The organism is Pseudomonas sp. FW507-12TSA (genome assembly GCF_058781435.1).
This window is the reverse complement of record NZ_JBYSWT010000009.1, coordinates 95083-152753: the sequence shown is the minus strand read 5'-3', so window position 1 is coordinate 152753 and position 57671 is coordinate 95083. Positions and strand designations below refer to the sequence as shown.

Below are 57671 nucleotides of genomic sequence, written 5' to 3'. Positions count from 1 at the left end.
GTGGCAGATGGACGTCCACCACGGGCGGCACCAGGGCCTGGAGCATCGGCACCACGGGCGAGATCGAGGCCGGCAGGGGTGCCGGTGCATCCTGCACGGGAGCCGCGGGTACGACAGCAGGCGCCTCGACCCGAGCAGCAGGCGGTGCCTGGTGCTGGATCCGTGCATCCCGGGCCTGCTCCTCCAGTACCGCAGCCTGGAATTCGTCCAGTACCTCGCTGGAGGCTTCAGTACGGGCCTCAACGACAGGCGGAATCGGCTCAGCAACGATCTCGGGAAGCGGCTCTTCCTCGGTGGCATCCTGCAGCAAAGCATCCAGGTACGACTGCAGCGCCAGCTGCGGCCGGTTCTTGACATCCAGGGGACGGTTCATGAGGACACCCACGCACAAAACCCCACACAGTGAACTGTAGGGGTTATCGGCCGGGCTGCCGGGCGACTTGAATGGTGCTTCACGTCAGGCCACCTGCGCCACGGCTTGTTGCGCCAGCAAATGCTTGAGCAAGGCCTTGTAGGCCAGCACGCCACGGCTCTTGCCGTCGAATTGCGAAGGCGTGACCCCGGCCCGGCTGGCATCGCGCAGGCGCGTATCCACGGGAATGTAGCCTTGCCAGATCTGCTCCGGGAACTTGTCCCGCAGAATCCGCAGGGTGCCCAGCGAGGCCTGGGTCCGCCGGTCGAACAGAGTCGGCACGATGGTGAATGGCAACGGCTGCTTGCGGGAGCGGTTGACCATCGCCAGGGTATTGACCATGCGCTCCAGCCCCTTGACCGCCAGGTGCTCGGTCTGCACCGGGATCACCAGTTGCTGGCTGGCCGCCAGGGCGTTGACCATCAACACCCCAAGCAGCGGCGGGCTGTCGATGACTGCATAGTCGAAGTCCTGCCACAGCTGCGCCAGGCTCTTGGCGATCACCAGGCCCAGGCCGCTCTGCCCGGGAGACTGGCGCTCCAGGGTGGCCAGGGCCGTGCTCGACGGCAACAGGGAAATCCGTTCGTGGCTGGTGCCCAGCAACAGTTGCCCAGGAAGATCCTCGGGCACGCTGCCCTTGTGCAGGAACAGGTCGTAGCTGCTGTGCTCCAGGCTGTCGGGGTCATAACCGAAATAGCTGGTCATGGACCCGTGGGGGTCGAGGTCGACCACGACCACGCGCTTGCCCGCCTCCGCCAGCAAGCCGGCTAAAGCGATGGAACTGGTGGTTTTACCGACACCACCCTTTTGATTGGCAACAGCCCAGACTCTCATTCAGTTTGTTCCTCCCGCCCAGCCACAGCAGGGCGAGACATAGCGCTAAGTTATAAAGCAGGTGACGGAGAATTGACGGCACTCCCCTGTACCGGCGATTTCACCGCGGTTGGTGCAGTTTGTGTGCCAGCCCGCTTCAGAGCCGCATCCGGGGTCGCATTGGCGGTACCGGTACCGGTCAGGCTACGGCGCACATCCAGGTTGCGCGAGACCACCAGCACCACCCGGCGGTTACGCGCCCGGCCTTCGGCGGTGGCATTGTTGGCCACCGGCTGGAATTCGCCATACCCCACCGAAGCCATGCGCGCCGGGTTAACGCCCTGCATCGCCAGCATCCGCACGATACTCGCCGAGCGCGCCGAAGACAGCTCCCAGTTGGTGGGATATTGCGCAGTCTGGATCGGCAGGTTGTCGGTGAAACCCTCGACGTGGATCGGATTGTCGAAGGGTTTGAGGATCTTCGCCACCTTGTCGATGATGGTGAACGCCATATCGCTGGGCATGGCATCGCCACTGCCGAACAGCAGGCTGGAGTTGAGCTCGATCTCCACCCACAGCTCGTTGCCACGCACGGTCATCTGGTCGGAGCTGATCAGATCGCCGAAGGCCGCGCTGATGTCATCGGCAATGCTCTTGAGCGGGTCGCTGCCGCCCGAGATGCCGGCATCGATCTGCTCGCTGTCCTTGACCAGCGGCTTGGCCGGGGTCACGGTCTTGGGCCGCTCTTCGCCGATAGGGATCGGCTTGAGGGCGCGATCGGAATCGGTGAAGACCCCGACCAGCGCTTCGGAGATGATCTTGTACTTGCCCTCGTTGATCGAGGAAATCGAGTACATGACCACGAAAAACGCGAACAACAGGGTGATGAAGTCGGCGTAGGAAACCAACCAACGTTCGTGGTTGACGTGTTCTTCATGTTGACGACGACGAGCCATGATCAGTCCATGAAGCCTTGCAGCTTCAACTCGATGGAACGCGGGTTCTCGCCTTCGGCGATCGACAGGAGGCCCTCGAGGAGCATTTCCCGGTACCGCGACTGGCGCAGGGCGATGGACTTGAGCTTGGCGGCGATCGGCAGCAGCACCAGGTTGGCGCTGGCCACGCCATAGATGGTGGCGACGAAGGCCACGGCGATACCGCTACCCAACTGCGAGGGATCGGCCAGGTTGCCCATGACATGGATCAGGCCCATCACCGCACCGATGATCCCGATGGTCGGCGCGTAGCCGCCCATGCTCTCGAAAACCTTGGCGGCCTCGATATCCCGGCTTTCCTGGGTATAGAAGTCCACTTCGAGGATGCTGCGGATGGCTTCCGGCTCGGCGCCATCCACCAGCAACTGCAGGCCCTTGCGTGAATAGGTATCGGGCTCGGCATCCGCCACGCCTTCCAGGCCCAGCAGGCCCTCCTTGCGCGCGGTCAGGCTCCAGTTGACCACCCGGTCGATGCCCGCCGGCAGGTCGACCCGCGGCGGGAACAGGATCCAGGCGAGGATCTGCATGGCGCGCTTGAAGGCGCTCAACGGCGACTGCAGCAAGGCCGCGCCGATGGTGCCGCCGAGCACGATCAGCGCAGCCGGGCCGTTGGCCAGGGCCGAAAGATGGCCACCTTCGAGGTAGTTGCCGCCGATGATGGCGACGAACGCCATGATGATCCCGATAAGGCTCAGTACATCCATTACATGCAAGCCTCGACCAGGTGCCGGCCGATATCGTCCAGGCTATACACCGCGTCCGCCAGGTTGGCCTTGACGATAGCCATGGGCATGCCATAGATCACGCAACTGGCTTCATCCTGGGCCCACACCGCGCTGCCGCCCTGCTTGAGCAGGCGCGCGCCCTCACGACCGTCGGCGCCCATGCCGGTGAGCACCACCGCCAGGACTTTATCGTTGTAGGACTTGGCTGCAGAGCCGAAGGTGATGTCCACGCACGGCTTGTAGTTCAAGCGCTCGTCGCCAGGCAGGATCTTCACCGCGCCACGGCCGTCGACCATCATCTGCTTGCCGCCAGGGGCCAGCAGCGCCAGACCTGGGCGCAGGATGTCGCCGTCCTCGGCCTCCTTGACGCTGATCTTGCAAAGCTTGTCCAGGCGCTCGGCGAAAGCCTTGGTGAAGGCCGCCGGCATGTGCTGGATCAGCACGATCGGCGCCGGGAAGTTGGCCGGCAGCTGGGTCAGTACCCGCTGCAACGCCACCGGGCCGCCGGTGGAAGTACCGATGGCCACCAGCTTGTAGGCCTTGCGCTTGGGCGCAGGCGCTGCCGGGCTCGCGGCGGGCGCCGGGGCACGGCTCGGAACCGGGGCCGGGGCCGATGCGGCCGGACGGCTGCTGGCGAAGCTCGAGGTGGCCGGAGTCGGCGCGCTGCTTTGCGGTGCCGGGGCACTGTAGCTGCTGAAGCGCCGGTTGCTGCGCGAGATGCTGTGGACCTTCTCGCACAACAGTTGCTTGACCTTCTCGGGGTTGCGCGAGATGTCCTCGAAATTCTTCGGCAGGAAATCCACCGCCCCGGCGTCCAGCGCATCGAGGGTCACCCGCGCGCCTTCATGGGTCAGGGAAGAGAACATCAGGACCGGGGTCGGGCAGCGCTGCATGATGTGCCGCACTGCGGTGATGCCATCCATCATCGGCATCTCGTAGTCCATGGTGATCACGTCCGGCTTGAGGGCCAGGGCCTGATCGATCGCCTCTTTACCATTGGTCGCGGTACCGACGACCTGGATGCTCGAATCCGCTGAAAGAATTTCCGAGACGCGGCGGCGGAAAAAACCCGAATCGTCCACCACCAGGACTTTGACTGCCATAAACACTCCGTTAGGTGGGGCGAGGCCAAGCGCCCCTCCCCACCGAATCAAATACGCCGTGCGGCGTAACGCTTGAGCATGCTCGGAACATCGAGGATCAGCGCGATGCGACCGTCACCGGTAATGGTGGCGCCGGACATGCCCGGGGTCCCCTGGAGCATTTTGCCCAAGGGCTTGATGACCACTTCTTCCTGGCCCACCAACTGGTCGACGACAAAGCCGATCCGCTGGGTGCCCACCGAAAGGATCACTACGTGGCCCTCGCGCTGCTCTTCATGAGCGGCGGAACTGACCAGCCAGCGTTTGAGGTAGAACAAGGGCAAGGCCTTGTCCCGCACGATCACCACTTCCTGGCCGTCCACCACGTTGGTGCGCGACAGGTCGAGGTGGAAGATTTCGTTGACGTTGACCAACGGGAAGGCGAACGCCTGGTTGCCGAGCATGACCATCAGCGTCGGCATGATCGCCAGGGTCAGCGGCACCTTGATCACGATCTTCGAACCCTGGCCCTTGGTCGAATAGATGTTGATCGAGCCATTGAGCTGGGAAATCTTGGTTTTGACCACGTCCATGCCCACACCGCGACCGGAGACATCGGAGATCTCGGTCTTGGTGGAGAACCCGGGGGCGAAGATCAGGTTGTAGCACTCGGTATCGCTCAGGCGATCGGCGGCGTCCTTGTCCATCACCCCGCGCTTGACCGCGATGGCGCGCAGGACATTGGGATCCATGCCCTTGCCGTCATCGGAGATCGACAACAGGATGTGGTCGCCTTCCTGCTCGGCGGCCAACACCACCTTGCCCTGGCGCGACTTGCCCGATTCCTCGCGTTCTTCCGGAGATTCGATACCGTGGTCCACCGCGTTGCGCACCAAGTGCACCAACGGGTCGGCCAGGGCCTCCACCAGGTTCTTGTCGAGGTCGGTTTCTTCCCCCACCAGCTCCAGGTTGATCTCTTTCTTGAGCTGCCGGGCCAGGTCGCGAACCAGGCGCGGGAAGCGCCCGAAGACCTTCTTGATCGGCTGCATGCGGGTCTTCATCACCGCGGTCTGCAAGTCGGCGGTGACCACATCGAGGTTCGACACCGCCTTGGACATGGCTTCGTCGCCGCTGTTGAGCCCCAGGCGCACCAGGCGGTTACGCACCAGTACCAGCTCGCCCACCATGTTCATGATTTCATCCAGGCGCGCAGTGTCCACGCGCACCGTGGTTTCCGCTTCGCTGGCCGGCTTCTCGGCTGCTGCGGCTGGCGCGCGGGCCGGAGCAGGAGCCGCGGCGGGTTTTGGCGCCTCGACCTTGGCCTCAGGCTTGGCAGCGGCGGCCGGCTTGGCTGCCGCAGGCTTGGCCACCGCGGCACTGGCAGCCGCCGGTGCCGCCACGGCAGGAGCCGCAGCGACCGTGGCCGCTGGCTGGGCAGTGCCTGGCGTGTCGGAGAACTTGCCCTTGCCGTGCAGCTCATCGAGCAGGGATTCGAATTCGTGATCGGTGATCAGGTCGCTGCCAGCCGCAGCTGCATCTGGCGCAGCGGCGGCAGGTGCGGCAGCTACCGCCGATTCCAGTGCGTCAACGGCGAAATTGCCCTTGCCATGCAACTGGTCCAGCAGTGCTTCGAACTCGTCGTCGGTGATCTCATCGCCGCCGGCAGCGGCGCCACCCTCGGCATCGGCCGCGGCGGGAGCGAGCGCATCGGGGGCGAACTGGCCCTTGCCGTGCAACTGGTCCAGCAGGGACTCGAACTCGGCGTCGGTGATCTCGTCGCCGGCAGGCTCACCCTCGGCGGCAGATACGGCGGCGGGCGCGGCATCGGCATCGGCCTTGGCGGCGCTCAGCGAGTCGAGCAACAGTTCGAATTCGTTGTCGGTAATATCGCCCGCCGGCGCTTGCGGCTCGGGCTCGGGTTCCGCCACGGCCTCGACCACCTCTTCCACGGGGGCAGGAGCGGGCTGCGCACCGGCCGGTTCGGCCAGGCGCGCCAGGGCGGATAGCAATTCAGGTGTCGCATGAGTGATCTCGGTACGCTCGCGGACCTGGCCGAACATGCTGTTCACCGTGTCCAGAGCCTCGAGCACCACGTCCATCAGTTCCGAGTCGACTCGTCTCTCACCCTTGCGCAGGATGTCGAAAACGTTCTCGGCGATATGGCAGCACTCCACCAGCTCATTGAGCTGGAGGAAGCCGGCGCCCCCTTTAACAGTGTGAAAACCGCGAAAAATTGCGTTGAGCAGATCCGCATCATCTGGCCGGCTTTCCAGCTCGACCAATTGTTCGGACAGTTGCTCTAGAATCTCGCCGGCCTCAACCAGGAAATCCTGAAGGATCTCTTCATCGGCGCCGAAGCTCATTAATGGGTGCTCCTAGAATCCAAGGCTGGAAAGCAAATCGTCAACATCGTCCTGACCGGACATGACGTCTTCCCGTTTATCGGCATGAATCTGCGGACCTTCACCCTTGGCGAGATGTTTTTGCGGATCTTTTTCCGCCAGGATCGATGCGCGGTCATGTTCGATACCAGCGAAACGATCGACCTGGCTGGCCATCAAGACGAGTTTGAGCAGATTGCTTTCGACTTCCGTGACCAACTGGGTCACGCGCTTGATCACCTGGCCGGTGAGGTCCTGGTAATCCTGCGCCAGCAGAATGTCGTTGAGGTGGCCGGAGATGGTACGGGTCTCCTGCTCGCTACGAGTCAGAAAACCGTCGACCCGCCGCGCCAGTTCGCGAAACTCCTCGGCACCGACCTCGCGCCGCATGAAGCGGCCCCAGTCCACGCTCAAGGCCTGGGCTTCAGCGCTCAGGCCGTTGACCAGCGGGGTGCTGCTCTCCACCAGGTCCATGGTGCGGTTGGCTGCGGCTTCCGTCAGCCGGACCACATAGGACAGGCGCTCGGTGGCATCCGTGATCTGTGAAACTTCCTCGGCTTGCGGCATATGCGGGTCAATCTGGAAATTGACGATCGCGCTATGCAGCTCGCGGGTGAGCTTGCCCACTTCCTGGTACAGGCCGCGGTCACGGGTCTGATTGAGCTCATGGATCAGTTGCACGGCTTCGCCGAACCTGCCCTTCTCCAGACTCTCGACCAGTTCCAGCGCATGTTTTTTCAGGGTCGACTCAAAGTCGCCCAGTGAAGATTCGTTATGCTCCATAGCTCCCCCGTGGCGCAATGGCTACGCATCTCAACCGATGCGTTCGAAGATCTTCTCGATCTTCTCTTTCAGCGCCTGGGCCGTGAATGGTTTGACGACATAGCCGTTAACGCCGGCCTGGGCGGCTTCGATGATCTGCTCGCGCTTGGCTTCGGCAGTCACCATCAATACCGGCAGGTGCTTGAGCTTTTCATCGGCGCGCACGTGGCGCAGCAGATCGATACCGGTCATGCCCGGCATGTTCCAGTCCGTTACCAGAAAGTCGATGCTCCCGCTGTTGAGTACCGGAATGGCGGTAGTGCCATCGTCGGCCTCGACCGTGTTGGTGAAACCCAGATCACGCAACAGGTTTTTTATGATCCGCCGCATCGTTGAGAAATCATCAACGATGAGGATTTTCATGTTCTTGTCCAATTCGACCTCCAAGCAGTCTTAAACGCATCCAGTTCCTGGACGCGCCATTCAATCAATCCGGCATAACACGCAACGACTGCATGGAGCACATACTGCAAAACCGGCAAGGCGCAAGGCCTGACCGGTCTTGGGCGCAGTGTCCCCACACTGCCTGTCAGCGCGCTCGCCACTCCCCCAAACGCCCCCGCAAGCGGGCCGCGCACTGGCTGTGTAACTGGCTGACCCGCGATTCGCTGACCCCCAGGACCTCACCGATTTCCTTGAGGTTCAGCTCTTCGTCGTAGTACAGCGCCAACACCAGTCGCTCGCGCTCCGGCAAATTGGCAATCGCATCCGCCAACGCGGCCTGGAAGCGTTCATCCTCCAGGTCCCGTGACGGCTCGAGATGAGCACTGGCGCCATCCTCGTGCAGCCCTTCATGTTCGCCGTCCTGCAACAGGTCGTCGAAACTGAACAGCCGGCTGCCCAGGGTGTCGTTCAAAATCCCGTAATAATCGTCGAGACTCAATTGAAGTTCGGCCGCAACCTCGTGATCTTTAGCGTCACGACCGGTTTTAGCTTCAATTGCGCGAATGGCATCACTGACCATGCGCGTATTACGGTGCACCGAACGCGGTGCCCAGTCGCCTTTACGAACCTCGTCGAGCATCGCGCCACGGATACGGATACCCGCGTAAGTCTCGAAACTCGCGCCCTTGCTCGCGTCGTACTTGGTCGATACTTCGAGCAAACCGATCATCCCGGCCTGGATCAGGTCCTCTACCTGGACACTGGCCGGCAACCGCGCCAGCAAGTGATAGGCGATACGCTTGACCAGGGGCGCATAGCGCTCGATCAGTTCGTATTGGCTGTCACGCGCCGACTTCTTGTAGAGGTTGTAGCCACTGGCAGTCATAGCACCGGTCCCGCTGTTTGATGCACTAGCCGCTCGACAAAGAATTCCAGGTGCCCGCGTGGGTTCGCCGGCAACGGCCAGGTATCGACTTTCTGTGCGATGGCCTTGAACGCCAATGCACACTTCGAGCGAGGAAAGGCTTCATAGACCGCACGCTGCTTTTGCACGGCCTTGCGCACGCTTTCGTCGTAGGGAACTGCGCCGACATATTGTAAGGCCACGTCCAGGAAGCGATCAGTGACCTTGGTCAACTTTGCAAACAGGTTGCGCCCTTCCTGGGGACTCTGGGCCATGTTGGCCAGGACCCGGAAGCGGTTCATGCCGTAGTCGCGGTTGAGCAGCTTGATCAGCGCGTAGGCGTCGGTGATCGAAGTGGGTTCGTCGCAGACCACCAGCAGCACTTCCTGGGCCGCGCGGACAAAACTGACTACCGAGTCACCAATACCCGCAGCGGTGTCGATCACCAGCACATCGAGGTTGTCGCCGATGTCGCTGAAGGCCTGGATCAGGCCGGCATGCTGGGCGGGGCTCAGGTGCACCATGCTCTGGGTGCCCGAGGCGGCCGGAACGATGCGGATGCCACCCGGCCCCTGGAGCAGCACGTCGCGCAGCTCGCAGCGCCCTTCGATGACATCGGCCAGGGTGCGTTTGGGGGTCAGGCCCAAGAGGACATCGACATTGGCCAATCCCAGGTCGGCATCCAGCAGCAAGACCCGTCGACCGAGCTCAGCCAGAGCCAGGGACAAGTTCACTGACACATTAGTCTTGCCGACGCCACCTTTGCCGCCGGTCACCGCGATCACCTGTACGGGATGCATGCTGCCCATGTTCTTTCTTTACCTTGTCTTACTTAGACGGGGCCACATAACTGGCTGCGTGTTCACCGTGAGAACAATGCCTGGCAGACCATCGATGTAGATACACTGCAATCTATTCATGAGTACCTCAGCCGACCCGCTTGGCCGGGTTGTGGTACAGGTCAGCGAACATATCGGCCATGGCTTCTTCGCTGGGTTCTTCCTGCATCTGCACGCTCACGGCGCGGCTCACCAGTTGGTGCCGACGCGGCAGGTGCAGGTCGTCAGGAATCCGCGGGCCATCGGTCAGATAGGCAACCGGCAATTCATGACTGATGGCCAGGCTCAACACCTCGCCAAGGCTGGCTGTTTCATCCAGTTTAGTCAGGATGCAGCCGGCCAGCCCACAGCGCTTGTAGCTGTGGTAGGCGGCGGTCAGCACCTGCTTCTGGCTGGTGGTGGCCAGCACCAGGTAATTCTTCGCGCGGATCCCGCGACCGGCCAGGCTTTCAAGCTGCATGCGCAACGCCGGATCGCTGGCCTGCAGGCCGGCGGTATCGATCAGCACCACGCGCTTGCGCAGCAGCGGCTCCAGGGCCTGGGCCAGGGACTGGCCAGGATCGACATGGGTCACCGAGACATTGAGGATCCGCCCCAGGGTCTTGAGCTGCTCCTGGGCACCGATGCGGTAGCTGTCCATGCTCACCAGCGCAATGTTCTGCGCGCCGTACTTGAGCACGTAGCGAGCCGCCAGCTTGGCCAGGGTGGTGGTCTTGCCCATGCCGGCAGGGCCGACCATGGCAATCACCCCGCCCTCTTCCAGGGGCTCGACTTCCGGCGTCAGGATCATTCGCGCCAGGTGCGCCAGGAGCATGCGCCAGGCCTGGCGTGGCTCGTCGATATCGGTGATCAGGGCCAGCAGGTCGCGAGCCAGGGGGCCGGACAAGCCGATGCGCTGCAGGCGGCGCCAGAGGTTGGCCTGTTCGGGACGACTGCCCTGCAACTGGCTCCAGGCCAGGGAACCGAGCTGTACTTCCAGCAGCTCGCGCAAGCCGTTGAGCTCGGAGCGCATGGAGTCCAGGGCACGGTTGTCCACCGCCGGCGCGACTGGGGCCGGAGCCGGGCGCGGGCGCTCGGTCAGGGTTGGCTCGATCAAGGGCTCGGCTGCCGTCAACGGCAGGCCGGCGAACAACTGGCGATTGCTGATCGAGGCAGTGTCGCCTTCGCCCCGCAGGCTCAGCTCGGCCTGGGCGGTAACGATCCGCGACTGGGTCTTGCGCAGCTCGTCTTCGAGCTCCATGTTCGGAATCCGTGGCGACAAGGCCGATAACTTGTAATCCAGGGCCGCCGTCAGCTCGACGCCACCGGCGATCCGGCGGTTGCCGATGATGGCAGCCTCGGCCCCCAACTCATCACGAACCAGTTTCATGGCCTGACGCATATCGGCGGCGAAAAAACGCTTAACTTGCATAACCCACTACCTCAGCCGTTGGGCCCTACTGTCGCAACGATGGTCACTTGCTTGTTGTCGGGAATTTCCTGGTACGCCAGCACATGCAAACCCGGGACGGCCAGACGACCGAACCGCGAGAGCATGGCGCGGACCGGACCCGCTACCAACAGAATCACCGGTTGACCTTGCATCTCTTGACGCTGCGCCGCTTCGATCAGCGAACGCTGCAGCTTCTCTGCCATGCTTGGCTCGAGCAGAACGCCTTCTTCCTGGCCTTGTCCTGCCTTCTGCAAACTGCTGAGCAAAATCTGTTCCAACCTTGGCTCCAAGGTGATCACAGGCAGCTCGGACTCAGTACCTACAATGCTTTGGACGATGGCGCGAGACAATCCGACGCGCACCGCAGCAACCAAAGCGGCAGTATCTTGACTCTTAGCGGCATTGTTGGCGATAGCCTCGGCAATGCTGCGGATATCACGCACCGGCACCTGTTCGGCCAACAAGGCTTGCAGCACCTTGAGCAACTGCGAGAGCGAGAGCACGCCCGGCACCAGCTCTTCAGCCAGCTTCGGCGAACTCTTGGCCAGCACCTGCATCAGTTGCTGGACCTCTTCGTGGCCGATCAGTTCGCTGGAGTGCTTGTACAGAATCTGGTTCAAGTGAGTGGCGACCACGGTACTGGCGTCGACCACGGTGTAGCCCAGGGACTGGGCCTGGGGCCGCTGGCTGATCTCGATCCACACCGCCTCCAGGCCGAAGGCTGGATCCCGGGCGGCGATACCATTGAGGGTGCCGTAGACCTGCCCCGGGTTGATCGCCAATTCGCGATCCGGATAGATCTCGGCCTCGGCCAGGATCACGCCCATCAGCGTCAGGCGATAGGCGCTGGGGGCCAGGTCGAGGTTGTCACGGATATGCACGGTGGGCATCAGGAAACCCAAGTCCTGGGACAGCTTCTTGCGCACCCCCTTGATCCGCGCGAGCAGTTGCCCGCCCTGGTTGCGGTCCACCAGGGGAATCAAGCGATAACCCACTTCCAGGCCGATCATGTCGATCGGGGTCACGTCGTCCCAGCCCAGTTCCTTGGTCTCCAGGGCCCGTGCCGGCGAGGGCAGCAGATCCTGCTGGCGCTGGAGCTCTTCCTCGGCGCGGACCTTGGCCTGGTTCTGCTGGCGCCAGAGCAGGTACGCCGCACCGCCGGCCACCAGGGCCAGGCTGAGGAAAGACACATGGGGCATGCCCGGCACCACGCCCATGACCGCCATCAGCCCGGCGGCCACCGCCAGGGCCTTGGGCGAGGCGAACATCTGCCGGTTGATCTGCTTGCCCATGTCCTCGGAGCCCGAGGCACGGGTGACCATGATCGCCGCCGCGGTGGACAACAGCAGCGAGGGCAGCTGCGCCACCAAACCGTCACCGATGGTCAGCAAGGCATAGACCCGGCCAGCGTCGGCAAAGGTCATGTCGTGCTGGAAGATACCGACCGCCATACCGCCGATCAGGTTGATGAACAAGATCAGCAAGCCGGCGATGGCATCACCGCGGACGAACTTGCTGGCACCGTCCATGGAGCCGTAGAACTCGGCCTCCTGGGCCACTTCGGCGCGGCGCGCCTTGGCCTGGTTCTGGTCGATCAGGCCGGCGTTGAGGTCGGCGTCGATGGCCATCTGCTTGCCGGGCATGGCGTCCAGGGTGAAGCGCGCGCTCACCTCGGAGATCCGCCCGGCACCCTTGGTCACTACCACGAAGTTGATGATCATGAGGATCGCGAAGACCACGATACCCACGACGTAGTTACCGCCGATCACCACCTCGCCGAAGGCCTGGATCACCTTGCCCGCGGCGGCGTGCCCTTCCTGCCCATGGAGCATCACCACCCGGGTCGAGGCCACGTTGAGTGCCAGGCGCAACAAGGTGGCCACCAGCAGGATGGTGGGGAATACCGCGAAATCCAGCGGTCGCAGGGCGTAGACGCAGACCAGCAGGACCACGATCGACAGGGCGATGTTGAACGTGAAGAACACATCCAGCAGGAACGCCGGCACCGGCAGCATCATCATGGCCAGCATGACCAACAACAGCACCGGCACACCCAGATTGCCCCGACCAAGGTCGGCCAGGTTACTGCGAGCCGTGTTGATTAACTGAGTGCGATCCACCGATTTACCCCGTTCCGTAAAGCAAACTTTTGACGCCTGAAGCGGCACAGGGCGGCTACTGCAAGAAGCCTTCCAACTTTCATCCGGGCAGCTCAATCAAGTATTTGCACGCATTTCATCACGCAGGGAGCAGCAGCCCGCAGGCCATGGAGAGAGCTAATGGCAATCAGCCATTTTTCTGGCGAGCCGGCCCGATCAGGACAAGCCCCGCACTAAGCAGGGTCGGCCGGGCCCGAGGCCGGGCGCTTGCCGGAGCTGTCGCGCTGCAAATCGCCGGGAATCTGCGGGTCCTTGAGCGGTTCCGGGCGCTTGCCCTTGCCCGCGCGGTATTGGCGGATCTGGTAGACGTAGGCCAGTACCTGGGCCACCGCCAGGTACAAGCCGGCCGGAATCTCTTCCTCAAGCTCAGTGGAGTAGTAGATCGACCGCGCCAGGGCCGGCGACTGCAGCAGCATGATCTCGTGGGCGGTGGCGATCTCGCGGATCTGCTGCGCCAGGAAGTCGGTACCCTTGGCCAGCAGCACCGGCGCCCCGCCCTTTTCGGCGTCGTACTTGAGCGCCACGGCGTAGTGGGTCGGGTTGGTAATGACCACGTCGGCCTCCGGGATCGCCGCCATCATCCGCCGCTGGGACATCTCGCGCTGCACCTGGCGAATCCGCTGCTTGACCTCCGGACGTCCTTCCTGGTCCTTGTGCTCGTCGCGCACTTCCTGCTTGGTCATCAGCAGCTTCTTATGGGCCTGGTACAACTGCACCGGCACATCCACTGCGGCGATCAGGATCAGCCCGCAGGCCATCCACAAGGTACTCCAGCCCACCAACTGGACACTGTGGATGATCGCCAGCTCCATGGGTTCATGGGCGATGCGCAGCAGATCGTCGATATCCGCGGATAGCACCGACAGCGCCACGAACAGCACCAGGCTGAACTTGGCCAGGGCCTTGAGCAATTCGATCACGGCCGTCGAGGAAAACATCCGTTTCAGTCCGTTGGCCGGGTTCATGCGGCTGAACTTGGGCGCCAGGCTCTTGCCGGCGAACAGCCAGCCCCCGAGGGAGATCGGCCCGATGATGGCCGCCAGCAGCAGGGTCAGCAGCACGGGTTGCACCGCCAGGATGGCGATCTTGCCCGAATGCAGCAGATACAGGCCCATGGCTTGCGGGCTGAGCAGCACCTCGCGCGGCAGGGAGAAGTTCAGGCGCATGATTTCCAGGAGGTTCTGCGCCAGGTTCGCGCCGAACACCAGCAACCCACCGGCCCCGGCCAGCATGATGGCCAGGGTGTTGAGCTCCTTGGAGCGAGCGATCTCGCCCTTTTCCCGGGAGTCCTTCTTGCGTTTCTCCGTGGGGTCTTCTGTCTTGTCCTGACCGCTCTCGCTCTCAGCCATGGCTCAACGGGCCCTCGCCAATTCGCGCAAGAACTGCAAGGCCTCGGAGGCCAGCGGTTGATACTGGTTGAGGATGTCGGCCAGGCTGATCCAGACGATACCCATGCCCAGCACCAGGGTCAGCGGGAAGCCGATGGAGAAGATGTTCAACTGCGGCGCCGCCCGGGTCATGACGCCGAAGGCGATGTTGACCACCAGCAGCGCGGTGATCGCCGGCAGCACCAGCAAGAGCGCCGCCCCCAGGACCCAGCCCAGCTTGCCCGCCAGGTCCCAGTAGTGGTTGACCATCAGGCCGCCACCGACCGGCAAGGTGGTGAAGCTCTCGGTCAGCACCTCGAACACCACCAGATGGCCGTTCATGGCCAGGAACAACAGGGTGACCAGCATGGTGAAGAACTGCCCGATCACCGCCACCGAGACCCCGTTGGTGGGATCGACCATGGAAGCGAAGCCCATGCCCATCTGGATCGCCACGATCTGCCCGGCAACCACGAAGGCCTGGAAAAACAACTGCAACGAGAACCCCAGCACCGCGCCGACCAGGATCTGCTCGGCCACCAGCAGCAAGGCACTGAGGTCCAGGGCGTGCACTTCAGGCATGGGCGGCAGCGCCGGGGCGATCACCACGGTGATCGCCAGGGCGAAATACAGGCGCACCCGCCGCGGCACCAGGGTGGTACCGAAGATCGGCATCACCATCAGCAACGAGGTGACGCGAAACAGCGGCAGCATGAAGCTCGCCACCCAACTGCCGATCTGGGTATCGGTCAGCGCCAGCAATGACACGGGCTCAGCCAATCAACTGCGGAATACTGCCGTACAACTGGCGGATGTATTCCATGAAGGTTTGCACCAGCCAGGGGCCGGCGACGATCAGCGTCACCAGCATCACCAGCAAGCGCGGCAGGAAGCTCAGGGTCTGCTCGTTGATCTGCGTGGCCGCCTGGAACATGGCCACGATCAAGCCCACCAGCAGGCTGGGCACCACCAGCACGGCGACCATCATGGTGGTCAACCACAGGGCTTCGCGAAACAGGTCTACCGCGACTTCAGGAGTCATAGTCGATCACCCGCAAACAAGGTTCTAGACACCGCCGAAACTGCCGGCCAGGGTGCCGATGATCAAGGCCCAGCCATCCACCAGGACGAACAGCATGATCTTGAACGGCAGGGAAATGATCAGCGGCGACAGCATCATCATGCCCATGGCCATCAGCACACTGGCCACCACCAGGTCGATGATCAGGAACGGGATGAAGATCATGAAGCCGATCTGGAACGCCGTCTTGAGCTCCGAGGTGACGAAGGCCGGGACCAGGATGGTCAGCGGCGCCTGGTCGGGGCTGGCGACGTCGGTCCGCTTGGACAGGCGCACGAACAACTCCAGGTCGCTGCTGCGCGTCTGCGCCAGCATGAAGTCCTTGATCGGCACCTCGGCCTTGGCCACCGCATCCTGGGCGGTGATCTTCTCCGCAAGGTAAGGCTGCAGCGCGTCCTGGTTCACCCGGTCGAACACCGGGGCCATGATGAACATGGTGAGGAACAGCGCCATGCCGGTGAGGATCTGGTTCGACGGCGTCTGCTGCAGGCCCAGGGCCTGGCGCAGGATCGAGAAGACGATGATGATCCGGGTGAAGCTGGTCATCAGCATGACGAACGCCGGGATGAAACTCAGCGCGGTCATGATCAGCAGGATCTGCAGGCTGACCGAGTACTCCTGCTGGCCATCGGCATTGGTGCCGAGGGTGATCGCCGGGATCGACAACGGATCGGCCGCCAGCGCCAGCGGCGCAGCCAGCATCAGGGCCAACATCAAGATGATGCGCAACGGCATTACTTCCTATCCTTCTGGTCCTTGCCCAACAGCTCCATCAGGCGCTGGGCGAACTCGGGCGTCGCCTGCTCGGCATTGGGCACCTGCACCGGCTCCTTGAGCACATGCAACGGGGTGATGGTGCCCGGGCTCAGACCCAGGAGGATCTGCTCCTTGCCCACCTGCACCAGCACCAGGCGGTCGCGCGGCCCGAGGACCCGGGAACCGATCAGCTCGATCACCTGGCCCTTGCCGGCAGGACCGGCCTGCTGCACGCGGCGCAACAACCAGGCGAGGAAAAAGATCAGCCCGATCACCAGCAGCAGGCCCAGCAACAGCTGGGCCAACTGCCCGCCAAGACTACCCACCGCCGGGGCCGCGGCCGTCGCGGCGGCTCCGGCACTGGCCACCGGCTCCGCGGCCAGGGCACTCAGCGGCAAGCCAAGCAGTACGCCAAGCAGCTTGTTCACTTAGCGCAGCTTCTTGATGCGTTCGCTGGGGCTGATCACGTCAGTCAGGCGAATGCCGAACTTCTCGTTGACCACTACCACCTCGCCGTGGGCGATCAGGGTGCCATTGACCAGCACATCCAGCGGCTCGCCGGCCAGGCGATCGAGCTCGATCACCGAACCCTGGTTGAGCTGCAGCAGGTTGCGGATGTTGATATCGGTACTGCCCACTTCCATGGAGATCGACACCGGGATATCGAGGATCACGTCCAGGTTCGGCCCTTCAAGACTCACCGGCTCGTGGCTCTTGGGCACACTGGCGAACTCTTCCATCTGCAAGCGGCCACTGGCCGAGGCGGCACCGGCATCGGCAGCCAGCAAGGCGTCGATATCGGCCTGGCCGGCATCACCGGTTTCTTCCAGCGCAGCAGCCCATTCGTCGGCCAGCGCCTGGTCGTCCTGGGGGTTAATTTCGTCAGCCATCTTGGGTCCTCGACGGGCAAAAATTCATTGAACAGCAAACAGGTTGGAGCGCCTCAACGGCGCTCGATCGCTTCGATCACTTGCAACGCCAGGTTGCCCTTGTGGGAGCCCAGCTTGACCTTGAACGACGGTACGCCATTGGCACGCATGATCATGTCTTCCGGCAGCTCCACCGGGATCACATCGCCAGGCTGCATGTGCAGGATGTCCCGCAGGCGCAACTGGCGACGGGCGACCGTGGCACTGAGCGGCACCGCCACATCCAGCACGTCCTCGCGCAGCGCCTTGCTCCAGCGCTCGTCCTGGTCGTCCAGGTCGGATTGGAAACCGGCATCGAGCATTTCCCGGATCGGCTCGATCATCGAGTACGGCATGGTCACGTGCAGGTCGCCGCCACCGCCATCGAGCTCGATATGGAAGGTCGAGACCACCACCGCCTCGCTGGGGCCGACGATGTTGGCCATGGCCGGGTTCACTTCGGAGTTTATGTACTCGAAGTTGACCGGCATGATCGCCTGCCAGGCTTCCTTGAGGTCGACGAAGGCCTGCTCCAGCACCATGCGCACCACTCGCAGCTCGGTGGGGGTGAACTCACGCCCTTCGATCTTCGCGTGGCGACCATCGCCGCCGAAGAAGTTGTCCACCAGCTTGAACACCAGCTTGGCGTCGAGAATGAACAGCGCCGTACCGCGCAGCGGCTTGATCTTCACCAGGTTCAAGCTGGTGGGGACGTACAACGAATGCACGTACTCGCCGAACTTCATCACTTGCACACCACCCACCGCCACATCGGCGGAGCGACGCAGCATGTTGAACATGCTGATCCGGGTGTAGCGGGCGAAACGCTCGTTGATCATCTCCAGGGTCGGCATGCGTCCACGGACGATGCGATCCTGGCTGGTCAGGTCGTAGCTTTTGACACTACCGGGTTCGGCAGCGTGTTCGGTCTGTACCAGACCGTCGTCGACGCCATGCAACAGCGCGTCGATCTCATCCTGGGACAGCAGGTCCTGCACGGCCATGTCGTGTTCCTACTGCAATACGAAGTTAGTAAAGAGCAACTGCTCGACCACTACCTTGCCCACTTCTTTCTGGGCCACTTCCTGGACGCTGGCGGTGGCTTTCTGACGGAGCATTTCCTGGCCGACCGGGGTCGCCAGGGTGTCGAAATTCTGCGCGGAGAACAGCATCACCAGGTTGTTGCGGATCACCGGCATATGCACTTTCAGTGCGTCCAGGTCCGCTTGGCTGCGCGCCAGCATGGTGATGCTCACCTGCATGTAGCGCTGCCGGCCATTCTGTGTGTAGTTGGCGACGAAGGCCGGGGCCATGGGCTCGAAGATCGCCGCGGGCTTGACGTTGGTAGCGGTTTGCGCAGCCGGGTCGGGTTTGCTCTGGGCACTGTGCATGAAATACCAGGTCGCACCGACCGACAGGCCGATGGCCAGCAACAACGCCAGGACAATCAACAGGATAAGCTTGAGTTTGCTTTTCCCTGCGGTGGGTTTTTCTGCTGCTTCGCTCTTCGCCATGCCAATAATCCGTCACTATTCGGGGGTTCACAGTCGCACGGCAAGGCAAGAGCAAGTGTTATGCCAGATTTGTCAGGAATGACAGGAGAAAGCAGGCACGGGAGTGTCCTGCGAAGTTGACCAGCCGGGCAGCCGGCTCGCGGTCATGAAGATCGAAGCGGGGGCCAGCTTACCTGGCCGCCCGCTCACCAGCAGGTCAGGCGTAGTAGTCCACGACACTGCTGCCGATCACGGTCTGTACCGGCGCTGTGACTTCGGCCACGGCGTGGGGCTGACCGTCATCGCCGGCTTCGCCATCCAGGCGCGTGCCGTTGCCCGAGGAGCCATTGGCACGGTTCTGCCCCTGCTGCGCCTGCTCCTGGCCCTGCCAGCCACGGGACTGGTCGGAGACGTTGACGTCCACCTGGCCCAACCCCTGTTGCTGGAACATTTCCCGCATGCGGTGCACCTGCCCTTCCAGGGCTTCGCGAACACCGGCGTGGGCGCTCATGAAGCTGACCTGGGTCTGCTGGTCGGGAATCATGTGCACACGGATATCCAGGCGCCCGAGCTCGGCCGGCTGGAGCTGGATGTCCGCCGACTTGAGATTGACACTGGACAGGTACATCACCCGGTTGACCACCTCGTCGGTCCAGCCACCCTGGTTCATGGCCAGCGGCTGGTTGACCGGGACCGCGTTGGCGGTCTTGGGCGTTGCCGCCTGCGTGAGGGCTGCCAGGCGGTTGGCGAAATCGTCCACCCGGGTATCGCTGGACGCGCCCTTGAGGTCCTTCAGGCCTTCGGTGATCAAGCCACTGAAGGCCTTCTCGCCACCCTGCTCGGTGCCGCCCTTGCCAACCTGCTCGAGCATGCCAGCCATGCCGCTGGCGATGTTCTGCGTCGACGCCAACTGGGCATCGGGGTTGTTACTGGCCGAGGCCGCCTTGGGTTGCGAGCGACTGGATTCGGACACATGGCCACTCTGTTCCATGGCCAGGCGTACCGCCGGCAACGCATCCAGGGGATCGGCCTCAGGATCGAACGTCTCCTTGGGCGTTTCCGCCGCCGGCGGCGGTGTCGGCATCACTGCCGCCGCCACTTGGGCCGGCACCACCACCGCAGCGGTGGCCTCGACCTGGGGCTGGGCTGGCGGCACCACGGGAGCTGGCTCGACCGCGGCCACAGGCGGACTCTGCACCAGGCTGGGGTCCAGTAGTGGCTGTGCGCCGGGCGGCGTTTCAACCTGGGCGGTCTCGGCCGGCTTGCCATCATCGCTGGCCGCGGGCCTGGCGTCGCCGCCAGCAGGTTTGTCGGCGGGCTTGTCGGCAGGCAAGGATTTGCCGCTATCGGCAACCGCTGGTTGCGGCGCGGCAGATTGATCGCTGCCGACCTCCTGCTTCTGCGGGATGCCGGCACTCTTGTCGCGCAACGGCTGCGGAGCGTTATCGGCGACGGGCTGGAACTTGCCCTGGGGCTTGCCTTGGGATTCCTTGGCATAGAGCTGGGCGAAGCTGGGCGCCTTGTCCCCAGGCTGGGCAACGTTTGCCAAAGGGCTGACAGGTGCCGCTGGTGTCTTGGCCTGAGGGCTGGCCGGGGCGGTGGCCTGAAGAAGCGAATTGGGGGTAACAGCCATGGAACAGTCTCCGCTGCACTGGAATCATAGGTACAGTGAGAGACTTCAAAGCAAGACTTGGGCCAGCTTTATAAAGCGTGGGTAAAAACACTGCCCTCAGCAATGGAAACGCTGCAGCTCCTGCTCACACAGCCGCCGGACAATGGCGAACTCACCGTCGATGGCGCCCACCAGCTCGCGCACATCATCACCCGAACGGGCGGCACGCAACTCCAGTTGATGGCACAGCTCGGCCAGGCGAATGGCGCCCATGTTGCTGCTGCTGCCCTTGAGGCTATGGGCGGCGGCCACCAGCTGGATGCTGTCCTCGGATTTGTGCAGCAAGCGCACCCGCTCCTCGGAATCGCAGACGAAGGTATCCAGCAGGACGGGATACTCGTCCTCCATGACTTCCTGCAATGCGTTGAGCACAGTGTGGTCCAGATGGATCTCAGCCACTTGTTCACTCCTTGATCAAGAACCTGGAAATTATGCCAGAGCCTCCCAGGAAAACTCCACGCAGACGCTACGTCCGTCGTCCGCCCACTGTGCCTGGCGGCTCATCTGGCGAATCAGGCTGACCCCACGTCCGGACAGGCGCCCGAGATCGCTGGGCCGGGCCATCACCGCCGCCACGTCGAAACCTTCGCCGCTGTCCTCGACCCGCACGGTCAGGCGCCCTCCCGTCTCCAGCGGCTCGACCCGCAGGTGGACGCGGACGAAGCCGTCGCGCAACTCATCCAGGCGGCAAGTACGCTCCCGATAGTAGCGGGTGAAACCTTCGGCATCGCGCTTGAGCCGCGAGTCGAGCTTGAGCACGCCATGCTCCAGGGCATTGGAATAGAGCTCGGCGAGCACGCTGTACAAGGCTCCGCTCTGGGAGCGCAGGCCGTGGACCTCCAGCAATAACTGCAACAGGTAAGGCAAGGGGTTGAAGCGCTTGAGGGTCTGGGCCCGGAATTCGAAGCTCACCGACCAGTCCAGGGGGCACGACTGGCCGCTGTCGGAATACACCAGTGCCGGCGGCGCCAGCTCGGCCAACTCCGGCAGGCTGACCTCGACCATGCTCAGGTCGTCCCGGGCCTGGCCGCCGAAATCCTCCAGGGCCTGGCGCACCTCGTCGAGCAGATGCTGCGCGTGCCGATTGGCAGCGAAGACCTGCTGCAAGCGCTGCACACCGAACAGCTCCTCGGCAGCATTGCAGGTATCGATCACCCCGTCGGAGAGCAAGAACACCCGATCGCCCGGCGCCATGGGAAACACCTCGGTGCGATCCTCGAAGACCTCGGCGCCCAGCACCCCCAGCGGCAGGTGCCGGGATACCAGGGGCGTACGCCCGCCACTGGCGCATGCATACAGGTATCCCTCGGGCATGCCGCCGTTCCAGACCTCCAGGGAACGCCGCTGGACACTCAGGCAGACCATGGTGGCGCAGCAGAACATGTCCACCGGCAGGATGCGCTTGAGCTTGGCGTTCATCTCCCGCAGGGTTTCCGGCAGGCCATAACCCTTGGCGGTCATGCCATAGAACACCTCGGCCAGGGGCATGGCGCCCACCGCTGCCGGCAGGCCGTGGCCGGTGAAGTCGCCGAGCAGCACATGCATGTCCCCGGCCGGGGTATAGGCGGCCAGCAACAGGTCGCCATTGAACAGGGCATAGGGCGATTGCAGGTAACGGATGTTCGGAGCGTCCAGGCAACCAGAGTGGGCGACCTTGTCGAACACCGCCTTGGCCACCCGCTGCTCATTGAGCAGGTAGTCATGGTGACGGGTGATCTGGTCGCGCTGGCGCAACACCGTATCCTGCAAGCGCCGCAGGCGGTCCATGGCATTGATCTTGGCGGCCAGGATCACCGGGTTGTAGGGCTTCGCCAGAAAATCGTCGCCACCAGCTTCCAGGCAACGGGCCAGCGCCTCCCCTTCACTCAGGGAAGTCAGGAAGATGATCGGCACCAAGGCCTCGCCGGCCAGGTCGCGAATCCGCCGCGCGGCCTCGAACCCGTCCATCACCGGCATCATCGCGTCCATCAGCACGATATGCGGACGCTCACGCTGGAACAGTTCCAGCGCCTCGGCGCCATTGCTCGCCGCCAGCACCTGGTGCCCCTGGCGCCGGACGATACTGGACAGCAGCATGCGATCGGCTGCGCCATCTTCGGCGATCAGCACGCACAAGGACTCGGTCATCGACCGCATACCGCTCAACTGATATCGAACAGCTTGTCGAAATTGGAGATGGCGAGGATCTTGCGCACGTCCGAATTGCTGTTGATCACCCGGACATCGGCATTGTCGCCACCGGCGTGGTCGCGCAGCAGCAACAGCATGCCCAGGGCCGAACTATCGAGATAGGTGGCTTCCTTGAGATCCACCACGATGGACTCCGGCGTCTTGTTGAGCCGTTCGTAGGATTCACGAAATTCCTGGTGCCGCCCGAAATCGAAACGACCCTTGATCGAAATCGTGAGTTTCTGCCCGTCCGGGGATATTTCTGTAACGACCGACATGAGACTGCTTCCTTGTCATTGGCGACGTGTAGAAGGTTTAGCACCCACTGGACAGCCGAACAACCTGCAGGGAAAAAATCCGTCGTATCAGTAGGGGGATTGCCGGGGCAAACGCTGGGACAGTTCGTCCAGCAACTTCTGCTCACGCTTGTCTTCCAGGACCCGGGCCTCGTCGATGTAGCGCTGCACCAGCTTGCGCAGGCCTTCGACCCGGGCATAGGCCTGCTGCCAGGCCTCGCGGGCACGATCGAGATTGTTCTGGTGCCACGCCAGGCTCTGGCGCTGCTGGCCCACGGCGGTATCCAGCTGACTGAGGAAGAACTGGTAGTTCAGCAACCAGTGACCGGAAACCCCAAGCTTGCCGCGCTCGACCCACTGCTCCTGGTAATCGTTGCGAAAACGCTCGAGGTCGCCCAGCTTGCTCTCGGCGACCCGCACCTGGCCATGGAAGTACTCCAGGCGCTGGGCGGCAGTGCGCTCGGCGCTTTCCGCCATGTCCACCACCGGCGCCAGGCGCGCCGCACGGCTATCGGCCATGATCGGTTACCCGCCCGCGATCTGGGAGAACAGCATCTCCAGATGGGTCTGGCTATGGCCCAGGCTGACGTTGTCGTTCAGCCCCTGGCGCAAGTAGGCCACCATCGCCGGATGCAGGGAAATCGCGGTATCGGTGTCGCGGTCGCCACCGGCGACGTAGGCACCGACGCTGATCAGGTCGCGAGCCTGCTGGTAACGCGACCACAGCTGCTTGAAATACTGGGCCCGCCCCATGTTTTCGGGGCTGATCACCGCCGGCATGACCCGGCTGATGGAAGCCTCGATGTCGATCGCCGGGTAATGCCCCTCCTCGGCCAGGCGCCGGGACAGCACGATATGCCCGTCGAGCACGCCTCGGGCGGAGTCGGCGATCGGATCCTGCTGGTCGTCGCCTTCGGACAGCACGGTATAGAACGCGGTGATCGAACCACCACCGGCCTCGGCGTTGCCCGCACGCTCCACCAGCTTGGGCAGCTTGGCGAACACCGACGGCGGATAACCCTTGGTCGCCGGTGGCTCGCCGATCGCCAGGGCGATTTCCCGCTGGGCCTGGGCGAAACGAGTCAAGGAATCCATCAGCAACAGGACATTCTTGCCCTTGTCGCGAAAGTATTCGGCGATCCGCGTGCAGTACATCGCCGCACGCAGGCGCATCAACGGCGCGTCGTCGGCTGGCGAGGCCACCACCACCGAGCGCTTGAGCCCTTCCTCGCCGAGGATATGCTCGATGAATTCCTTGACCTCGCGGCCCCGCTCGCCGATCAGCCCGACCACGATGATGTCGGCCTCGGTGAAGCGGGTCATCATCCCCAGCAGCACACTCTTGCCCACGCCGGTACCGGCGAAGAGACCCAGGCGCTGGCCGCGACCCACCGTCAATAAACCGTTGATGCTGCGAATGCCCACATCCAGCGGCTGGCTGATGGGATCGCGGTTGAGCGGGTTGATGGTCGGACCATCCATGGGCACCCAGTCCTCGGCGCGCATACCGCCCTTGCCATCCAGCGCCCGGCCGGCGCCGTCCAGCACCCGGCCAAGCATGCTCATGCCCATGGGCAGGCGCCCGGTGTCGGCCAAGGGCACTACCCGCGCGCCCGGGGCGATCCCGGCGACGCTGCCCACCGGCATCAGGAAGACCTTGCTCCCGGAGAAGCCCATGACCTCGGCTTCGACCTGGACCGGATGGTAGCTGTCATCGTTGATCACCAGGCAGCGAGTACCCATGGCGGCCCGCAGGCCTTCGGCCTCCAGGGTCAGGCCGACCATGCGCAGCAGGCGCCCTTCGAGGATCGGCTGGCCCGGCAGCGCGATCGCCTCGGCGTAGCCGCCCAGGCGCTTGCCGAAGCTGGTGCGCTCAAGACGCATGGTCGGGGCCTGCGGGCTCGGGCTGCCCGGCATCCGTGGCGGCGCCGGGATCGACCGCCGCCTGCGGCAGGTCCGGAGTGCGCGGGCCGAGCTCCAGGTTCAGGTCCGCCGACGCCGGGTGCAGCGATTGCTCGTGCAGTTGATCGAAGAGCTGGTCCATGGCCTGGGTAATCCGGGTCTCGACGCTGGCATCGATGCGACTGTGCTCGGTCTCGACCCGGCAACCGCCCGGCAGCAGGGACTCGTCCTCGACGATGCGCCAGCTTTCCTCATGCCGATCGCGCAGGCTCTTGACCTGTTCGAAGTCCTGCGGATTGATGTAGAGCCGTACGTTGCCAACGCCCAGGGGCAGCAGCTTGAGGGCCTCGCGCATCACGTGCTCGATCTGGCTGGAGTCCATCGCCAGTTCGCGCTGGATCACCTGGCGGGCGATATGCCTGACCAGATCCACCAGGGTTTTCTCGATCTGGGTATCTTGCTCGGCGATCGGCTCGAACAGGTTGCCCATCAGCAGCTCGAGCGCCTGCAATTTGGCGTTCAGCGCGACTTCGGCTTCCTGGCGGACCTTGAGCGTGGTGCTGTGGAAGCCCTCGCGCTCGCCGGTGGCGAAACCTTCGTTATAGGCTTCCTGGCGAATGCTCTCGAGTTCCTCGAGGGTCAGTGGCTGGACTTCCTCCAGCGGCACCTCCTCGATTTCTTCCTCGACTTCCTCTGGCTCCGGTTCCGGCTCGGGCTCGGGTTCCGGGTCGAAGCTGGGCAATGCCCAGACGTCGAAACCCTCCACGTCCCGAGCACGGATCAGGCCGCTCTGGGTTTCATCACTGCTGGACGACATAAAGCGACCTTAGATCATTTCTTCGCCGCCCTTCCCACCGAGAACGATCTCTCCGGCTTCGGCCATACGGCGGGCAATGGTGAGGATTTCCTTCTGCGCGGTCTCCACGTCGCTGACGCGTACCGGACCCTTGGCTTCCAGGTCGTCGCGCAGCAGTTCGGCGGCACGCTTGGACATGTTCTTGAAGATCTTCTCCTTGACGCCCTCGTCCGAGCCCTTGAGGGCCAGCACCAGCACATCGGAAGACACCTCGCGCAACAGCGCCTGGATACCGCGGTCGTCGACATCGGCCAGGTTGTTGAAGACGAACATCAGGTCCTCGATCTGGCCGGACAGGTCCTCGTCCACTTCGCGGATCGAGTCCATCAGCTGGCCTTCGATCGAGCTGTCGAGGAAGTTCATGATGTCGGCCGCACGCTTGATACCGCCCAGGGTGGTACGCGAAGCGTTGGAGTTGCCGGAGAACTGTTTCTCGAGGATCTGGTTCAGCTCTTTCAGGGCCGCAGGTTGCACGGTATTGAGCGAGGAAACGCGCAGGATGATGTCCAGACGCGCCTTGTGGTCGAAATTGCCCAGCACCTCGCCCGCCTGATCCGGATCCAGGTAGGCCACCACGATGGCCTGGATCTGCGGGTGTTCGTAGCGGATCACATCGGCCACGGCCCGCGGCTCCATCCACTTCAAGCTATCCAGGCCGCTGGTGTTGCCGCCCAGGAGGATACGGTCGATCAGGCCGTTGGCCTTGTCCTCGCCCAGGGCCTGGGTGAGCATCTTGCGCACATAGTCGTCGGAGCCTACGCCGAGGCTGGTCTGGTCGCCGACGATGTCGACGAACTCGCTCATCACCTGCTCGACCTGCTCACGGTGCACGTTACCCATCTGGGCCATGGCCACGCCTACCCGCTGGACCTCCTTGGGCCCCATGTGGCGCAGCACTTGCGCGGCATCGGTGGAACCCAGGGACAGCAGCAGGATCGCGGCCTTGTCGACCCGGGTCAGTTTGGCGGTAGCGGCTCGGTTATCACTCATCTGCGTTAATCCACTCTTTCACGACCTGGGCCACACGACCCGGGTCTTCTGCCACCAGACTCTTGATTGCATTCAACTGAGCGTCATAACCCTCGCTCGGGCTCGGCAGCAGGATGCTTTGCGGACCGCCGAGGCTGACCCGGTCGTTGGCCAGTTCGCCATCCAGGCCGCCCATGCCGCCCAGCTCGACGTCGCTGCCCAGGCCTGCCAGCTGCTTGCCCTTGCCGCCGCCGGTGATGTTGTTGAGCACCGGACGCAAGACCCCGAACACCAGCACCAGGATGAACAGCACGCCCAGCACTTGCTTGACGATGTCCCAGAACCAGGGCTGCGAGTAGAACGGGATATCGGCGACCACTTCCCCACGGTCGGCGGAGAACGGCACGTTGATCACGCTGACGCTGTCACCGCGACTGGCGTCGAAGCCCACGGCGTCCTGCACCAGGCGAGTGAAACGCGCCAACTCGTCGGCGCTCCACGGCGCACGGGTGGTTTCGCCATTGGCCGGGTTGACCTTGACCTGATCGTCCACCACCACGGCCACCGACAGGCGGTTCAGGCGCCCCTGCTGCTGCTTGGTATGGCTGATGGAGCGGTCGAGCTCGAAGTTCTTGGTGGATTGTTGACGCTTATCCGACGGATACGGTGCCAGCATCGGCTGGCCGGTGGCCGGATCCATCACCTGCTGGCCGTTGGCGTCCAGCAAAGGCTGGCCTGGCTGCACCATGCCTGCCGAGGCGGTGGCGCCACCGGTGGTCTGCGGAGCCGAAGCGGGCGACGGCGGCTGGTTGCTCAGGGCACCAGGCACGCCTTGGGGGCCATTGCTGCTGGAGCGCTGCTCGTTGACCGACTGCTCGCTGCGCAGGGCCGGCTGGTCGGGGTTGAACTGCTCGGAAGTAGACTCCACCGCGCTGAAATCGACATCGGCCGAGACTTCGGCCTTGTAGCGATCGTTACCCAGTACCGGTTGCAGGATGTTGTGCACCCGCTGGGTCAGCATGCTTTCCATGCGACGGCTGTAGTCGAACTGCTTGCCGGCCATGGTCAGCGCGGAGTTTTCCGCCTGGTCGGACAGCAGGTTGCCCTTCTGGTCGACCACGGTGACCTGGGACTTGCTCAATTCGGGGACGCTGGTAGCCACCAGGTTGACGATGGCCATGACCTGGCCAGGCTCCAGGGAGCGGCCGGAATACAGCTCGACCAAGACCGAAGCGCTGGGCTTGCGTTCATCACGGACGAATACCGAGCTTTTCGGAATGGCCAGGTGCACCCGGGCGCCCTTGACATTGTTCAGGCTGGAGATGGTCCGAGCCAGCTCGCCTTCCAGGCCACGACGATAACGGGTGGCCTCCATGAACTGGCTGGTGCCCAGGCCTTGCTCTTTATCGAGGATCTCGAAACCGACATTGCCGTCGCCCGGTGCCACGCCAGCGGCGGCCAGCTTCAGGCGCGCCCGGGGCAGGTCGTCGGCCTTGACCAGAAGAGCGCCGGAGTTGGGCTCGACGGTGTAGGGAATGTCGGCAGAGGCCAGGGTATCCATGACCTGCTTGGCGTCCATCCCCGCCAGGCTGCCGTAAAGCGGCCGGTAATCGGGCTGCTGGGACCACAACACCACGGCGAAACCGATCGCCACGCTGGCGGCCAGGCCCACCAACAGGCCAACCTGACGCAACATGGTCATCTGGGACAGGTTTTCCAGGAACGACAAACCGAACAGCGGCGGTTTCCCGTCGACCGGCGGCGTGGTCTTGGCCGGTACGTTATCGGCGACTGCTTCTGCCATGACTCAATCTCGTCCTTAAACCGGCATCTGCATGATGTCTTGATACGCTTGAACCAGCTTGTTACGCACCTGGGTCAAGGCTTGAAAAGACACGCTGGCCTTTTGCGAGGAAATCATCACGTCCGTCAGATCGACGCCGCTCTTGCCGATCTCGAAGGCACTGGCCAGCTGATTGGACGCCTGCTGGGTGTCGTTGACCTTGTTCACGGCCTGGCCAAGCAGATCAGCGAAGCTGCTACCGCTGACCTGTGCTACTGCGGCAGATTTTGGCTGCGACATGGCGTCCATTTGCATGGCTCGCATATCCAGCATCAACCGATTAAATTCAATACCTTGGCTCATGGTTTACTCTCTCTGACGACCCGCATTTTTTTGACGCTCACTCCGCGGTTAGTGAGGTGTTAGCAACAAGGGTGCCAGCTCCATGGCCCAACCCCACAAAAGCCATCCTGGCCTTGCAGGTCACTCATCAAGTAGCGAACAGATAAGCCTCGACATCCATCCCGGCGTCACGCATCTGCGCCAACTTGTAACGCAGCGTGCGCGGACTGATGCCCAGGCGCTCCGCCGCCTCCTTGCGTCGCCCGCGCTCGGAGCGCAGGGTATCGATGATCATCTGGAATTCCCGGCGTCGCAGGTCGTCGCCCAGGCCGCCCGGCTCCTGGAATGCAACCTCGGCTTCACCCGCCACGCCAGGCGTCGAGACCTGGCCTGCGGGGGCCAGCGCCGGCAATGGCGCGCACGCCACTGGACCGGCCAGGCAGAAGTCCTGCGGACGGATCACCCCTCCCTGCTGCAGGATCAAGGCTCGCTGCAGCGCGTTGTCCAGCTCCCGTACATTGCCCGGCCAGGGATAACCCAACAGGCAGGCCTGGGCCTCGGCCGACAGCTTGGCGCTGGCATGCTTCATTTTATTGACGTGCTTGACCAGCAAGCGCTCGGCCAGCGGCAAGATATCGGCAGGCCGCTCGCGTAATGGACGCCAAGCCAGGGGGAAAACCGACAGGCGGTAATAGAGGTCTTCACGGAAGCGGCCGGCGGCCACTTCTCCCGCCAGGTCACGGTTGGTGGTGGCCACCACCCTGATATCCAGGCTGATCGGCTTGCGCGCCCCGACCCGCTCCACTTCGCGCTCCTGCAGGACCCGCAGCAACTTGGCCTGCAGGCCCAGGGGCATCTCGGAGATCTCGTCCAGCAGGATGGTGCCGCCGTCGGCCTGCTCGAACTTGCCAGGCTGGGCAGCAATGGCGCCGGTGAACGAACCCTTTTCATGGCCGAACAACGTGGCCTCGAGCATGTTGTCGGGGATCGCCGCGCAGTTGATGGCGATGAACGGTTGCCCGGCACGATGGGAATGCTGATGGATATAACGCGCCAACACCTCCTTGCCTGTGCCGGACTCGCCGGAAATGAGTACGGTGGAGTCGCTGCGTGCCACCCGCGTCGCCAACTCCAGCAACTGCACACTGGCAGGCTCGAAGGCTACCGGCCCCTCCTCCTCGACCGCCCCCAGGCAACCCAGGGCATGGCGCGCCACCAGGTCGAGCAGCGCCCTGGGCTCGAAAGGCTTGACCAGGTAGTCGGCGGCCCCTTGGCGCATGGCATCCACCGCACGCTCCACCGCGCCATGGGCAGTCATCAGCAGCACCGGCAGTTGTGGCTGGCGCGCGCGCAACAGGCCAAGTAGCTGATGGCCATCCATGCCTGGCATGTTGACGTCACTGACCACCAGGCTGAAGGACTCGGCCGACGCAGCCTCCAGAGCCGCCTCGGCACTGCCCACGGCCTTGTAGTCATGGCCAGCCAGCAAGAGGGTATCCGCCAGGGCCTCGCGCAGGGCGCGATCGTCTTCAACCAGTAGAACCTTGATTGCCATTACCTTCACTCCACTCCAGGGGCACTGGAAAACAGAGGCAGGGTCACCAGTGCACAAGTACCGCGCCCGGGACGCGAGCGCAGGGACAATTCTCCCTGATGGGCACGCGCCACTGCCTTGACCACCGTCAGGCCGAGCCCGGTGCCGTTGGCCTTGGTAGTGAAAAACGGTTCGCCCAGGCGCTCCAGCACCTCGGTCTCGATACCGCTGCCACTGTCGCTGACGCACAGGCGCAAGGTGTCGTCCCGGCGATACAGGTGCACCTTCAGCCGCGCGGTACCGGCACTGGCCTGGACCGCGTTTTCGATCAGGTTGAGCAAGGCCCCCACCAGGGTATCGCGATTGCACAGCAGCTCACCCTCATGGCTGTCGCACTGCCAGCGCACGGCAACATCCTGGACATGGGTCAGGGCGGCGGCCTGCAGGGATTGCAACAGCGACTTGGGCGTCAGGCGATCGGTGAGCGGCAGCTCGCCACGGGCGAACACCAGCATGTCGCGCACCTGGTGCTCGAGCTCATGCAGGCGCTCCTTGAGCCGCCCGGCAAAGCGCTGGTGAGTAGCCACCGGCAGCTCTTGTTCGGTCAAGTGACTGGCGTACAGCAACGCCGCGGACAGCGGCGTACGGATCTGGTGGGCCAGGGACGCAACCATCTTGCCCAGGGAGGACAGGCGCTCGTGGCGCGCCAGTTGATCTTGCAGGTGACGGGTTTCGGTCAGGTCATTGAGCAGCACCAACTGTCCAGGCTCCGCATCCAGCGAACGGGTGGAGATGGACAGTCGCCGGCCGTCGCGCAGGGAGATCTCGTGGCCGTCATCCTCACGGGGAGCGAAGCTGCGGGCGATGATGTTGCGCCACAACTGCCCTTCCAACGGCAACCCCAGCAACTCGCAGGCCGCCGGGTTGGCCTCGCTGACGATGCCATGGCCATCGATGACGATGACCCCGCCCGGCAACAGGTCCAGCAGGTTCTGCAAGCGGTTGGCCAAGCGTTCTTTTTCCGCCAGCTCCTGCATGCGCTGGGCGCTGACCACCGCCAGCTCGCCCTTGAGCTCGGTGACCCGGGCTTCGAGCATGCTGTAGGAGTCAGTAAGTTGGCTCGACATCTGGTTGAACAGGGCGAAGGCCTGCTCGAGGCCAAGCCGGCTCGCCTGCTCTACGGACGACGATTGCCCCTGGGTATCGGGGGCAGGAGACATCTGGGCGGCTTGGGGCATGGGGCTCTCTCGCGTGGCTGACCGTCAGTTAAACGGAACGTTGCGAGAGACTTAGCAATACCCGTGCCTAAAAAAAACCGCCCGGATTTCAGCGACCTGGAAAACAGGCGTCAATCATCCGCCTGCTCATCCCCTTCACGACGACTCATACCGTACTTGCGCATCTTCTCCACCAGGGTGGTACGACGAATACGCAAGCGCTCGGCGGCGCGCGCCACGATGCCGTTGGCATCGTCCAGCGCCTGCTGGATCAGGCCCTGTTCCAGGCTGCCGAGGTAATCCTTGAGGTCCAGCCCCTCGGGCGGCAGCATGGCGGTGGCGGAGAAGTCGGGCGCATGGCCGTTGATCGCCACTCGCTCTTCCAGGTCGCTACGCAGGCTGTCCACCAGTTGCTCGTCTTCGTCATCGACGTAGCGAAACTTCTTCGGCAGCTCGACCACGCCGATCACCCCATAGGGATGCATGATCGCCATGCGCTCCACCAGGTTGGCCAGCTCGCGGACGTTGCCCGGCCAGCCATGGCGGCACAGGGACATGATGGCGGCGGAATTGAAACGGATCGAACCGCGCTTTTCGTGCTCCATGCGCGAAATCAATTCGTTCATCAGCAGCGGAATATCTTCCACCCGCTCACGCAACGGCGCCATTTCGATGGGGAACACATTGAGACGGTAGTACAGGTCCTCACGGAAACTGCCCACCTCGATCATGCTTTCCAGGTTCTTGTGGGTCGCCGCGATGATGCGCACGTCGACGCCCTGGGTCTTGTTGCTGCCCACGCGCTCGAAGGTGCGCTCCTGCAGCACGCGCAACAGCTTGACCTGCATCGGCAGCGGCATGTCGCCGATCTCGTCGAGGAACAGGGTTCCGCCGTTGGCCAACTCGAAACGCCCAGCACGACTGGTGATGGCCCCGGTGAAGGCGCCCTTCTCATGGCCGAACAGCTCGCTTTCCAGCAACTCGGCAGGAATCGCCCCGCAATTGACCGGTACGAAGGGCGCGTCGCGGCGCTTGGAGTGATAGTGCAAGTTGCGTGCAACTACTTCCTTGCCAGTACCCGATTCACCCAGGATCAGCACGCTGGCATCGGTATCCGCCACCTGCTGCATCATCTGCCGGACATGCTGGATCGCCCGACTGGTGCCGACCAGGCTACGAAACAGATTGGGCTCGCGATGACGCCCGCGCTCACGCGCCTGGTCGTACATCTCACGATAGACCTGGGCCCGATGCAGCGAGTCGAGCAACTTGCTGTAGCTGGGAGGCATCTCCAGGCTAGACAACACCCGGCGACGCTGGTCTTCGGGCAGCTCGACGGAAGAATTTTCGCCCATCAGCAAAACCGGAAGGAACTCATCCCAGGTCGAGAGTGTCTTTAACAAGCCCAGAAGCGCACCAGGAGCATTTACAGTCCCGATGAGGACGCAGATCACTTCTCGACTAGAAGACAGAGAGCCGACAGCCTGCTGCCAGTCATGGCTAGCGCAGGGTAAATTTTCTTCACCGAGAAAATTTAAAATCACCGCCAGGTCGCGGCGGCGAACGCTATCGTCATCGATCAGCAGAATTTTGGTTTCACGCCACATGCAATAGCAACTTCCCTAGTCAACTCAATGCCCGAAAATTAAGGGGGCAAGCTAGACGCGCTTGAAGGCATTTGCCTGCCTTCATAGACGCCTGAAATCTGAAAACAGCCACTAGTTAAGTCAAAAAAGCGTGCACAGTCAAATTTATGGCGCGCAGCGTTCGGATCAACTCGACATTAACCGAACAAATGGTAAACCTTTGCCGCGTTCTGCGCTTGGTGGATCTGCGACATCTCGTCGAATATCGCCTGCCGCTCACCGGTCGCCACTTCCAGCAATTGCCGGTAGACCCCCAGCAACTCTTCAAGATTGCTCCTGAGGGCAACCTCGTCGACCTCGACCTCTCCGAGTACGTCCTCCATGCATGAACGACAAGCCAGGTCCAATTCACCGATGGCTTGCCAATTGCGCTCCGCCAGGGCGTCGACCAGGGCCACGCGCGTTTCTTCAATGCGTTGCAGGACAGCACTCATGGCGTTTCTCCTTTAAAACTGCGGGCCTGGAGCCGCAATGGCATCCCAACCCTCTTTGACCGTGCGTAGCAGCCCAGCCACCTCGTCGAGGATCTTGGGGTCGGTCTTGATGTTGGCCTCGGTCAGGCGCTTCATCATGTAGGTATACAGACCATCCAGGTCCGCCAGGCTGTCCATGGAGTTTTCCAGGTCCAGGCCCTCGCGCAGACCACCGATGATGCCGATAGCCTTGTTGATGAACACGCCCTTGTTGGCAATGTCCTTGCGCTCAATCGCGCCCTTGGCCTGAGCGATACGGTCCAGGCCACCTTCCATCAGCATTTGCACCAGGCGATGCGGACTGGCCTCGGAAGTCTGCGCCTGTCCACCCACCTTTTGATATTGCCGAAGGGCTAACATCGGATTCATGTGGTACCTCTTCAAAACTCAAGGGTTCGTATAAACAGCGTATCGACGCAACGTCAAAAAACTTTAGGTCAAATGCAAAAGCCCGGAGCGCTGGGAAACGCTGCCGGGCTTTTGACACAGGCTATATATCAGCCTTTCTTCTGCGCGTTCATGGCCTCGAACATGGAGGTGATGTTACTGGCGGTGGCCTTCAGCTTGCCCACCAGGGTATCCATGTCGTTGTACTTCTTGGTCAGAACGGCCGTCAGGGTTTCAATCCGTCGATCCAAGGCTGCCTGCTGGTCGGCTAGCTTCTTCTTGGTCAGATCCAGAGTCTTGGTTCGAGTGGTCAGGATTCCCTCGCTCATCGTACCGACACCCTGGGTGAACGGCTTGATGGCGCTGGTCATGCGGTCCAGCAGACCCGGATTGGTGCCGTCGCCGGTAAACAGCTTTTGCACCTCACCGCCAAGCTTCTTGTCATTCAATGCTGCAGTGAACTTCTTGTCGTCGAAATCCAGGGCACCAGTCTTCTGGTTGGTAGTGATCCCCAACTGCGACAACACCGTGAGCTTGTCACCGGCACCGACTTCCGACAGCGGCCCACGAATGGCCGACAAGATCGAGCGAGGTAGCGGATCACCGGTCAGCTGCGCCGGAACGGTCAGTTTGCCGTTATCGTCCAGGGAAGGCTTGGTCAAGGTACTGATACCATTGACCACCGCGTTGTAGGCCTCGACGAATTTCTGGATCGAAGTCTTGAGACCGTCGGTGTTGGTCTTCACTTCCACAGTGATCGGAGCGGTAGTCTTGGCCACCAGGTTCAGCTTCAAGCCCGAAACAGCCTGGGTAACGGTGTTGCTCTTGCTGGTCAAAGGCATGCCGTCGACGGTGAACTTGGCATCCTGGGCCAGACCACCAATGGCGCCCGAAGAATCGGCCTTCATGGGATCGGTATCGCTACCTGCCGGCATCGGCTTGGTACCATCGATCTCCAGGCCGGCAATCCCGCCAACGGAGATATCCGAACCGGCGCCGGTCTTTTCCGAACCAATCACCAGGCGCGAACCGAAGGAGTCGGTGACGATGTTGGCATTGAAGCCTGCTAGGGACAACTTGGAGTCGGCGTTGATCGCATCACGCACCGATTGCAAGCTCGCATTGGCACCGATGGCCAGCGAATAGTTAGTGCCATTTTGAGTGATGTTCAAGGTACCACTCGGAATAGCACTGGAAGCTCCCCCGGCAAAAGCTTTGGTAGCTACTTTTGACGAAGTTGCAAGCTGCGAAACACTGACACTGTACTTACCAGCTACCGCAGCGTTGGTCGCAGTGGCGTCCACGAACTTGGCATCGCTGGAAGTGGCGGCAAAACCGGAAAACGCAGGATTGACCGCACTGCCCAGGCCAGCGACAGAGAGAGTGCTCTGGAGGGTCGACAACAACGACTGCAAGGTGCCGATACCGGAGATGCTCGCGCTGTTATTCTCAGTCGCACGGTCGATCTGGCCCTGTTTGGCTGCCTTGTCGGCATTCACCAACGCCTTGACGATGGCACCGGTATCGAGACCGGAACCCAGGCCGGTACCCGGTAGAATTGGACTTGCCATGTGTATCTCCCTTCAGTATGCCGCCAGTCTTTTGACCACCATTGCGATCAAAAGATCAGAAAACAATATTCGTGCCAGCCATCAAACCTTGGCGCTAAACAGCAGGCTGCTGGCATCGTTCAAGCTATTGGCCAGCTTCAGAACTTCTTCATTGGGGATCTGGCGCACCACCTCCCCCGAATCGCTGGCAATGACCTTGACTACAACCTTCCCGGAGGGCTCGTCGATGGAGAACTCCAGGTTACGCTTGACCGATTGAACGAACTTCTCGATTTCCTGAACGGCCATCTTCAGTTTTTCCTGTTCGGCCTGCGCCTCTTTCTTGCTGCCCTGCGTGGACACAGCCACTTCAGGAGCGGCATGAACGACAGAAAGATCCTCTCGAGGCTTCTCCACGGGCTTGTCAACAACCGGGGTCGCGGACTTGGCCACAGGATAAGACAAGTTCAGCTTCACGCTCATATCCATGTCCACCACCTCTTAAAGTAAAAAAGCGAGAGAGCACGACCTGCGCACTCCCCCGCCAAAGCTTAGCCGGCTATTACTGAAGCAGCTTCAGTACAGCGGATGGCAGCTGGTTGGCCTGGGCCAGAACTGCGGTCGAAGCTTGTTGCAGAGTCTGCTGCTTGGTCAGCTGGGCAGTTTCAGCAGCGAAGTCGGTATCTTGTACGCGACCCAGTGCAGCACTGGCGTTTTCGTTGATGTTCTGCAGGTTGGAGATAGTGCTGGTCAGACGGTTCTGAGCGGCACCGAGGTCGGCACGGCTGGAGTTGATGGTCTGCAGCGCTTTGTCGATCGCGTTGATCGCAGCCTTGCTGTTGGTTTCCGACATGGCGCTGTCGGTGGCGCTGATGCTGATGGTAGCCGAGTCAACGCTCAGGGTCGCAGCGTCGAAGCCGCTGGCCAGAGTGATGGTGATCTGGTTGGTAGCACCGGTGTTGGAACCGACCTGGAAGGTCATGGTGCCAGCGGAACCGTCGATCAGGTTCTTGCCGTTCAGGTTGGTCGACTTGGCGATACGGGTCAGTTCGTCGGACATCTGAGCGAACTCTTTGTCCAGAGCGGTACGGTCTGCAGTGCCGTTGGAATCGTTACGGGACTGAACGGCCAGTTCACGCATACGCTGCAGGATGTTGGTGGATTCTTGCATCGCGCCTTCAGCGGTCTGGGCGATGGAGATACCGTCGTTGGCGTTCTTGATCGCCATGGTCTGGCCACGGATCTGCGAAGTCATACGGGTAGCGATCTGCAGGCCGGCGGCGTCGTCTTTAGCGCTGTTGATTTTCAGGCCGGAGGACAGACGAGCCATCGAAGTCGACAGAGCGTCGGAAGCGCGGTTCAGGTTTTTCTGAACGTTCAGCGACGTAACGTTAGTGTTTACTGTTAAAGCCATGACGAATTCCTCGTTGGTTGGGTACTGCGGCTTCCGGCCCTGGCAACCGCCGGGTAATGGCCTAGAGAACCTTCGTAATAGTTATCGTCGCGGATGCAAGTTGCTTTAGGGCTTTTTCAAAAAAATTTGCCATCACCCTGCCATCCCTTTAAATACAAGGGCTTAAGCCCACACGAACGAAAATCTGACGCCAGAAAAACCCACCCTGATCGACTCGCACCGCAACGCAGGAAACCTCAGCCGGCGAACCCGGCTTGCAACCACTCCACCAGTTCGTACTCCAGATAATCTGCCAGGCCCAGCCAGTCCTGCGCTTCCTGACAGGCCAACAGCAAGCCCAGCAGGTGGACCCAATCCTGCTGCACTGACGCGGCGGCGGTATCCACGAGCATCTGGACAGGCTCAAACAGCTCCACCATCTCCCCCGCTGCCTCGACATCACGCCCCAGCCGAAACAACTCGGCAACGCTTCTGGCACGGCCCAGCAAAGGCTCAAGTCGATTCATTGAGCAAAATCCACATGGAAGGTAGTCCCGGCGATCATCGCGCCATCACGACTGGTATTGAAGAAAGCCACCCCAGGCTGACTGGCGATGTAACGCTCCAGCTCACATAGATAACTGCGGAAGTTGAGCTGGGTCCTCACCCGCCGGCCATGGCCATCCAGCACCCAATGCTTGGCAGCACTGAGCTGCGGCCCCAAATCACCATCCTGCCAGCCGGCATGGGTACGGTTCATTGGAAAGGCGAAGTCCGCCCCGAACAAGGTGATGCGCTTGCCACCCATCTTCACCGCCAGATCCACCGCCGGATGAATCACACTGCCTCCCGCGTGCAGCAGCGCCCGTGGCAAGCGCTGGCGCAGCTGTTGAAAAATCGGGCTGGCGGAATAAGCCACATAACGCGGCCCGCACCACCCTTCGAGCACCAGTGGATCGGCCAACGGCAAGTAGACCAGGGTGGTGCCTTCACTGCCCTGGGACGGCAGGTGCCGACTGGAAATACGCTGATCGATGCTCAGCACCAGGTCAGGCCGGATACCCTGCTTGAGCAGCGGCTGATAGGCCGTATCGACACAGATCAACAGCGGCCGCCGTGCCTGTTCACTCAACGCACGCAGCGCAGCGAAATGGCGCTCCAGGCTCGGCCCGGTGGCAATCACGAAGACTTCCCGCCCGGCGCAAGCGTCGAACAACTGGGCCACATCGCGATCACCCGCCACCCAGGGCTCCACAGCTGCCAAGCGCTCATTGATGGAGGCTGCATCTGCATTGAACAATCGGTTGTTGAATTCCAGGTGAGTCTCGCTGATCAACCGATCGCGAATCTTCGCGTTGTAGTCGTCCGCCAGCACCAATTCGGCAGGCAGCGCGAAAAAAGGCAGCTGGATCTCGTGCAAATCACCGGCATACAGCAGCTCCACCCGCGGATCAGCCAACCAGGCATCCTGCTCCAGCAATTGCAGCACCAGCTTGAACACCGCGCCGTTGAGAACATGCACATACAGGCGCTGTAACCCAGGGCGCGCCAGCAGCGCCTGCTGCAAATCGCCCAATCCACAGCCATACACATGCAGGACTGGCTCGTCGGGCAGGCTGGCGGCCTGCAACCGAGCCTCGTGGGTACGGTCGTGGCGACTGGTGAGCTGGATGCCGGCGATGCGCAGTGTCGAGCCCAACCCCTCCACCAGGCTCGCCTGCAACGAAGCGCTATCCTCTGCCACCAGTCGCGCCAGCAGGGCTGGCCAGCGCCTTTGCAGCACCGCCGCGTTGTGTTCAAAGCTGTCGCTCATGCTGCCTCGCTTGCCGCAGGTACAAAAAAATAGCGCCCAAGATTACACCTTGAGCGCTACATGTGCTGCTACGGACCAGGTCTCAGGCGCGGTAGATGATCGCCGAACCCCAGGACAGGCCAACGCCGAAGCCACTCAGGGCTACGCGCTTCCAGCTCGAATCGAACATGTGCTTTTCCAGGAGCAGGGGAATGCTCGAGGAGACAGTGTTGCCTGTCTCGACCATGTCCTTGACGAACTTGTCCGGATCGCCCTCGAAACGCCGGGCCACGGCGTCGACGATGGCTGCACTGCCCTGGTGGATGCAGAACGCGTCGATGTCCCCAGCTACAAGGCCGGACTCTTCCAGCAACTCATGCAGATGGGCTGGAACCTTGAGCAGGGCGAAGTTGAATACCTGGCGACCGTTCATGAAGAACACACCGTCAGTGACCTTCAAGTGCGGCGCTCCGGAACCGTCGGTGCCGAATTTGGCCTTGCCCAGTTGCCAGGTTGCATCCTCGCACAGCCAGGTGGCGGTGGCGGCATCGCCGAACAGCATCGTGGTATTGCGATCCTCGGGATCGACGATCTTCGAATAGGGGTCGGCGGTCACCAGCAGGCCGTTCTTCAGCCCCGCGGCCTCCATGAAACCCTTGATGGCATAGATGCCATAGACGTAACCGGAGCAGCCCAGGGAAATATCGAACGCCGCCACATTGGTCGGCAGGCCCAGCTTGTCCTGAACGATCGCCGCCGTATGGGGCAAGCCCTCTTCATCGCCGTTCTGGGTGACGACGATCAGCGCATCGATGGCTTCGCGCTTCAGCTCGGGGTTGGCGGCGAACAATGCATTGACAGCTTCGACACACAGATCGGAGGTCTCTTGCGTGGCCTCCTTGCGCGGCAGGAAGGCCGAGCCGATCTTGCCCAGGATGAACTCCTCATCCTTGCCGAATTTTGCACCTTGTGCGTAATTGTCCAGGCCGGCTACAGGCACGTAGCTCGCAATGCTTTTTATGCCAATCATCACGGCTTCCCAATAATAAACAGCTCAATACCCCCGCTCAGTCGCCTGGCAGGGGCTGCCGAAAAAACACGGATAATTCCGTCGAGCACAGCGTTATCGGGAAGAACCAAGGGCTATCACGGACCTGGCACGCAGGGCTGGCGCCATCTTCCCGGGCCATACATTACAGTGAAGATGCACGTTCTGACCCGCAGGTCACGCCATTTTGCGAATCAGCGCCACAAAGGCCTATTCGACCAATACCCAATCCAGCGCGGTCCCACGCTTGATCGCCTGGCGCGCCCGACGACCGAGCAGCGCGTCATAGTGCTTGGGGGCCAGCCCGAGCCCGGGACGAATGGCCCTCAGGTTATCGGCACAGAACACCTCCCCCGCCTGCATGTCCCGGGTGACATACAACGAGCGCCGATAGACCAGGGACTTGCCCTCGGCCTCGGTGGCGCCATAACGCACCTGCCCCATGGCCTGCCAGGCTCGCTCGGTTTCCACCACCAGGCTGGCCAACTCCGCAGGCTCCAGGGAGAAACTGGCGTCGACTCCACCAGCCGCCCGATCCAGGGTGAAGTGTTTCTCGATGACGGTCGCGCCCAGGGCCACCGCCGCCACTGAAACCCCAACCCCCATGCTGTGGTCGGACAGCCCTACTTCGCAGCCGAACAGCTCCTGCAGGTGAGGAATGGTCAGCAAGTTGCTGTTGATCGGAGAGGCCGGATAGGTGCTGGTGCACTTGAGCAACACCAGGTCCCGGCAACCAGCCTCGCGAGCAGCCCTTACGCTCTCATCCAGCTCGGCAATGCTGGCCATGCCGGTAGAAATGATCAGCGGCTTGCCCGTGGCCGCCACCCGGCGGATCAACGGCAGATCGGTGTTTTCGAAACTGGCGATCTTGTAGGCCGGGACACCGAGCCCCTCCAGGAAGTCCACCGCGCTCTCATCGAAGGGCGTGGAAAACGCCAACATGCCCAACTCCCGGGCCCGGGCGAAGATCGGTTCGTGCCACTCCCACGGGGTGTGGGCCTTGCGATACAACTCGTACAACGAGGAGCCCGCCCACAGGCTGCCTGGGTCCTTGATGAAGAACTCGCCCTGATCCAGGTCCAGCGTCATGGTATCGGCGGTATAGGTCTGCAGTTTCAATGCATGGGCTCCAGCCCTGGCGGCCGCCTCGACAATCCGCAACGCCACATCCAGCGACTGGTTATGGTTGCCGCTCATCTCGGCGATGATCAACGGCGCGGCGCCAGCACCCACTGGGCGCGAACCGATCTTGAAGCTAGTCATCCAGATGTTCCTTCAGTACACGGGTGAAATCGCAAGCGCCCTGCTGATAGCCAGCCCGGCGAAACAGCGCAAGCGAAACCTGATTTTCCGCCATGACATGGGCCCGCAAGCGCTCCACCTCAGGCCAATGCTGCGCCAACCAGGCCTCGCCTCGCTCCAGCAAGGCCCGCCCCCACCCCAGGCCAAAGCGTCCGGCGAACAGATAGACCGAGACTTCGGCCTCAAGACCTCCACGGTCATAACGCAACACACCCACAGGCCCATCGGCCAGTTCGCCGATCAACAACCGGCGCTCGGGGTCGGCCAGGCACGCTTGCAACCACCGCACATGCGCCGGCCAATCCAGCGCCTCGGGCTGCCAGGACCAACGCCTGACCGATTCATCCTGGCGGCCATCGAACAACAAGCGAGCATCCTCGAGGGTCGCTGGCCGCAAGCGCAGCGCGGCGGCGAACAGCGCGGCGGCCACCCGCTCGACGCCTCGCCCGTCCACCAACTGGCGCCCACGGGCGGCCAGACTATGGCGCAACCCCGGATTGCCCAGCAACAGCACCAGGGCCTGGCGGATCTGCTGGACACTCACCCCCTCGCACGGCCCCAGGTACAGGTGGGCCCCCGCCTCGGCCAGCAATCGGGCATTGAGCTCCTGGTTGCCAGCCACCGTGATGCACAGCGTCGGCAGGCCAAGCACGGCTCGCTCCCAACTGGTGCCGCCACCCGCCCCCAGGCACACATCGGCACCGGCCATCAGTTCAGCGAAATTCTCCACATAGCTGTGCAGGCGCCAGTTATCCTTGCCGGCGCTCAGCGCTTGCATGGCTTGCCAATCGGGGTTGCCGCTGCCAGCGACAAAATCCACCTGCAGCTCCTGCATGTCGACCAAGGCTTGCATGGCCTTGTAGGTCTGGCCGGCGGCATCGAAACCACCGAAGTTCACCAGCACCCGCAGTGCCCGGGGACGAATGGCGATGGCCGGCCGGCGAAACTCCTCGCGCAACATCGCAAAACGCGGACCGAACAAGGTCCGGCAAGCCGGATCATGCAAACCTTCATAGGCTTGGGCAGTTCCACTGAAGTTCTGGTCCAGCAACAGGTCCACGGCATGCCGCCGATTGGCCAGGTCGTCGATCGCCGCTATGCGCGGCGCCCAGCGGCGCGCGGCGGCCTGCCAGCGATGATCGAGAGCATAGTGGTCCACCAGCACCCAGTCGAAGCCTGGAGCGCAGCCCAATGCCTCTGCCAGGGCCGCGATATCCGCCTGCCAAGGCAACAACGCCTCGATATCCGCCTCAGGCTGCTCCCCTGGATAAAGGCCAGGCAGCTGGAAAGTGGCAAACCCCTCGGCCTGCAAGGCGGCCAGGCGCTGACCAGGCAGATCGCGGCAAGCGAAGGCCACTTCAGCCCCCTGCCGGCGCAATACCCGGGCCAGGGTCAGGCAACGAGCCATATGCCCGCTGCCGATGGCCGGTGAAGCGTCCGCGCGGATCAACACTCTCACTCCAGCTCCCCCCCGGCCTTGAGCGCGGCATACAGGTACTCGGCGCGCTGCCAGTCTTCCTGGGTATCGATGTCTTGTACCAGGTGGCGTGGCAACACCACCGGCAGACTGCAGGGCGAGAACAGCATCTGGCCCTGCAACCAGGCCCTGGAGCGCCCCCAATAGAATTGCCCGGCATCCTGGTAGGCTTCCGGCAGATCCTGGGAGCGCACTTGGCGAAACTCGGGATACAGCGCCTGCAAGGCACCGTCCTGGTTTAGCGTCAGGGCCCGCTGGACCGGAAAGCCGAAGCCACAGACCGAGAAGGCGAAGGCCTTGTCCGGATGAGCCATGAGCAATTCAAGGCCCTGGCGCAGGTAGCGCTGCTGCAGCAACGGCGCGGTGGCGTAGATGCAGCAGGCGTAGTCGTAGCTGCGCCCTTGCTCCTGCAAGGCTTGCAGGGCATGGGCGATCACGGCGCCAGTGCCAGTGAAGTCATCCGCCAGGCTCTCGGGGCGAAAAAAGGGCACCTGGGCCCCACAAGCGATGGCCAGCTCGGCGATCTCCTGATCCTCGGTACTGACCACCACCTGCTCGAACAAACCTGACTGCAATGCCTTGTCGATGGACCGGGCGAGCATCGGCACGCCGTCGAATGGCTTGAGGTTCTTGCGCGCGATACGTTTGCTGCCACCGCGCGCAGGAATCAGTGCCACACAACTCACAAGCCTGGTCCCCCGCCATTCATCACTGCCACCAGCAACCGGCGCCCCATGCTTCGTCATTTCGCCCCACCGCACCATGCCCGCTCAATCCAGTATCCGCCGCAAGTGCCCCACCACTTCATCCTGCAACTCTTCGCTCAGTTCCGGGAACAGCGGCAAGCTCAAGGCCTCCAGGAAATAGCGCTCGGCCTCGGGAAAATCTCCCGCGGCAAACCCCAGCTCCTGGTAATAGGGCTGCAGGTGGACCGGGATGTAATGCAAGTTGACCCCCAAGCCTGCCGCCCTCAGCGCCTCGAAGACCTGGGCCTGGCTCAGCCTGATACGCGCCAGATCCAGGCGCACCACATACAGATGCCATGCCGACTCGGCTCCATCCTGGGCGACCGGCAGGATCAACGGCAGGCCAGCCAGCAGCTCCTGGTAGCGTGCCGCCAGCTTGCGACGCCGGGTAACGAACTCATCGAGCCTGGCCACCTGGGAGAGCCCAAGGGCGGCATGCAGGTCGGTCATCCGATAATTGAATCCCAGCTCCAGTTGCTGGTAGTACCACAGCCCCTTTTCCACGACCTGCATCGCTGCCGGGTCACTGGTGATCCCGTGGCTGCGCAGGCGACGCAGGCGCTCGGCCAGATCCTGGCGATTGGTCAGCACCATCCCGCCTTCGGCGCTGGTGATGATCTTCACCGGATGAAAACTGAAGATGGTCATCGCCGCATAAGCGCCACAACCCACTGGCCGCCCCATGTAGGAAGCTCCCACGGCATGGGCCGCATCCTCGATCAGGAGAAACCGGTAACGTTCGGCAAGCCTGGCGATAGCTTGCAGGTCAGCGCTTTGACCAGCGAATGCCACCGCCACCACCACCTTGGGCAAGGTCCCTGCGCGCTCCGCTGCCTCCAACTTGCGCGCCAGCAACTGCGCATCCATGTTCAAGGTCCGTGGGTCGATGTCCACGAAATCCACTTGGGCCCCGCAGTAGCGCGCGCAGTTGGCCGACGCAACGAAGGTATTGGGGCTCGTCCACAACCAGTCTCCCGGCCCCAGGTCCGCAGCCAGGCAAGCGATGTGCAACGCCGCCGTGGCGTTGCACACCGCCACGGCATGCTCGGCCTGGCAGTATTCGGCCAGGGCCCGCTCGAAGCGCTCGATAGTCGGTCCTTGAGTCAGCCATGGAGACTTGAGCACCTCCACCACCGCATCGACATCAGCCTGGTCGATGCTCTGGCGCCCATAGGGGATCCGGTACGGGCTCAAGATGGCAACCCATCGCGAACTGCCGCACTCAAGCCTGGAAGCACAAGACGCAACATCCACAGGTGATCGGACATATGAAAATCCCTCAGGGCAATCAATTGGCAAGCAGTTGCGGCCAGTCCACCCGACCCTCGGTCTTCAGGGTGAAGCCAGCGCCGGTCAGCGCCAGGTTTTCGTTGTAGCTGGTATCCAGGGCAAAGCGCTCCGCCCACTTGTCCCGCAGCGCCGCAGCGGCTTGCGGATGATCGGCCAGGGTTCCCGGGTGCAGGATTTGCGCCTGCGGCGTGAGCACGGTGAGATAACCCGCATCAGCGGTTTTCAAGCACAGGTCGACATCGGCGAAAGCCTGCTCGAAGTGCTCTTCGTCCAACCCGCCCACGGACTCGTAGAGCGCCTTGGCGATCATCAGGCAGATGCCGGACACCGCCGAGTAGTTCTTCTCTACCCACAAGCTGTTCATATAGCCCGACGCATCCTTGGCCGCACCGGCGAAGGCCGCTCCCAGATGGCCATTGAGCCCTAGCACCAGACCAGCCTGAGTCGTCATGCCCCGCTCGTTGACCAACCGTGCACCCACCACCCCGACTTCCGGACGCTGGGCCTGGTTGAGCAAGCTTTCCATCCAGTTGGCGTTGACCACCTCGGCATCGGACGACAGCAGTACCAGGTACTCGCCCTTGGCCTCGCGAGAAGCGGCGTTGTACAGCGCCGAGCGGCTCACGCGGTGCGCGTTGCGCAGTACACGGATGCGCTCGCCGCGGCTCTCGAGGCTGGCCAGCCAGCTCTCGAGCTCGGCGTCCTGGCTGTGGTTCTCGGCGATCAGCACTTCGTAGCGTTGGTAGCGAGTGCGTTGCAGTATGCTGACCAGGCACCGTTGCAACTGGGCGAAGTTGTCCTGGCTGGCCAGGATGATGGACACCAGTGGACGCTCGGCATGCTGATAATCGATCTGGTAGGTGCCTGGCTGCGCCGAAGATACCTGGGCCCGATAGCCCCGCGCCGCAAGGCTGCGCGTCAGTACCTGGCGCTCCTCGGCATGGGCTTCCTCGCCCGGAACGCGGCAGATCAGCAGCGGTTCGGCCAGGTGCGCCAGGCCACCCAGGCCGCCTTGCTGGATCAGGCGCAGTAATACATCGAACTCCAGCGCCTGTTTGAACTCAGTGGAGAAACCGCCGATCTCCAGCAAGACTTCGCGCTGCAACAGCCAATGCCGCGCCATCAACGATGGCACGCCTTGCAACTGATCCAGATTGATCCCGGGGCGCCACACCATTTCCAGCGTCGAGTCACTGCGCCGCTGGACCTCATCCATGGCCACCGCACGAATCCCTTCGGCGCCGGTCAACTCCAGGCTGGCCCGCAGCAAGCCACTGGCGGTGAACTGGTCGCCAGCCTCGGCCAACAGCACCCAGTCGGCCCGGGACTGGGCCAGTGCCTGGTTGAGTCGTTCCACATGGTTGTCCAGGGTGACCCTGACGAAATGCAGGGTGTCCTGGGCGGTAGTGGTAGCCGGCAGGTCACCGGTAGTGAAGACCACCAGCTTGAACGCCTTGTAGTGACTAGCGACCAGGCTGTCGAGGGTGGCCTGCAACTTGACCATATCGGCATCCAGATCCAGCAGCAGGATCTGCACCTGGGGCACGCCGCCCTGGCGGGCCTGGTGCGCGGCAATGGCGCTCAGTTGCGCAGGCTGCGGGATACGCGCCTCGAGCCAGTTGAGCAAACGCCCAGACTCGGTTGCATCGAGCAACTCCTGGCTATCCGGGCCTGGCACCGAGTCCAGGCGCTCGGCCCAGGCCTGCAGCTTGCGCGCCTCCTCGGGCTCATCGCTGTCCTGCATCGATTCGGCCAGGCGCTTGACCACCTGGCGGTTGAACAGGTTCAGGGTCAACGCTTCCCACAACCGGGCGCGCAGGCTCTGCGGCGTATCGTTGGGCTGTACCCGCATCAGTTCCTGCTGGCGCAGCAGTACGCCCTCCAGCTCCTGAAGCTGAAGACGCCCGGCGGGCATGACATGCAATAGGAATTCGAATTCGGTCAACAGGTCGAACATCGGCTTGTTGTAGAACGGCATCTCGACGAACTGTTCCGGCCCGAAGGAGCGCACCGGCTCGGCCCCCACCTCGACCCAGGCCGAGCGGAAGATCGCCGTGCCCTTGAGGGAACGCCCGCTGAGCAGACAGTCGGCCATGGCGGTGAAACTGTCCAGGACGATCTGCTTCACCTGCTCGGGATCCCGGCCACTGAAACCAGTGGGCAGCGAGGCGAGGAACTCGGCAAACGCCTCGCGCTGGGCCACGGATTGGGCATCCTTGTAGGTCAGCACCGTCAATACATTGGTGTTGTGTTCGGAAGACTTGTAGTTAGCCTCACGCACGGCAAACGGAATCGGCAGGATCCGCGCCTTGGCACAGGCCAGCAAGAAAAAGGAGTGGCCTATTTCCTGCCATTCGAAACTCACCCCTGGCGGCAACAGTCCATACCACTGGCGCAATAGCGCAGTACGGGTCACGGCGTAGAACGGCGGCAGGAAGTGACCCATGAAGTTCATCACCCGATCCTGGGCATCATGGGAGTCATAGTCCTCCATCACCCGGCGATCACGGCGGTAGTAATTGATTTCCGAAGCCCGGGCCAGGTACATCATCCCGTAGCCGTGGCACAGCCCGTAGTCGGGATGCTCCTCGAGGAACTCCACCGAGGCGGTCAGCGCATCATGGATCAGGAAGTCGTCATCGGCAGCGAACGCCATGTAGGGCGTGGTCACCTGGTTCACGCCAAAGGTCAGCTTGTCTTGCAGGCCGCTGTAGGCGTATTGCGGCAAGTGCCGGTAATCCACCTGCGGATAGCGCCGGGCGATGGTCTCATCCGCCTCGGGCGAGGAATCCAGCACCAGGATCGAGCACGGATAGCTGCTGTAGAACTGCAAGGCGCGACGCATGAACGCTTGGCGGTTGTGGGACAACAACACCAGGGTGAAACGTTGATCGAGCGGTACTGTGTCATTCATTTCTTTGTCTTCAACCCACATAGGTACTTCCCCACAACCGGCCGGCAGCCTGCTGCAACCATTGATGATCAGCGAATCCGGCGCAGGTAGCCGTCCGGCGCCACGGTCAGCAGCAGCTTGTTCTGCATGTGCTGGTCGATCTCGAAATCGCGATTCTCTTCCAGGTAGGCCCAGACCGCGGTCTTCGGGTTGTCGCCCGGGCCCCATGGACGATCCGGGAAGAAGTCCGCCGGCATGTCCTCGACCACGGTATCCATCACCACGCAGTAACTGTCCACCGACACCAGTGGCGCATACAGGCGCAGCTCTTCGAGTACGTGCTCATGGGTGTGGTTGGAGTCCAGCACCAGGATCACCTTCTTGCCGGCTGCCGCGGCCCGCACCTGCTCGGCGATGGCCGGATCGATGCTCGAGCCCTCGATCATGCGGATACGCTTGCTCATCGGGTGCTGCTCGATGGCCTCACGGTTGTGCGGACGGATATCCAGGTCGATGCCCAGCACCTCGCCATGGCCCTGCAACTCCAGCAGCGAGGCGTAGTAGATGATCGACCCGCCGTGGGCGATACCACACTCGATCACCAGGTCCGGCTTGACCCGCCAGATGATCTCCTGCATCGCCAGCATGTCCTGGGGCAGCTGGATGATCGGCCGGCCCATCCAGGAGAAGTGGTAGCTGTACTTGTGCTGCGCGGACTGATTGAAGAAGTCCCGGGCCAGCCCCTTGAGCTTCTCATCCTGGCCCTGGGCGCTGACCTGCGCCTGGCACTCTTGTTCGAAGGCTTGAATGACGTTGTTCTCGCTCATGTTCGGTTTCTCGAGGCAAATTATCGGAACGACGCGCTGTCGACGGCGTGATAGACATAACGGCCATCGGTCATGCGCTTGATTTCTTCTAGGTAGTTGGAGTTCATCACGAACAGGTTGGCCCCCACCGGCAGCGCCTCCATGGCCTCTTGCGGCGAGGACACGCGCATGCCGCTCAGTGGCAGGTAGCGGCCCTGCTTGGCAGGGTTGATATCCACCACCTGGTCCACTGTCACCCCGGCTCGTTGCAGGAACAGCGAATAGATCACGCCCTTGGAGGACGCGCCCCAGATGCCGGCGCCTGTCCCCGGTGCCGACTCGATGATGCGCTTGGCCTGCTCGAGGCTGGCGGTGAAGCCGGCCGGCATCTGCAATGGTCGCTCGGGCGCTTGCAGGCGTGGCTTGAGGCTGCCCAGGTCTGCCACCACATACAGGTACTGGCCGCCGAACAGATGCCCGGCCTCATGCACGGTGCCGAACATCCGCTGCAAGTCTTCGAGGCGGAAATAGTTCACATGCTCGTAGAACACGTCGAACCAGGCCTGGTGCTCGAGGATCCAGCCGAAACAGGGCACCTCGATGTAGATCTGCCCACCTTGGTTGGCTTCGGCGATGGCCTGTAGGAAGGCCAGCGGATCGGCGATGTGCTCCAGCACGTGACGCAACACGATGGCCTCGGCGGACAACCCCAGCTGGCGCGTGAAAGGCGCCTTGATCACCTGCGGATTATCGCCCTCGTAAGCCGGGTCGATGCCGGTGATCGAGTAGCCCAGGCCGCGCAGCAGTTCGAGGAAGTAGCCCTTGCCGCAACCGACTTCGATCAGTTGCCGGTCCTTGAAATGACGAGCGACTATGCCCTCGACATCCATCAGATGTTGCTGGAACTGCCCTGAATGCGCCTGTTCGTTCTGATAGTCGCTGTCATAGCTGAGCTTGTCGGCATCGAAGGCCTGGTTGTAGATCAGCCCGCTCTCAAGGTCCTGCACCAGGACCATGTCCGCGCTGGCAGACTCCCGGGCACTGCGGGCATCGGCGAAGGTACGGTTCTGCAAGACCGGCAGGTCGGCGACCCGATACAACTCATGCGCCATGTTCGGCTCCTGTCAATTGCAGCAGGCGTTGGTTCAAACCCCAGAACGCCATGGGTTCGTAGTCTGGATAGGGGTAGTGACCCAAGTTCGGGCGGATCGCCGAGCGGCGCTCGGCAATGCGCTGCTCCACCAGCGCACGCACGGATATCGGCCGCCCGCTGGAACAGTTGACCACCCCGGAAAAATCCCGCCGCTTAAGCAATGCCGCCAGGTGACCGGCGGCCTCCTCGATGGCCAGGTAGTCGCGCAGTTGCTCACCACCGGACATGTCGAAGACCGGATCACCGGCATCGATGGCGCGGTCCAGCGCCGCCAGCAGGCTCCTGGGGTTCTGCCCCGGGCCGTGCAGGTAGAAGAGGCGCGCCCATTGCAGGTTGAACGGCAACTGCTGGCGCAGGGCCTGGAGGAATAGATGCAGGCTGTGCTTGGCCAGGCCGTAGGGATTGTCAGGCCGAGCCTCGGCCTGCTCGTCCAGCGGCCCGCTCTGCATGCCGTATTCGAAGCAGGTACCGGTGACCAGCACCTGGGGCACTCCCGCCTCGACCGCCGCCTTGATGAAGCGGTAGTCGGCCATCAGGTTGTGCTCCAGGTGGAACAGCGCCCGATAGTCGGGCAACCCGGGCCAGGCCAGGTGGGCCAGGGCATCGACTCCATCCACCAGCGCCGCCATGTCGAGACTCGCGTCATGCACGTCCAGCGCACGAAATTCCACGGCATCGAACCATGGCAACCGCTGCGCCTTGTCCAGGTCCCGGGCCACGGCCCGTACCCGGCAACCCCGGGCCAGCAGCGCCGTGACCAGATGCTGGCCGACGAAACCTGTGGCGCCGGTGACCAGGACCATCATGGCGCTCACAGCAGCTTCAACTCGGGTACGGCGATCACGAAGCGCCCCCCCCACTGGCGAACCTGGGCCAGTTGCTCACTGACCTCGGCAAGCAGGTTCCATGGCAGCACCAGCACGTAGTCCGGCCGCTCCTGGTCGATGCGCTCGGGGGCGACGACCGGAATCCGGCTGCCGGGCAGGAACTTGCCCTGCTTGTGCGGGCTGGCATCGGCAACCCAGGCCAGCAGATCGGAACGGACCCCGGCGTAGTTGAGCAAGGTGTTGCCCTTGGCCGCCGCGCCATAGCCCACCACGCGCTTGCCCTCGGCCTTGGCCTGGAGCAGGAAGCGCAGCAATTCATGCTTGATCCGCTCGGCGGCCGGTGCCAGGGTCCCGTAGTAGCCGGCAGTGTCGACCCCCGCCTCGCGCTCCAGCCGCAACTGCTGGGCAACGCTGTCCTGCACCGGCCGGCGCGCGGCCTCCTGGCGCTGGACGAAGACCCGCAGCGAACCGCCGTGGGTCGCCAGGGTCTGCACATCGAAGACTTCCAGGCCATTGCGCTGACACGACGCCTGGACCGCGATCAGCGACAGATAGGAATAGTGCTCGTGGTACAGGGTATCGAACTGCTGCCCGGCCATCAGGCTCAGCAGTTGCGGGAACTCGAAGGTGGCCACGCCCGCCGGTTTGAGCAAGGCGGCAAATCCACCCAGGAAATCGTTGATGTCCGGGACATGGGCCAAGACGTTGTTGGCCGCCATCAGATCCGCGGCCCAGCCCTCCTCCACCAATTGACGGGCGGTGTCCAGGCCGAAGAACGATTCGCGAATCAGCAAGCCCTTGTCTCGCGCCGCCTGGGCGGTGCTGCGGGTCGGCTCGACCCCCAGGCAGGGAATGCCACGTGCGGCCACGTACTGCAACAGGTAGCCATCGTTCGCCGCGATCTCCACCACCCGGCTCTGCGCATCGAGCCCGAAGCGCTCGACCATCTGCGCCACGTAGCCCTGGGCATGCTTGAGCCAGGTGCTGGAGAACGAGCTGAAGTAGGCGTAGTCGGCATCGAACAGATGGTCGGCGCGGGTGTAGTCCTCGGTCTGCACCAACCAGCACTGCTGGCAGACCTGGACCTTGAGCGGCACCCATTGCTCGGCCTGGTCCAGTTGTTCCTCGCGCAGGTAGGCATTGGACGGCGGCGACGTGCCCAGGTCGATCAGGGGCAGGCTCAGGCAAGCGCCACAACCGCGGCAATTCATAGTTTCACTCCAGCGAAGGCGGCATCGAGCAAAGGATGGCTGGCATCACGGCTCGACAGATTATTGACAGGCAGTGGCCAATCGATCGCCAGCCTCGGATCCAGTACCGACAAACCCGCCTCATGGTCCGGGGCATAGTCGGCGCTGTGCAGGTACAACAACTCGGCATCCTCGCTCAGGGTCTGGAAGCCATGGGCGAAACCGGCAGGCAACAACAGGCTGCGACCGTCGCCAGCACGCAGGTGCTCGGCATGCCAGTGCAGGAAGGTCGGCGAGTCGCTACGCAGGTCCACCGCCACGTCCCAGACCTCGCCACGCAGGCAGGTGATGAGCTTGGCCTCGGGCCTGGCCGCGGTCTGGTAGTGCAAGCCCCGCACACTGCCTCGTTCGCGGGTGCAGGAATGGTTGATCTGGCGGATGTGAAACGGCTGGCCGAAGGCGCTCAAGCTGCCCTCGCAGAACAACCGGGAGAAATGCCCACGCTGGTCCTCGAAACGCTTGTGGCGTACTTCATACAAACCGGGCAATGGCAGGGCCAGGACCTGGAACTCGCTCACAGCGCCCCCCGGTACAGGTCCAGTTGCCCCAGGGTGACGGCGCGCATGTCGGCACCGCTCTTCCACGCCAGGTGCCAGTCCAGGGTCTGTGCCAGGCACTGTTCCAGGCTCCAGCGCGGTTGCCAGCCAAGCACCTGGCGCGCGCGGCTGCTGTCCAGGCGCAACAGCCCGGCTTCATGCAACTCGCTGGGTTCGATACGCAGCCCGGGGGCGGCGGGCCAACGCCGGGCCAGCAGCTCGACCACGTCGCCGACACTGCACATGTCCTGCTCGCCGGGTCCGAAGTTCCAGGCCCCGGCGAACTCCGGCCCCTGCTGGTACAGCCCGGCTGCCAGTTGCAGGTAGCCGGCCAGCGGCTCCAGGGCATGCTGCCAGGGGCGCACCGCCTGGGGATAACGCAAGGTCACCGGCTCATCGGCGGACCAGGCCTTGAGTACATCGGGGATCAACCGCTCGGGCGCGAAATCACCGCCGCCCAGAACATTGCCGGCACGCGCCGTGGCCAAGGCCAGGCCATGCTCCTCATAACGCTGGGCAGCAAAGAACGATGACGCGTAGGACTGGGCCAGCAACTCGCAGCAAGCCTTGCTGCTGCTGTATGGATCGTGTCCGCCCAGGGGCTCGTTTTCCCGATAGGGCCACAGCCACTCCTGGTTGGCATAGACCTTGTCGGTGGTCACCAGCACACAGGCGCGCACACCTCCAACCTGGCGGATCGCCTCCAACAGGTTCAAGGTTCCCATGACGTTGCTCGAGTAAGTACCCAGCGGATCGCGATAGGCCTCGCGCACCAGCGGCTGGGCGGCCAGGTGCAGGACGATTTCCGGCTCCACCCGGGCCACCAGCTCCAGCAGGCTGCCCAGGTCGCGCAAATCTCCACGGTGGTCCTCGATGCCCTCGGCTACTCGGGCCAGCTCGAACAGGCTCGGCTCGGTCCCCGGATCCAGGGCGAAGCCACTGACCTGGGCCCCTATGCTCTGCAGCCACAGGCTCAGCCAACTGCCCTTGAAGCCGGTATGGCCGGTGAGCAGGACACGCTTGTCCCGCCAGAACTGCGCACTCAGTCCCACTGCTTCCACGGGGCCTCCCCGCTTTGCCAGAGTTGCTCAAGATGGTTCTTGTCGCGCAGGGTATCCATCGGCTGCCAGAAGCCGTTGTGCTCGAAGGCTCGCAGCTGCTCGTCCCGGGCCAGTTGCATCAGCGGCTCCGCTTCCCAGGTGGTGCTGTCGCCCTGGATGTAGGGCAGAACCTTGGGTGAAAGGACGAAAAACCCGCCGTTGATCCAGCCACCGTCGCCACGAGGTTTCTCGACGAATCCGCGAACCTGGTCGCCATCGCGCTCCAAGGCACCGTAGCGGCCGGGCGGCTGCACTGCGGTGACCGTCGCCAGCTTGCCGTGGGATTTGTGGAACTGCACCAGGGCAGCGATATCCAGGTTCGACACGCCATCGCCGTAGGTGAAGCAGAACGCCTCTTCATCCTGCAGGTAGCGTCCGGCCCGGCGCAGGCGTCCGCCGGTCATGGTCTCCTCACCGGTGTCGATCAGCGTCACGCTCCAGGGCTCGCTGTAGTTCTGGTGCACATCCATGCGGTTGTTGCGCATGTCGAAGGTCACATCCGAGGTGTGCAGGAAGTAGTTGGCAAAGAAATCCTTGATCGCGTAGCCCTTGTAGCCCAGGCAAATCACGAAATCATGGATCCCGTGGGCGGAATACTGCTTCATGATGTGCCAAAGAATTGGCTTGCCACCGATTTCGATCATGGGCTTGGGCTTGAGGTGGGATTCCTCGCTGATACGCGTGCCCAACCCACCTGCCAGAATTACTGCCTTCATTTTCCCCCCTCTGACTCATCTGCACCCTTGGCCGGGTCGAAACGGCCCGGCGGGGCCCCGAATGAGATGCCCAAGGCATGCTCTGCACTGACGAACGAGCCGGAAACGCTCGTTTTATGGCGATTGCCACGGGGCTTGCAGGAAACGCGCCAGCTATTGGCCAAGCCTCGCCGGACCTATTCGACAAGAGCCGGGAGGGGACCATGCACGGATCCGGCATTCGAACCGGAGCCCAGGCCAACTGGAAAAAACCCGGGCGAAAAAAAACCAGGCCGACATGGCCTGGTTTCTTCGACTGGCGGATCAGTCCGGCAGCCACCCCCACAGCCAGTGCTGCAGGTTGTCGCTGCGCAGCATGAAATCGCGATGCACCGCTTCGCGCAGCTCATCGCCCATGCGATAGCTGGCAGCCGGATCGGCCAGGTGCATGCGAATCGCCTGCAACCACTCTTCGGTGCTGTTGCTGTAGACCCTGGTGCATGGCAGGAAACCGCGATAGGCCTCGGTGTCGGTGCAGATCACCGGGTAGCCGCAAGCACCGTACTCCAAGAGCCGCAGGTTGCTCTTGCAGTCGTTGAAGATATGGAACTCCAGGGGCGCCAGGGCCAAGTCCAGGTTCAGACTGGCCAGCTTGAATGGATAGTTTTGCAGGCTGGTGGCCGAGTGGAACTCGTGAACGTAGGGACGCAGAGCATCGGGGCACATGCCGAAGAAGACCCACTCGACCTCGTTGGCCAACTCGCGCACCACCTCGGCGATGATTTCCAGGTCGCCGGTATGGCTGGTGCCACCGCCCCAGCCCACCCGTGGCTTGCTGGAAGTGGCCCGGCGACTGGTCAGGGTCGCCCAGGGGTCCGGTGCGAGCATGTTGGGCACCACCCGGATATCGCTGTGCATGCTGGACAACGCGTCGGCCAGGGGTTGGGTGGTCACCACCACGCGATCGCACAGGCCGATACCTTCGCGCAGCATCTGCTCGGTATTCAGCGGCTTGTTCCGCGCATGAGTGTTTTTCTTCGGCGCACTGACAACGTAGTCGTCGAGCTCGAAGACCCGCAGGGCACTGGAGTATTTTTTCATCCGCAAAATGTCACTGGCCGCTCCGTCACTGTAACGGCACTGAAGGATGATGGCATCCGGCGACAGGCGTTCGATGTCCACCGTGGACGGCGACTCGTAGGCCACCCGGGCAATCACCCGCCCCGCCTCTTCCAGCGCCGTCAGAGGGCCTGTCACCCGGTAATGCCCGACCGCGGAGCTATTGACCGGCAAACCTAGAATCAAGGGCAAGGCCCGGCTGCAGAACGGATTCCAGTTGTTGCGCAAGGAGGGCTCCAGGCTGAAGCTGGAGTAGCCCAGGCTCAGGGCCGGGTTATAAGCCGGATCGCGAGCGATCTTCGCCATCCATTGCTTGTAGAAACGTTCCTGTTCGGCTTCGCGGGCCAACTGCCGCTCACGGTCGTCATTGACAGAAGATACCGGCCTCAGCATCAGGGTGGCGTGAGGCGTCCAAACCACCAGATAGCCGTTGCGGTCGGCCCGCAGGCACAGGTCGGTCGCGCCCAATTCGTCGGCGAAGGCTTGCTCATCCAGGCCACCCAGGCTGTCGAAAACCTCCTTGCGCACCATCAGGCAATCGCCACTGACCGCACTCCAGTTCTGCACCACCTGCAGCCGCTGCATGTAGCCGCGGGCGCCCATGGCTTCACCGACAAAGGGTGAGCTCGCAGGCCCGGCCATGCCCAACACCTGGCCAGCATGGAGAATGGAGCCATCGGCAGCCAGAATACGCGCGCCCACCACGCCCACCTCTGGACGCTGGGCCTGATTGAGCAACTCATCCAGCCAGTCGCCACTGCAGATCAGCGCCCCCGGGCTGAGCAGCAACAGGTAGTCGCCGCGAGTCTGGCTCGCCGCGCTATTGATCAGCGCAGCATGGCTAGGCCGACCAACACAAGGCAGAACCCGAAGCATCACACCGCCCAGCTGGGCCATAGCGGTCAGCCAATCAGCCATGGCCGGGTCGCGACTACCGGCATCCACCAGCACAATTTCGTAGTGGTTGTAGGCCGTCTGCTCGATCAGACTTTCAACACAGCGCTGCAGGGTCGCCAGGGAGTCGCCGCACGGCAGGATGATCGACACCAACGGCCGGCAGCCATGCAGGTAGTTAATGCGGTTCAACAGGGGCAGGTCATCGTGAACAATCCGGTGTTCCACACCTATGCGCTGCAGATGCGCCGCCACCAGCCCTTCGCAGGCCTCGATTACCTGCGGCCGGGACAGCCACTGGGCAAAGGTTAATTCGGACTCCAGCTGGATATCGGCAATGTGCTCGATGGTCCGGGGCCCCGCCGCCTCCACCATCCGCCACAGCAAATCATGGGGTGCCAGCTCGCCATGGAGCGGGTCGAATCCGCCCTCGACCATGAAGCGCTCGCGGGAAAAAGCCAGGGCACGACCGACATACGGATAGGAGCGCATCAGATCGAGGTTGAAGTCAGGCCTGAACACCGGCTCCGACGACTCCCCCTCCACCAGCGCGCCTTCATCACTGTAGGCACAGAGCATGAGCGGGGTATTGGCGATGCGCTCGGCAAGGATCAGCAGGGCCGACTCCTGCAGGCGATCTCCAGCCTGCAGCAGATAGAACCAGTCACAGCCGTCCAACTGCGGCACCAACTCATTGAGCTGCTGGACCCAGTCGTGACGCAAAGGCTGGAACAGCAGCCGCTCACGCCGCTGCTCCTCGCCCGCCGACAACACCAGCACTGCGGCAGGCGCAAACAGCTGGTCGTCAATGCTGTCCAGCGTCCGGGAAAGCGCCTCGCCATCACCCTCGAAGTCAAGGACCACCGGCACCAGTTGCACCCGCCGCGGCCAGCTGGCGATGCGCTGAGGCATCAGCCGCTGCTCCACCGCCGAGAACTTGCGCACCGACAGCCACTCTCGATAGAACTCCTCGTAACTGATGCTCTGGCCACCGACTCGACCATCGACCACGGTACTGCGATTGCCCAGCACACGGGTCACGCACAGCTCTTGCCAGTTACGTGACTGATCGGCCTCCCGAGCTATATCGACATACCGCACCCAGCCTGATGCTGGCGCCGATTCGCCACTGCGAGCGGCCAGCATCTGCATCAGCCATTCCCACTCACTACGTGCCTGCTTGAGCATTTCCGGGGTAGCGCTCAGGCGCCCCGGGTACAGGCGCTCGCAACTGAGCACCGTCACCAGTGCCGCGAGATTGCCACGGCGCATAAGGCAGATGAACAGAGCGAAATCCAGCAACGCGACAAAACCTGCGCCCTCCTGGATCAGTGCCGGCAGCAACTCCAGCACATCGGCACGACGCATCAGTGCCGAACTGAAGTTGCCAAGGAAATTGTGTGGCGTGCTCTCGAAGATCGCCAGCATGTCCTCGCCCTTGAGCACAGCATCGTTGTAGGTGAAACGGCAGTTGTCGATCCGGGGCGGCAGGATGAAATTTCCGGCATCACTGAATACCCGTAGCGCACACACCAGATTGATATCCGGGTTATCGATCAGTACCGGCGCCTGGAGGGCGATGCTGGGTGCAAACAGCCGATCGTCGTCGCACAACACCTTGATCAGCTCGCCACGCGCCTCTTCAACGCACCGCAGAACGTTCTTCTGTATCCCCAGGCGTTGCGGGTTACGCATGTAGCGCACCGGGTGCGCAGGCCCGACCAGGTCCTGGACGATACGCTGGATTTCATCGTCGGCACTGTCGTCGCACACGACGATTTCCAGCGGTTGATAGGTCTGCGCCAGGGCGCTTTCCAGGGCCTGGGCGAAAAAGCGCGAGTTGAAGGCAGGGATGACGATGCTGACGAGGGGAGCTTGGTTCACGGCGGGAAACTCTCGAGCGGCGAACCCCGGCAACGAGGCCGGGGCTGCAAAACCGCTTGTAGAAAGACGGTTGGCGGCTCGACGGTCGTGGGGGGGGGGGGGGGGGGGGGGGGGGCC

General features: G+C 62.7%; 54 protein-coding genes (1 of these 54 running past the window's edge). All 54 read right to left on the bottom strand.

Annotation, left to right across the window (positions count from 1 at the left end; genetic code table 11):
- Positions 1–373 carry the beginning of a CheW domain-containing protein gene (locus tag AC3WK8_RS11350; protein WP_103324830.1) on the bottom strand. It extends 524 nt beyond the left edge of the window, so the window shows 373 of its 897 coding nt (coding positions 1–373); the start codon lies at positions 371–373; its stop codon lies off the left edge, out of view.
- A gap of 84 nt (positions 374–457) precedes the next feature.
- Positions 458–1246: a ParA family protein gene (locus tag AC3WK8_RS11345; protein ID WP_022643062.1), complete on the bottom strand. Its 789-nt coding sequence runs from the start codon at positions 1244–1246 to the stop codon at positions 458–460.
- Positions 1247–1296: 50 nt separating this feature from the next.
- The gene (gene motD, locus AC3WK8_RS11340; protein ID WP_022643061.1) at positions 1297–2181 is read right to left on the bottom strand and encodes a flagellar motor protein MotD; all 885 of its coding nucleotides are present in this window, start codon (positions 2179–2181) and stop codon (positions 1297–1299) included.
- Between the two features lie 2 nt (positions 2182–2183).
- Positions 2184–2924, bottom strand: coding sequence for a flagellar motor protein (locus AC3WK8_RS11335; RefSeq protein WP_022643060.1), 741 nt, complete (start codon positions 2922–2924; stop codon positions 2184–2186).
- Entirely contained in the window at positions 2924–4048 is a 1125-nt protein-coding gene (locus AC3WK8_RS11330) for a protein-glutamate methylesterase/protein-glutamine glutaminase (protein WP_103324831.1), read from the bottom strand. Before AC3WK8_RS11330 ends, AC3WK8_RS11335 begins: the two co-directional genes overlap by 1 nt.
- A gap of 47 nt (positions 4049–4095) precedes the next feature.
- Positions 4096–6390 (bottom strand): chemotaxis protein CheA, encoded by a 2295-nt coding sequence (locus AC3WK8_RS11325; protein WP_103324832.1) that lies wholly within the window; start codon positions 6388–6390, stop codon positions 4096–4098.
- A 12-nt stretch (positions 6391–6402) separates the two neighbouring features.
- Complete coding sequence (locus AC3WK8_RS11320; RefSeq protein ID WP_085595848.1) at positions 6403–7191, bottom strand: protein phosphatase CheZ; 789 nt, start codon at positions 7189–7191, stop codon at positions 6403–6405.
- 30 nt (positions 7192–7221) lie between these two features.
- Positions 7222–7593 (bottom strand): chemotaxis response regulator CheY, encoded by a 372-nt coding sequence (locus AC3WK8_RS11315; protein WP_003183998.1) that lies wholly within the window; start codon positions 7591–7593, stop codon positions 7222–7224.
- Positions 7594–7759: 166 nt separating this feature from the next.
- Positions 7760–8500: an RNA polymerase sigma factor FliA gene (gene fliA, locus AC3WK8_RS11310; RefSeq protein ID WP_011060003.1), complete on the bottom strand. Its 741-nt coding sequence runs from the start codon at positions 8498–8500 to the stop codon at positions 7760–7762.
- Positions 8497–9327, bottom strand: a complete 831-nt coding sequence (fleN, locus tag AC3WK8_RS11305) for a flagellar synthesis regulator FleN (RefSeq protein ID WP_016963180.1) — start codon at positions 9325–9327, stop codon at positions 8497–8499. Before fleN ends, fliA begins: the two co-directional genes overlap by 4 nt.
- Positions 9328–9445: 118 nt before the next feature.
- Complete coding sequence (gene flhF / locus AC3WK8_RS11300; RefSeq protein WP_085595850.1) at positions 9446–10768, bottom strand: flagellar biosynthesis GTPase FlhF; 1323 nt, start codon at positions 10766–10768, stop codon at positions 9446–9448.
- A gap of 11 nt (positions 10769–10779) precedes the next feature.
- Complete coding sequence (gene flhA, locus AC3WK8_RS11295; protein ID WP_085595852.1) at positions 10780–12909, bottom strand: flagellar biosynthesis protein FlhA; 2130 nt, start codon at positions 12907–12909, stop codon at positions 10780–10782.
- 212 nt (positions 12910–13121) lie between these two features.
- The gene (gene flhB / locus AC3WK8_RS11290) at positions 13122–14297 is read right to left on the bottom strand and encodes a flagellar biosynthesis protein FlhB (protein WP_103324833.1); all 1176 of its coding nucleotides are present in this window, start codon (positions 14295–14297) and stop codon (positions 13122–13124) included.
- Between the two features lie 3 nt (positions 14298–14300).
- Positions 14301–15077 (bottom strand): flagellar biosynthetic protein FliR, encoded by a 777-nt coding sequence (fliR, locus tag AC3WK8_RS11285; protein ID WP_022643039.1) that lies wholly within the window; start codon positions 15075–15077, stop codon positions 14301–14303.
- A gap of 10 nt (positions 15078–15087) precedes the next feature.
- Positions 15088–15357 carry a flagellar biosynthesis protein FliQ gene (gene fliQ, locus AC3WK8_RS11280; protein ID WP_022643038.1) on the bottom strand — a complete coding sequence of 90 codons (270 nt, stop codon included), beginning with the start codon at positions 15355–15357 and terminating at the stop codon, positions 15088–15090.
- A 24-nt stretch (positions 15358–15381) separates the two neighbouring features.
- Positions 15382–16131, bottom strand: coding sequence for a flagellar type III secretion system pore protein FliP (fliP, locus tag AC3WK8_RS11275; RefSeq protein ID WP_103324835.1), 750 nt, complete (start codon positions 16129–16131; stop codon positions 15382–15384).
- Entirely contained in the window at positions 16131–16580 is a 450-nt protein-coding gene (gene fliO / locus AC3WK8_RS11270) for a flagellar biosynthetic protein FliO (protein WP_085595873.1), read from the bottom strand. The genes fliP and fliO overlap by 1 nt, the downstream gene beginning before the upstream one ends.
- Positions 16581–17042 (bottom strand): flagellar motor switch protein FliN, encoded by a 462-nt coding sequence (gene fliN / locus AC3WK8_RS11265; RefSeq protein WP_022643035.1) that lies wholly within the window; start codon positions 17040–17042, stop codon positions 16581–16583.
- A gap of 53 nt (positions 17043–17095) precedes the next feature.
- Positions 17096–18064, bottom strand: a complete 969-nt coding sequence (gene fliM, locus AC3WK8_RS11260) for a flagellar motor switch protein FliM (protein ID WP_022643034.1) — start codon at positions 18062–18064, stop codon at positions 17096–17098.
- Between the two features lie 9 nt (positions 18065–18073).
- Positions 18074–18574 carry a flagellar basal body-associated protein FliL gene (gene fliL / locus AC3WK8_RS11255; RefSeq protein ID WP_085595875.1) on the bottom strand — a complete coding sequence of 167 codons (501 nt, stop codon included), beginning with the start codon at positions 18572–18574 and terminating at the stop codon, positions 18074–18076.
- A gap of 196 nt (positions 18575–18770) precedes the next feature.
- Positions 18771–20186, bottom strand: coding sequence for a flagellar hook-length control protein FliK (locus tag AC3WK8_RS11250; RefSeq protein ID WP_085595877.1), 1416 nt, complete (start codon positions 20184–20186; stop codon positions 18771–18773).
- A 96-nt stretch (positions 20187–20282) separates the two neighbouring features.
- A complete protein-coding gene (locus AC3WK8_RS11245) occupies positions 20283–20624 on the bottom strand; it encodes an Hpt domain-containing protein (RefSeq protein WP_022643031.1) in 342 nt (113 codons plus the stop codon).
- Positions 20625–20654: 30 nt separating this feature from the next.
- Positions 20655–22361 carry an ATP-binding SpoIIE family protein phosphatase gene (locus AC3WK8_RS11240; RefSeq protein ID WP_103324836.1) on the bottom strand — a complete coding sequence of 569 codons (1707 nt, stop codon included), beginning with the start codon at positions 22359–22361 and terminating at the stop codon, positions 20655–20657.
- A 5-nt stretch (positions 22362–22366) separates the two neighbouring features.
- Positions 22367–22672: an STAS domain-containing protein gene (locus AC3WK8_RS11235; protein WP_022643029.1), complete on the bottom strand. Its 306-nt coding sequence runs from the start codon at positions 22670–22672 to the stop codon at positions 22367–22369.
- An 87-nt stretch (positions 22673–22759) separates the two neighbouring features.
- The gene (fliJ, locus tag AC3WK8_RS11230; protein ID WP_085595881.1) at positions 22760–23209 is read right to left on the bottom strand and encodes a flagellar export protein FliJ; all 450 of its coding nucleotides are present in this window, start codon (positions 23207–23209) and stop codon (positions 22760–22762) included.
- Between the two features lie 6 nt (positions 23210–23215).
- Complete coding sequence (gene fliI, locus AC3WK8_RS11225) at positions 23216–24574, bottom strand: flagellar protein export ATPase FliI (RefSeq protein WP_031321159.1); 1359 nt, start codon at positions 24572–24574, stop codon at positions 23216–23218.
- Positions 24564–25409 (bottom strand): flagellar assembly protein FliH, encoded by an 846-nt coding sequence (gene fliH, locus AC3WK8_RS11220; protein WP_085595883.1) that lies wholly within the window; start codon positions 25407–25409, stop codon positions 24564–24566. The genes fliI and fliH overlap by 11 nt, the downstream gene beginning before the upstream one ends.
- Positions 25410–25418: 9 nt before the next feature.
- The gene (gene fliG, locus AC3WK8_RS11215; protein ID WP_011059975.1) at positions 25419–26438 is read right to left on the bottom strand and encodes a flagellar motor switch protein FliG; all 1020 of its coding nucleotides are present in this window, start codon (positions 26436–26438) and stop codon (positions 25419–25421) included.
- Complete coding sequence (fliF, locus tag AC3WK8_RS11210; RefSeq protein ID WP_022643025.1) at positions 26431–28221, bottom strand: flagellar basal-body MS-ring/collar protein FliF; 1791 nt, start codon at positions 28219–28221, stop codon at positions 26431–26433. The genes fliG and fliF overlap by 8 nt, the downstream gene beginning before the upstream one ends.
- A gap of 15 nt (positions 28222–28236) precedes the next feature.
- Entirely contained in the window at positions 28237–28563 is a 327-nt protein-coding gene (gene fliE, locus AC3WK8_RS11205) for a flagellar hook-basal body complex protein FliE (protein ID WP_031321153.1), read from the bottom strand.
- A 127-nt stretch (positions 28564–28690) separates the two neighbouring features.
- The gene (gene fleR / locus AC3WK8_RS11200; RefSeq protein WP_085595885.1) at positions 28691–30097 is read right to left on the bottom strand and encodes a sigma-54-dependent response regulator transcription factor FleR; all 1407 of its coding nucleotides are present in this window, start codon (positions 30095–30097) and stop codon (positions 28691–28693) included.
- Positions 30098–30102: 5 nt separating this feature from the next.
- Positions 30103–31314 (bottom strand): sensor histidine kinase, encoded by a 1212-nt coding sequence (locus tag AC3WK8_RS11195; protein ID WP_103324837.1) that lies wholly within the window; start codon positions 31312–31314, stop codon positions 30103–30105.
- Positions 31315–31424: 110 nt separating this feature from the next.
- Positions 31425–32900 carry a sigma-54 dependent transcriptional regulator gene (locus tag AC3WK8_RS11190; protein ID WP_031321151.1) on the bottom strand — a complete coding sequence of 492 codons (1476 nt, stop codon included), beginning with the start codon at positions 32898–32900 and terminating at the stop codon, positions 31425–31427.
- 176 nt (positions 32901–33076) lie between these two features.
- Positions 33077–33373: a flagellar protein FliT gene (locus AC3WK8_RS11185; RefSeq protein WP_103324838.1), complete on the bottom strand. Its 297-nt coding sequence runs from the start codon at positions 33371–33373 to the stop codon at positions 33077–33079.
- 12 nt (positions 33374–33385) lie between these two features.
- Positions 33386–33781 carry a flagellar export chaperone FliS gene (fliS, locus tag AC3WK8_RS11180; protein WP_103324839.1) on the bottom strand — a complete coding sequence of 132 codons (396 nt, stop codon included), beginning with the start codon at positions 33779–33781 and terminating at the stop codon, positions 33386–33388.
- 128 nt (positions 33782–33909) lie between these two features.
- On the bottom strand, positions 33910–35370 hold the full coding sequence (gene fliD, locus AC3WK8_RS11175; RefSeq protein WP_103324840.1) for a flagellar filament capping protein FliD: 1461 nt from the start codon (positions 35368–35370) through the stop codon (positions 33910–33912).
- Positions 35371–35451: 81 nt separating this feature from the next.
- On the bottom strand, positions 35452–35838 hold the full coding sequence (locus AC3WK8_RS11170; protein WP_053135102.1) for a flagellar protein FlaG: 387 nt from the start codon (positions 35836–35838) through the stop codon (positions 35452–35454).
- Positions 35839–35911: 73 nt separating this feature from the next.
- Positions 35912–36763, bottom strand: coding sequence for a flagellin domain-containing protein (locus AC3WK8_RS11165; RefSeq protein WP_103324841.1), 852 nt, complete (start codon positions 36761–36763; stop codon positions 35912–35914).
- Positions 36764–36999: 236 nt separating this feature from the next.
- On the bottom strand, positions 37000–37269 hold the full coding sequence (locus tag AC3WK8_RS11160) for a hypothetical protein (protein WP_085595897.1): 270 nt from the start codon (positions 37267–37269) through the stop codon (positions 37000–37002).
- Positions 37266–38555 carry a motility associated factor glycosyltransferase family protein gene (locus AC3WK8_RS11155; RefSeq protein WP_103324842.1) on the bottom strand — a complete coding sequence of 430 codons (1290 nt, stop codon included), beginning with the start codon at positions 38553–38555 and terminating at the stop codon, positions 37266–37268. Before AC3WK8_RS11155 ends, AC3WK8_RS11160 begins: the two co-directional genes overlap by 4 nt.
- Positions 38556–38637: 82 nt before the next feature.
- On the bottom strand, positions 38638–39564 hold the full coding sequence (locus tag AC3WK8_RS11150) for a ketoacyl-ACP synthase III (protein WP_103324843.1): 927 nt from the start codon (positions 39562–39564) through the stop codon (positions 38638–38640).
- 228 nt (positions 39565–39792) lie between these two features.
- A complete protein-coding gene (gene pseI / locus AC3WK8_RS11145) occupies positions 39793–40845 on the bottom strand; it encodes a pseudaminic acid synthase (protein WP_103324844.1) in 1053 nt (350 codons plus the stop codon).
- On the bottom strand, positions 40838–42343 hold the full coding sequence (pseG, locus tag AC3WK8_RS11140) for a UDP-2,4-diacetamido-2,4,6-trideoxy-beta-L-altropyranose hydrolase (protein ID WP_207245067.1): 1506 nt from the start codon (positions 42341–42343) through the stop codon (positions 40838–40840). The genes pseI and pseG overlap by 8 nt, the downstream gene beginning before the upstream one ends.
- A complete protein-coding gene (gene pseF, locus AC3WK8_RS11135) occupies positions 42340–43047 on the bottom strand; it encodes a pseudaminic acid cytidylyltransferase (protein ID WP_085595908.1) in 708 nt (235 codons plus the stop codon). The genes pseG and pseF overlap by 4 nt, the downstream gene beginning before the upstream one ends.
- Before the next feature lie 84 nt (positions 43048–43131).
- Positions 43132–44301, bottom strand: coding sequence for a UDP-4-amino-4,6-dideoxy-N-acetyl-beta-L-altrosamine transaminase (gene pseC, locus AC3WK8_RS11130; RefSeq protein ID WP_085595910.1), 1170 nt, complete (start codon positions 44299–44301; stop codon positions 43132–43134).
- Positions 44302–44395: 94 nt separating this feature from the next.
- Positions 44396–47332 (bottom strand): glycosyltransferase family 2 protein, encoded by a 2937-nt coding sequence (locus AC3WK8_RS11125; RefSeq protein WP_103324846.1) that lies wholly within the window; start codon positions 47330–47332, stop codon positions 44396–44398.
- Between the two features lie 47 nt (positions 47333–47379).
- A complete protein-coding gene (locus AC3WK8_RS11120) occupies positions 47380–48117 on the bottom strand; it encodes a cephalosporin hydroxylase family protein (protein WP_103324847.1) in 738 nt (245 codons plus the stop codon).
- A 20-nt stretch (positions 48118–48137) separates the two neighbouring features.
- Positions 48138–49208: a class I SAM-dependent methyltransferase gene (locus AC3WK8_RS11115; protein ID WP_103324848.1), complete on the bottom strand. Its 1071-nt coding sequence runs from the start codon at positions 49206–49208 to the stop codon at positions 48138–48140.
- Complete coding sequence (locus AC3WK8_RS11110; protein ID WP_103324888.1) at positions 49198–50055, bottom strand: NAD-dependent epimerase/dehydratase family protein; 858 nt, start codon at positions 50053–50055, stop codon at positions 49198–49200. The genes AC3WK8_RS11115 and AC3WK8_RS11110 overlap by 11 nt, the downstream gene beginning before the upstream one ends.
- A 5-nt stretch (positions 50056–50060) precedes the next feature.
- A complete protein-coding gene (locus AC3WK8_RS11105) occupies positions 50061–51287 on the bottom strand; it encodes a class I SAM-dependent methyltransferase (RefSeq protein ID WP_103324849.1) in 1227 nt (408 codons plus the stop codon).
- Positions 51284–51844, bottom strand: coding sequence for a dTDP-4-dehydrorhamnose 3,5-epimerase family protein (locus AC3WK8_RS11100; protein WP_103324850.1), 561 nt, complete (start codon positions 51842–51844; stop codon positions 51284–51286). Before AC3WK8_RS11100 ends, AC3WK8_RS11105 begins: the two co-directional genes overlap by 4 nt.
- Positions 51841–52923, bottom strand: coding sequence for a CDP-glucose 4,6-dehydratase (rfbG, locus tag AC3WK8_RS11095; protein ID WP_103324851.1), 1083 nt, complete (start codon positions 52921–52923; stop codon positions 51841–51843). The genes AC3WK8_RS11100 and rfbG overlap by 4 nt, the downstream gene beginning before the upstream one ends.
- Positions 52905–53678, bottom strand: a complete 774-nt coding sequence (gene rfbF / locus AC3WK8_RS11090) for a glucose-1-phosphate cytidylyltransferase (RefSeq protein WP_103324852.1) — start codon at positions 53676–53678, stop codon at positions 52905–52907. The genes rfbG and rfbF overlap by 19 nt, the downstream gene beginning before the upstream one ends.
- 303 nt (positions 53679–53981) lie before the next feature.
- Positions 53982–57554 carry a glycosyltransferase gene (locus AC3WK8_RS11085; RefSeq protein WP_103324853.1) on the bottom strand — a complete coding sequence of 1191 codons (3573 nt, stop codon included), beginning with the start codon at positions 57552–57554 and terminating at the stop codon, positions 53982–53984.
- Positions 57555–57671 lie beyond the last annotated feature (117 nt).

Bases quoted from the DNA above. Each gene is read 5' to 3' on its own strand.
- AC3WK8_RS11345 (WP_022643062.1), bottom strand. From the start codon at position 1,246: ATGAGAGTCTGGGCTGTTGCCAATCAAAAGGGTGGTGTCGGTAAAACC.
- motD (WP_022643061.1), bottom strand. From the start codon at position 2,181: ATGGCTCGTCGTCGTCAACATGAAGAACACGTCAACCACGAACGTTGG.
- AC3WK8_RS11335 (WP_022643060.1), bottom strand. From the start codon at position 2,924: ATGGATGTACTGAGCCTTATCGGGATCATCATGGCGTTCGTCGCCATC.
- AC3WK8_RS11330 (WP_103324831.1), bottom strand. From the start codon at position 4,048: ATGGCAGTCAAAGTCCTGGTGGTGGACGATTCGGGTTTTTTCCGCCGC.
- AC3WK8_RS11325 (WP_103324832.1), bottom strand. From the start codon at position 6,390: ATGAGCTTCGGCGCCGATGAAGAGATCCTTCAGGATTTCCTGGTTGAG.
- AC3WK8_RS11320 (WP_085595848.1), bottom strand. From the start codon at position 7,191: ATGGAGCATAACGAATCTTCACTGGGCGACTTTGAGTCGACCCTGAAA.
- AC3WK8_RS11315 (WP_003183998.1), bottom strand. From the start codon at position 7,593: ATGAAAATCCTCATCGTTGATGATTTCTCAACGATGCGGCGGATCATA.
- fliA (WP_011060003.1), bottom strand. From the start codon at position 8,500: ATGACTGCCAGTGGCTACAACCTCTACAAGAAGTCGGCGCGTGACAGC.
- fleN (WP_016963180.1), bottom strand. From the start codon at position 9,327: ATGGGCAGCATGCATCCCGTACAGGTGATCGCGGTGACCGGCGGCAAA.
- flhF (WP_085595850.1), bottom strand. From the start codon at position 10,768: ATGCAAGTTAAGCGTTTTTTCGCCGCCGATATGCGTCAGGCCATGAAA.
- flhB (WP_103324833.1), bottom strand. From the start codon at position 14,297: ATGGCTGAGAGCGAGAGCGGTCAGGACAAGACAGAAGACCCCACGGAG.
- fliQ (WP_022643038.1), bottom strand. From the start codon at position 15,357: ATGACTCCTGAAGTCGCGGTAGACCTGTTTCGCGAAGCCCTGTGGTTG.
- fliP (WP_103324835.1), bottom strand. From the start codon at position 16,131: ATGCCGTTGCGCATCATCTTGATGTTGGCCCTGATGCTGGCTGCGCCG.
- fliN (WP_022643035.1), bottom strand. From the start codon at position 17,042: ATGGCTGACGAAATTAACCCCCAGGACGACCAGGCGCTGGCCGACGAA.
- fliM (WP_022643034.1), bottom strand. From the start codon at position 18,064: ATGGCCGTGCAGGACCTGCTGTCCCAGGATGAGATCGACGCGCTGTTG.
- fliL (WP_085595875.1), bottom strand. From the start codon at position 18,574: ATGGCGAAGAGCGAAGCAGCAGAAAAACCCACCGCAGGGAAAAGCAAA.
- AC3WK8_RS11250 (WP_085595877.1), bottom strand. From the start codon at position 20,186: ATGGCTGTTACCCCCAATTCGCTTCTTCAGGCCACCGCCCCGGCCAGC.
- AC3WK8_RS11240 (WP_103324836.1), bottom strand. From the start codon at position 22,361: ATGCGGTCGATGACCGAGTCCTTGTGCGTGCTGATCGCCGAAGATGGC.
- AC3WK8_RS11235 (WP_022643029.1), bottom strand. From the start codon at position 22,672: ATGTCGGTCGTTACAGAAATATCCCCGGACGGGCAGAAACTCACGATT.
- fliJ (WP_085595881.1), bottom strand. From the start codon at position 23,209: ATGGCCGATAGCCGTGCGGCGCGCCTGGCGCCGGTGGTGGACATGGCG.
- fliI (WP_031321159.1), bottom strand. From the start codon at position 24,574: ATGCGTCTTGAGCGCACCAGCTTCGGCAAGCGCCTGGGCGGCTACGCC.
- fliH (WP_085595883.1), bottom strand. From the start codon at position 25,409: ATGTCGTCCAGCAGTGATGAAACCCAGAGCGGCCTGATCCGTGCTCGG.
- fliG (WP_011059975.1), bottom strand. From the start codon at position 26,438: ATGAGTGATAACCGAGCCGCTACCGCCAAACTGACCCGGGTCGACAAG.
- fliF (WP_022643025.1), bottom strand. From the start codon at position 28,221: ATGGCAGAAGCAGTCGCCGATAACGTACCGGCCAAGACCACGCCGCCG.
- fliE (WP_031321153.1), bottom strand. From the start codon at position 28,563: ATGAGCCAAGGTATTGAATTTAATCGGTTGATGCTGGATATGCGAGCC.
- fleR (WP_085595885.1), bottom strand. From the start codon at position 30,097: ATGGCAATCAAGGTTCTACTGGTTGAAGACGATCGCGCCCTGCGCGAG.
- AC3WK8_RS11195 (WP_103324837.1), bottom strand. From the start codon at position 31,314: ATGCCCCAAGCCGCCCAGATGTCTCCTGCCCCCGATACCCAGGGGCAA.
- AC3WK8_RS11190 (WP_031321151.1), bottom strand. From the start codon at position 32,900: ATGTGGCGTGAAACCAAAATTCTGCTGATCGATGACGATAGCGTTCGC.
- AC3WK8_RS11185 (WP_103324838.1), bottom strand. From the start codon at position 33,373: ATGAGTGCTGTCCTGCAACGCATTGAAGAAACGCGCGTGGCCCTGGTC.
- fliS (WP_103324839.1), bottom strand. From the start codon at position 33,781: ATGAATCCGATGTTAGCCCTTCGGCAATATCAAAAGGTGGGTGGACAG.
- fliD (WP_103324840.1), bottom strand. From the start codon at position 35,370: ATGGCAAGTCCAATTCTACCGGGTACCGGCCTGGGTTCCGGTCTCGAT.
- AC3WK8_RS11170 (WP_053135102.1), bottom strand. From the start codon at position 35,838: ATGGATATGAGCGTGAAGCTGAACTTGTCTTATCCTGTGGCCAAGTCC.
- AC3WK8_RS11165 (WP_103324841.1), bottom strand. From the start codon at position 36,763: ATGGCTTTAACAGTAAACACTAACGTTACGTCGCTGAACGTTCAGAAA.
- AC3WK8_RS11160 (WP_085595897.1), bottom strand. From the start codon at position 37,269: ATGAATCGACTTGAGCCTTTGCTGGGCCGTGCCAGAAGCGTTGCCGAG.
- AC3WK8_RS11155 (WP_103324842.1), bottom strand. From the start codon at position 38,555: ATGAGCGACAGCTTTGAACACAACGCGGCGGTGCTGCAAAGGCGCTGG.
- AC3WK8_RS11150 (WP_103324843.1), bottom strand. From the start codon at position 39,564: ATGATTGGCATAAAAAGCATTGCGAGCTACGTGCCTGTAGCCGGCCTG.
- pseI (WP_103324844.1), bottom strand. From the start codon at position 40,845: ATGACTAGCTTCAAGATCGGTTCGCGCCCAGTGGGTGCTGGCGCCGCG.
- AC3WK8_RS11125 (WP_103324846.1), bottom strand. From the start codon at position 47,332: ATGTGGGTTGAAGACAAAGAAATGAATGACACAGTACCGCTCGATCAA.
- AC3WK8_RS11120 (WP_103324847.1), bottom strand. From the start codon at position 48,117: ATGAGCGAGAACAACGTCATTCAAGCCTTCGAACAAGAGTGCCAGGCG.
- AC3WK8_RS11115 (WP_103324848.1), bottom strand. From the start codon at position 49,208: ATGGCGCATGAGTTGTATCGGGTCGCCGACCTGCCGGTCTTGCAGAAC.
- AC3WK8_RS11110 (WP_103324888.1), bottom strand. From the start codon at position 50,055: ATGATGGTCCTGGTCACCGGCGCCACAGGTTTCGTCGGCCAGCATCTG.
- AC3WK8_RS11105 (WP_103324849.1), bottom strand. From the start codon at position 51,287: ATGAATTGCCGCGGTTGTGGCGCTTGCCTGAGCCTGCCCCTGATCGAC.
- rfbF (WP_103324852.1), bottom strand. From the start codon at position 53,678: ATGAAGGCAGTAATTCTGGCAGGTGGGTTGGGCACGCGTATCAGCGAG.